The 55543-nt window shown below is 63.5% G+C and carries 55 protein-coding genes and 1 tRNA gene (2 of these 56 running past the window's edge); 35 read left to right on the forward strand and 21 right to left on the reverse strand.

The window, feature by feature from the left end; genetic code table 11:
* The 12 genes from ffh to AC1Q5P_RS03180 form a co-directional block, all read left to right on the forward strand.
* A protein-coding gene (gene ffh, locus AC1Q5P_RS03125; protein WP_062780479.1) for a signal recognition particle protein crosses the window boundary here: on the forward strand, positions 1–375 show its 3' portion. It extends 1113 nt beyond the left edge of the window; 375 of the gene's 1488 nt are visible here — the last part of the coding sequence; its start codon lies off the left edge, out of view; it ends in the stop codon at positions 373–375.
* A gap of 45 nt (positions 376–420) precedes the next feature.
* Positions 421–849 (forward strand): 30S ribosomal protein S16, encoded by a 429-nt coding sequence (gene rpsP, locus AC1Q5P_RS03130; protein ID WP_492518108.1) that lies wholly within the window; start codon positions 421–423, stop codon positions 847–849.
* 2 nt (positions 850–851) lie between these two features.
* The gene (gene rimM, locus AC1Q5P_RS03135; protein WP_492518109.1) at positions 852–1349 is read left to right on the forward strand and encodes a ribosome maturation factor RimM; all 498 of its coding nucleotides are present in this window, start codon (positions 852–854) and stop codon (positions 1347–1349) included.
* Between the two features lie 30 nt (positions 1350–1379).
* The gene (locus tag AC1Q5P_RS03140; protein ID WP_492518110.1) at positions 1380–1739 is read left to right on the forward strand and encodes an AbrB/MazE/SpoVT family DNA-binding domain-containing protein; all 360 of its coding nucleotides are present in this window, start codon (positions 1380–1382) and stop codon (positions 1737–1739) included.
* Complete coding sequence (locus AC1Q5P_RS03145) at positions 1736–2110, forward strand: type II toxin-antitoxin system VapC family toxin (RefSeq protein ID WP_492518111.1); 375 nt, start codon at positions 1736–1738, stop codon at positions 2108–2110. Before AC1Q5P_RS03140 ends, AC1Q5P_RS03145 begins: the two co-directional genes overlap by 4 nt.
* Positions 2110–2460, forward strand: a complete 351-nt coding sequence (locus AC1Q5P_RS03150) for a hypothetical protein (protein WP_492518112.1) — start codon at positions 2110–2112, stop codon at positions 2458–2460. Before AC1Q5P_RS03145 ends, AC1Q5P_RS03150 begins: the two co-directional genes overlap by 1 nt.
* The gene (gene trmD, locus AC1Q5P_RS03155; RefSeq protein WP_492518113.1) at positions 2457–3197 is read left to right on the forward strand and encodes a tRNA (guanosine(37)-N1)-methyltransferase TrmD; all 741 of its coding nucleotides are present in this window, start codon (positions 2457–2459) and stop codon (positions 3195–3197) included. Before AC1Q5P_RS03150 ends, trmD begins: the two co-directional genes overlap by 4 nt.
* Positions 3198–3199: 2 nt before the next feature.
* Positions 3200–3568, forward strand: coding sequence for a 50S ribosomal protein L19 (rplS, locus tag AC1Q5P_RS03160; protein WP_011445066.1), 369 nt, complete (start codon positions 3200–3202; stop codon positions 3566–3568).
* A gap of 153 nt (positions 3569–3721) precedes the next feature.
* Positions 3722–5992, forward strand: coding sequence for a S9 family peptidase (locus AC1Q5P_RS03165; RefSeq protein WP_492518114.1), 2271 nt, complete (start codon positions 3722–3724; stop codon positions 5990–5992).
* A 105-nt stretch (positions 5993–6097) separates the two neighbouring features.
* Positions 6098–7123 carry an aspartate-semialdehyde dehydrogenase gene (locus AC1Q5P_RS03170; RefSeq protein WP_039334753.1) on the forward strand — a complete coding sequence of 342 codons (1026 nt, stop codon included), beginning with the start codon at positions 6098–6100 and terminating at the stop codon, positions 7121–7123.
* A 7-nt stretch (positions 7124–7130) separates the two neighbouring features.
* Positions 7131–7883, forward strand: a complete 753-nt coding sequence (locus AC1Q5P_RS03175) for an alpha/beta fold hydrolase (protein ID WP_039334756.1) — start codon at positions 7131–7133, stop codon at positions 7881–7883.
* 114 nt (positions 7884–7997) lie between these two features.
* Positions 7998–8477: a YbjN domain-containing protein gene (locus tag AC1Q5P_RS03180; protein ID WP_230487665.1), complete on the forward strand. Its 480-nt coding sequence runs from the start codon at positions 7998–8000 to the stop codon at positions 8475–8477.
* 97 nt (positions 8478–8574) lie between these two features.
* On the opposite strand, the gene AC1Q5P_RS03185 is transcribed toward AC1Q5P_RS03180, so the two are convergent.
* Positions 8575–10017 (reverse strand): AMP nucleosidase, encoded by a 1443-nt coding sequence (locus AC1Q5P_RS03185; RefSeq protein WP_492518115.1) that lies wholly within the window; start codon positions 10015–10017, stop codon positions 8575–8577.
* Between the two features lie 166 nt (positions 10018–10183).
* On the opposite strand from AC1Q5P_RS03185, the gene AC1Q5P_RS03190 reads away from it, so the two are divergent.
* Positions 10184–11140 carry an amidohydrolase family protein gene (locus AC1Q5P_RS03190; protein WP_492518116.1) on the forward strand — a complete coding sequence of 319 codons (957 nt, stop codon included), beginning with the start codon at positions 10184–10186 and terminating at the stop codon, positions 11138–11140.
* 66 nt (positions 11141–11206) lie between these two features.
* Here AC1Q5P_RS03190 and rplI read toward each other — a convergent pair whose 3' ends face one another.
* Genes rplI through rpsF form a run of 3 tightly spaced genes read right to left on the reverse strand, consistent with a single transcriptional unit; the run spans position 11207 to position 12409 of the window.
* Positions 11207–11806, reverse strand: a complete 600-nt coding sequence (rplI, locus tag AC1Q5P_RS03195) for a 50S ribosomal protein L9 (protein WP_039334765.1) — start codon at positions 11804–11806, stop codon at positions 11207–11209.
* A 12-nt stretch (positions 11807–11818) separates the two neighbouring features.
* Positions 11819–12043 (reverse strand): 30S ribosomal protein S18, encoded by a 225-nt coding sequence (rpsR, locus tag AC1Q5P_RS03200; RefSeq protein WP_011445073.1) that lies wholly within the window; start codon positions 12041–12043, stop codon positions 11819–11821.
* Positions 12044–12046: 3 nt separating this feature from the next.
* Positions 12047–12409: a 30S ribosomal protein S6 gene (gene rpsF, locus AC1Q5P_RS03205; RefSeq protein ID WP_039334770.1), complete on the reverse strand. Its 363-nt coding sequence runs from the start codon at positions 12407–12409 to the stop codon at positions 12047–12049.
* Positions 12410–12617: 208 nt separating this feature from the next.
* Between rpsF and AC1Q5P_RS03210 the strand changes: the two genes are divergently transcribed.
* Positions 12618–13394, forward strand: coding sequence for an enoyl-CoA hydratase (locus AC1Q5P_RS03210; RefSeq protein ID WP_492518117.1), 777 nt, complete (start codon positions 12618–12620; stop codon positions 13392–13394).
* A 21-nt stretch (positions 13395–13415) separates the two neighbouring features.
* On the opposite strand, the gene AC1Q5P_RS03215 is transcribed toward AC1Q5P_RS03210, so the two are convergent.
* A complete protein-coding gene (locus AC1Q5P_RS03215) occupies positions 13416–14573 on the reverse strand; it encodes an acyltransferase family protein (RefSeq protein WP_492518118.1) in 1158 nt (385 codons plus the stop codon).
* A 248-nt stretch (positions 14574–14821) separates the two neighbouring features.
* Between AC1Q5P_RS03215 and AC1Q5P_RS03220 the strand changes: the two genes are divergently transcribed.
* Both AC1Q5P_RS03220 and AC1Q5P_RS03225 read left to right on the forward strand, forming a co-directional pair.
* Complete coding sequence (locus AC1Q5P_RS03220) at positions 14822–16900, forward strand: EAL domain-containing protein (protein WP_492518119.1); 2079 nt, start codon at positions 14822–14824, stop codon at positions 16898–16900.
* Between the two features lie 92 nt (positions 16901–16992).
* A complete protein-coding gene (locus tag AC1Q5P_RS03225; protein WP_492518120.1) occupies positions 16993–17934 on the forward strand; it encodes a DUF808 domain-containing protein in 942 nt (313 codons plus the stop codon).
* Positions 17935–17938: 4 nt separating this feature from the next.
* Here AC1Q5P_RS03225 and AC1Q5P_RS03230 read toward each other — a convergent pair whose 3' ends face one another.
* Positions 17939–18307: a PilZ domain-containing protein gene (locus AC1Q5P_RS03230; RefSeq protein WP_052242402.1), complete on the reverse strand. Its 369-nt coding sequence runs from the start codon at positions 18305–18307 to the stop codon at positions 17939–17941.
* 217 nt (positions 18308–18524) lie between these two features.
* On the opposite strand from AC1Q5P_RS03230, the gene AC1Q5P_RS03235 reads away from it, so the two are divergent.
* Positions 18525–19058 (forward strand): GNAT family N-acetyltransferase, encoded by a 534-nt coding sequence (locus AC1Q5P_RS03235; RefSeq protein ID WP_492518121.1) that lies wholly within the window; start codon positions 18525–18527, stop codon positions 19056–19058.
* Positions 19059–19125: 67 nt separating this feature from the next.
* On the opposite strand, the gene AC1Q5P_RS03240 is transcribed toward AC1Q5P_RS03235, so the two are convergent.
* Entirely contained in the window at positions 19126–20556 is a 1431-nt protein-coding gene (locus AC1Q5P_RS03240) for a glutamate ligase domain-containing protein (protein ID WP_039334965.1), read from the reverse strand.
* Positions 20557–20636: 80 nt separating this feature from the next.
* Between AC1Q5P_RS03240 and AC1Q5P_RS03245 the strand changes: the two genes are divergently transcribed.
* The 5 genes from AC1Q5P_RS03245 to AC1Q5P_RS03265 all read left to right on the forward strand — a co-directional run bounded on the left by AC1Q5P_RS03245 (position 20637) and on the right by AC1Q5P_RS03265 (position 26198).
* Complete coding sequence (locus tag AC1Q5P_RS03245; RefSeq protein ID WP_492518122.1) at positions 20637–21464, forward strand: LD-carboxypeptidase; 828 nt, start codon at positions 20637–20639, stop codon at positions 21462–21464.
* Positions 21465–21538: 74 nt separating this feature from the next.
* Positions 21539–22474, forward strand: a complete 936-nt coding sequence (gene fabD / locus AC1Q5P_RS03250; RefSeq protein WP_492477661.1) for an ACP S-malonyltransferase — start codon at positions 21539–21541, stop codon at positions 22472–22474.
* 4 nt (positions 22475–22478) lie between these two features.
* Complete coding sequence (gene fabG / locus AC1Q5P_RS03255) at positions 22479–23243, forward strand: 3-oxoacyl-[acyl-carrier-protein] reductase (protein ID WP_465123237.1); 765 nt, start codon at positions 22479–22481, stop codon at positions 23241–23243.
* A 202-nt stretch (positions 23244–23445) separates the two neighbouring features.
* Complete coding sequence (dnaN, locus tag AC1Q5P_RS03260) at positions 23446–24573, forward strand: DNA polymerase III subunit beta (RefSeq protein WP_062343443.1); 1128 nt, start codon at positions 23446–23448, stop codon at positions 24571–24573.
* Between the two features lie 179 nt (positions 24574–24752).
* Positions 24753–26198: a methyl-accepting chemotaxis protein gene (locus AC1Q5P_RS03265; RefSeq protein WP_492518123.1), complete on the forward strand. Its 1446-nt coding sequence runs from the start codon at positions 24753–24755 to the stop codon at positions 26196–26198.
* A 55-nt stretch (positions 26199–26253) separates the two neighbouring features.
* On the opposite strand, the gene AC1Q5P_RS03270 is transcribed toward AC1Q5P_RS03265, so the two are convergent.
* The 3 genes from AC1Q5P_RS03270 to AC1Q5P_RS03280 form a co-directional block, all read right to left on the reverse strand.
* Positions 26254–28002, reverse strand: coding sequence for an N-acyl-D-amino-acid deacylase family protein (locus AC1Q5P_RS03270; protein ID WP_193826891.1), 1749 nt, complete (start codon positions 28000–28002; stop codon positions 26254–26256).
* Between the two features lie 113 nt (positions 28003–28115).
* Positions 28116–29426: an FAD-dependent oxidoreductase gene (locus AC1Q5P_RS03275; RefSeq protein ID WP_492518124.1), complete on the reverse strand. Its 1311-nt coding sequence runs from the start codon at positions 29424–29426 to the stop codon at positions 28116–28118.
* An 81-nt stretch (positions 29427–29507) separates the two neighbouring features.
* Positions 29508–30326, reverse strand: coding sequence for an alpha/beta fold hydrolase (locus tag AC1Q5P_RS03280; protein WP_492518125.1), 819 nt, complete (start codon positions 30324–30326; stop codon positions 29508–29510).
* A 109-nt stretch (positions 30327–30435) separates the two neighbouring features.
* Between AC1Q5P_RS03280 and AC1Q5P_RS03285 the strand changes: the two genes are divergently transcribed.
* Positions 30436–33114: an EAL domain-containing protein gene (locus AC1Q5P_RS03285; RefSeq protein ID WP_492518126.1), complete on the forward strand. Its 2679-nt coding sequence runs from the start codon at positions 30436–30438 to the stop codon at positions 33112–33114.
* Positions 33115–33118: 4 nt separating this feature from the next.
* Here AC1Q5P_RS03285 and rlmN read toward each other — a convergent pair whose 3' ends face one another.
* Positions 33119–34408, reverse strand: coding sequence for a dual-specificity RNA methyltransferase RlmN (rlmN, locus tag AC1Q5P_RS03290; protein WP_492518127.1), 1290 nt, complete (start codon positions 34406–34408; stop codon positions 33119–33121).
* Between the two features lie 246 nt (positions 34409–34654).
* On the opposite strand from rlmN, the gene AC1Q5P_RS03295 reads away from it, so the two are divergent.
* A complete protein-coding gene (locus tag AC1Q5P_RS03295; protein WP_492477666.1) occupies positions 34655–35326 on the forward strand; it encodes an outer membrane protein in 672 nt (223 codons plus the stop codon).
* A gap of 53 nt (positions 35327–35379) precedes the next feature.
* Here AC1Q5P_RS03295 and AC1Q5P_RS03300 read toward each other — a convergent pair whose 3' ends face one another.
* The 6 genes from AC1Q5P_RS03300 to AC1Q5P_RS03325 all read right to left on the reverse strand — a co-directional run bounded on the left by AC1Q5P_RS03300 (position 35380) and on the right by AC1Q5P_RS03325 (position 39733).
* On the reverse strand, positions 35380–35862 hold the full coding sequence (locus AC1Q5P_RS03300) for a hypothetical protein (protein ID WP_193826887.1): 483 nt from the start codon (positions 35860–35862) through the stop codon (positions 35380–35382).
* Positions 35859–36038, reverse strand: coding sequence for a DUF4169 family protein (locus AC1Q5P_RS03305; RefSeq protein WP_492518128.1), 180 nt, complete (start codon positions 36036–36038; stop codon positions 35859–35861). Before AC1Q5P_RS03305 ends, AC1Q5P_RS03300 begins: the two co-directional genes overlap by 4 nt.
* Positions 36038–36667, reverse strand: coding sequence for a phosphoglycerate mutase family protein (locus AC1Q5P_RS03310; RefSeq protein ID WP_492518129.1), 630 nt, complete (start codon positions 36665–36667; stop codon positions 36038–36040). The genes AC1Q5P_RS03305 and AC1Q5P_RS03310 overlap by 1 nt, the downstream gene beginning before the upstream one ends.
* Positions 36668–36683: 16 nt before the next feature.
* A complete protein-coding gene (locus tag AC1Q5P_RS03315; RefSeq protein WP_492518130.1) occupies positions 36684–37169 on the reverse strand; it encodes a GreA/GreB family elongation factor in 486 nt (161 codons plus the stop codon).
* 185 nt (positions 37170–37354) lie between these two features.
* Positions 37355–37666 carry a DUF7674 family protein gene (locus AC1Q5P_RS03320; protein ID WP_193826884.1) on the reverse strand — a complete coding sequence of 104 codons (312 nt, stop codon included), beginning with the start codon at positions 37664–37666 and terminating at the stop codon, positions 37355–37357.
* Between the two features lie 48 nt (positions 37667–37714).
* Entirely contained in the window at positions 37715–39733 is a 2019-nt protein-coding gene (locus AC1Q5P_RS03325) for a lytic transglycosylase domain-containing protein (protein WP_492518131.1), read from the reverse strand.
* A gap of 100 nt (positions 39734–39833) precedes the next feature.
* On the opposite strand from AC1Q5P_RS03325, the gene dapA reads away from it, so the two are divergent.
* The 4 genes from dapA to AC1Q5P_RS03345 all read left to right on the forward strand — a co-directional run bounded on the left by dapA (position 39834) and on the right by AC1Q5P_RS03345 (position 44391).
* Positions 39834–40715 (forward strand): 4-hydroxy-tetrahydrodipicolinate synthase, encoded by an 882-nt coding sequence (gene dapA / locus AC1Q5P_RS03330; RefSeq protein ID WP_448995542.1) that lies wholly within the window; start codon positions 39834–39836, stop codon positions 40713–40715.
* Positions 40716–40801: 86 nt separating this feature from the next.
* Entirely contained in the window at positions 40802–41284 is a 483-nt protein-coding gene (gene smpB, locus AC1Q5P_RS03335) for an SsrA-binding protein SmpB (protein WP_039334817.1), read from the forward strand.
* Between the two features lie 105 nt (positions 41285–41389).
* On the forward strand, positions 41390–41950 hold the full coding sequence (locus tag AC1Q5P_RS03340; protein WP_492477669.1) for a DUF2062 domain-containing protein: 561 nt from the start codon (positions 41390–41392) through the stop codon (positions 41948–41950).
* A complete protein-coding gene (locus tag AC1Q5P_RS03345) occupies positions 41950–44391 on the forward strand; it encodes a response regulator (RefSeq protein WP_492518132.1) in 2442 nt (813 codons plus the stop codon). Before AC1Q5P_RS03340 ends, AC1Q5P_RS03345 begins: the two co-directional genes overlap by 1 nt.
* 226 nt (positions 44392–44617) lie before the next feature.
* On the opposite strand, the gene AC1Q5P_RS03350 is transcribed toward AC1Q5P_RS03345, so the two are convergent.
* Positions 44618–44708: transfer RNA gene (locus tag AC1Q5P_RS03350), tRNA-Ser, on the reverse strand.
* A gap of 75 nt (positions 44709–44783) precedes the next feature.
* On the opposite strand from AC1Q5P_RS03350, the gene AC1Q5P_RS03355 reads away from it, so the two are divergent.
* Both AC1Q5P_RS03355 and AC1Q5P_RS03360 read left to right on the forward strand, forming a co-directional pair.
* The gene (locus AC1Q5P_RS03355; RefSeq protein ID WP_039334872.1) at positions 44784–45779 is read left to right on the forward strand and encodes a peptidylprolyl isomerase; all 996 of its coding nucleotides are present in this window, start codon (positions 44784–44786) and stop codon (positions 45777–45779) included.
* Positions 45776–46096: a DUF1905 domain-containing protein gene (locus tag AC1Q5P_RS03360; RefSeq protein WP_492518133.1), complete on the forward strand. Its 321-nt coding sequence runs from the start codon at positions 45776–45778 to the stop codon at positions 46094–46096. Before AC1Q5P_RS03355 ends, AC1Q5P_RS03360 begins: the two co-directional genes overlap by 4 nt.
* Here AC1Q5P_RS03360 and AC1Q5P_RS03365 read toward each other — a convergent pair.
* Positions 46093–46542 (reverse strand): tRNA (cytidine(34)-2'-O)-methyltransferase, encoded by a 450-nt coding sequence (locus AC1Q5P_RS03365; protein ID WP_039334991.1) that lies wholly within the window; start codon positions 46540–46542, stop codon positions 46093–46095. The genes AC1Q5P_RS03360 and AC1Q5P_RS03365 overlap by 4 nt on opposite strands.
* Positions 46543–46667: 125 nt before the next feature.
* Here AC1Q5P_RS03365 and AC1Q5P_RS03370 point away from each other — a divergent pair, with 125 nt between their 5' ends.
* A complete protein-coding gene (locus AC1Q5P_RS03370) occupies positions 46668–47957 on the forward strand; it encodes a cystathionine gamma-synthase family protein (RefSeq protein ID WP_492477744.1) in 1290 nt (429 codons plus the stop codon).
* Between the two features lie 42 nt (positions 47958–47999).
* Here AC1Q5P_RS03370 and AC1Q5P_RS03375 read toward each other — a convergent pair whose 3' ends face one another.
* Complete coding sequence (locus tag AC1Q5P_RS03375; RefSeq protein WP_193826834.1) at positions 48000–48464, reverse strand: Lrp/AsnC family transcriptional regulator; 465 nt, start codon at positions 48462–48464, stop codon at positions 48000–48002.
* Positions 48465–48560: 96 nt separating this feature from the next.
* Here AC1Q5P_RS03375 and putA point away from each other — a divergent pair, with 96 nt between their 5' ends.
* Positions 48561–52148, forward strand: a complete 3588-nt coding sequence (putA, locus tag AC1Q5P_RS03380; protein ID WP_492518134.1) for a trifunctional transcriptional regulator/proline dehydrogenase/L-glutamate gamma-semialdehyde dehydrogenase — start codon at positions 48561–48563, stop codon at positions 52146–52148.
* Positions 52149–52422: 274 nt separating this feature from the next.
* Here putA and AC1Q5P_RS03385 read toward each other — a convergent pair whose 3' ends face one another.
* Positions 52423–52806, reverse strand: coding sequence for a DUF6678 family protein (locus tag AC1Q5P_RS03385; protein ID WP_492518135.1), 384 nt, complete (start codon positions 52804–52806; stop codon positions 52423–52425).
* 273 nt (positions 52807–53079) lie between these two features.
* Here AC1Q5P_RS03385 and AC1Q5P_RS03390 point away from each other — a divergent pair, with 273 nt between their 5' ends.
* The 3 genes in view from AC1Q5P_RS03390 to AC1Q5P_RS03400 are tightly spaced (at most 39 nt apart) and all read left to right on the forward strand, a layout consistent with a single transcriptional unit that may run on beyond the window.
* Entirely contained in the window at positions 53080–54126 is a 1047-nt protein-coding gene (locus AC1Q5P_RS03390) for a nuclear transport factor 2 family protein (protein WP_492518136.1), read from the forward strand.
* A 12-nt stretch (positions 54127–54138) separates the two neighbouring features.
* Entirely contained in the window at positions 54139–55488 is a 1350-nt protein-coding gene (locus AC1Q5P_RS03395) for an aromatic ring-hydroxylating oxygenase subunit alpha (protein ID WP_039334887.1), read from the forward strand.
* Between the two features lie 39 nt (positions 55489–55527).
* Positions 55528–55543 carry the beginning of an FAD-dependent oxidoreductase gene (locus AC1Q5P_RS03400; protein ID WP_492518137.1) on the forward strand. 1640 nt of this gene lie beyond the right edge of the window, so only the first 16 of its 1656 coding nucleotides appear in the window; its start codon is at positions 55528–55530; its stop codon lies off the right edge, out of view.

The raw sequence follows: 55543 nt of genomic DNA on the forward strand, positions 1-55543 counted from the left end.
GTGCTGCTGCGCATGGACGCGATCATCGGTTCGATGACGCCCAAGGAACGCGAGAAGCCCGAACTGCTCAACGCCAAGCGCAAGATCCGCGTCGCCAAGGGTTCCGGCACGCAGGTGCAGGACGTCAACAAGCTTCTGAAGATGCACCAGGAAATGGCCAAGGCCATGAAGCAGATCAAGAAGATGGGCGGCCTCAAGGGGCTGGGCGCGCTTTTCGGCAAGGGTGGCCTTGGCGCCGCGATGCCGGGGCTGGACCAGCAGATGGGGCCCGGGGGCTTGGGCGGCGGTCTCGGCGGTCTGGGTGGGGGCGGCCTGCCCGGTCTGGGTTCGGGCGGCTTGCCGGGCAATCTCGGCGACCTGCTCAAGAAGAAGTGATTTCGAGTTTCGCAGTTCACACAGTTTGATTGAAAGGTAGTTCAAATGTCCGTTTCTATGCGTCTTTCGCGCGGTGGTTCGAAGAAGCGCCCGTATTACAAGATCGTCGTTTCCAACAGCCGCGCCCCGCGTGACGGCAAGTACCTCGAGCAGGTCGGCACCTACAACCCGCTGCTCGCCAAGGACGACGAGAACCGCGTGCGTCTGGTTGAAGACCGCGTGCGCTACTGGCTCGGCGTCGGCGCTCAGCCAACCGACCGCGTTGCCCGCCTGCTCGACAAGGCCGGGATCAAGGAGCGCAAGGCTACGCTGAACCCGCAGGCTGGCGTCCCCGGCAAGAAGGCGCAGGAGCGCGCCGAGGAAAAGGCTGAGAAGGCTCGCGAGGCTGCTGAAGCCGCTGCTGCCGCATCGGCTGCTCCGGCCGAAGAAGCTCCGGCTGCTGAAGCCGCTGCTGAAGAGCAGACGGAAGCCTGATCTTGCGCGACCAGGCCGTCACGCTCGCCGCCATCACTGGCGCGCATGGAGTGGCGGGCGAAGTCCGCTTGAAGTTGTTCGGTGAAGGCGTGGCGGCGCTCAAGCGCTACCGCGCCTTCAACGATTCTGGCGATGGTTCTGGGCTGACCGTCGTAAAGCTGAAGGACGACGGCAAGGGCGGCGCGATCGCCCGCTTTGCCGAAGTGCCCGATCGCACAGCGGCGGAGAAGCTGCGCGGCACGGCGCTGACCGTGCGCCGCTCGGAAATGCCGCCCCTGCCCGAGGGCGAGTACTATCACGCCGACCTGATCGGCCTGCCGGCAGTCTCGACCTATGGCGAGGCGCTTGGCGAATGCATCGCGGTCGAGAACTTCGGCGCGGGCGACGTGATCGAGATTCGCAAGGCCGATGGCAAGAAGTTCATGGTGCCGATGAAACCGCAAGCGGTTCCGGAATGGACCGACGAGCGGATTGTGATTGAGGCGGGCTGGGTCGAGTAGTATATACGTCGCGTATATACGGAGGCCGTGATGGCAGACGACGACAAGGTCCGCGAAGAACGCAAGAAATTCAACATGCGGGTGTTCGGTTCTGCCCCATGGCTGAAAGCCATCGAGAAGCAGCGTCACCGCACCAAGGTGTTCAGGTCGGGTAACTCTCTTGCCGTCCGCATCCCGGCTGGCACCAAGCTTTCCGCCGGAATGGAGATGGACCTTTTGGTCGAGGATGGGCAGTTCCTGTCCTACGAGCCTGTCGAGCAGCCCAAGCGGATGTTCAATATCGACAAGGTGGCGGGGTCGGCTACGAGCCTAAAGCCGATCCGGCGCGAGGATCGTATTTTCGAAGACCGCCCGCTGCGCAGTCGTGACTCTTCAAAGGACGAGCAGTGAAGTACCTGCTCGACAGCAACATCATCATCGCGCTGGTCATGAACCAGGATTCGGGCGTCTATGCACGTGCATCGCAATGCGAGGCGGGTGAGATGGTGACGTCCGCCGTTTGCTATGCCGAAGTCGCCTACGGTTCTGCAAACGAGAAGCCGCCTGCGACTGAACAGCTTCGCGCGTTTGTCGAGGAAGTGCCCATACTGGACTTCGATTTCAAGGCGGCGCAGGCTTATGCCACACTCCCGTTCAAGCGCGCGAGCTATGACCGGCTGATCGCGGCGCATGCACTGTCACACGGGTTGATCGTGGTGACGGACAACGAGGCGGACTTCCGGGATGTGCCGGGGCTGGTGGTTGAGAACTGGACGGATTGATGTTCGATCTCAGCTCCCTCTGTGATGTATCTGGAGCCGACGAGTTACTCGTTGCCGCATGTACGGCGTTCATTGGCGCTGTTTTAGGGGCGGGAGCGAAGGTCTTGCCGTCCCTCGTTTGGCTCGGTCCACCGATTGAGCCGGTGTCCTTATCCGGCTTCGGGCTGGGCTGTCTTACTCCCATTGGATTGACCATCGCGCTAGCTGTCGTAGTCTCCATGATCGTGCCCGGCGTAGAAGAGTGCGCATCTACCGATGTCATTGTCTATCCGCTGTTGGCGCTTTTGTTGGGCCCAGTCTCGATCTACGGGGCATTCTTCCTGACCTCCAAATTCAGTAGATTCAAATGACCTTCGCCGCCACCGTCCTGACTCTCTACCCCGAGATGTTCCCCGGTCCGCTCGGCGTCAGCCTTGCCGGACGCGCGTTGCGTGAGGGGACGTGGGCGATGGATGCGGTGCAGATCCGGGACTTTGCCATCGACAGGCACAAGACCGTTGACGACACGCCGGCAGGCGGCGGGGCGGGGATGGTGTTGCGGGTGGATGTGCTCGCCAAGGCGATCGACCATGCGCGGGAAGAGCATCCCGGCTGCCCGGTGATCGCCATGACGCCGCGCGGCAAGCCGCTGACGCAGGAGCGGGTGCGGGAGCTTGCCGAGGGGCCGGGCGTGATCGTCCTGTGTGGCCGGTTCGAGGGCTTCGACGAGCGCATTTTCGAAGGCCGCGAGGTCGAGGAAGTCTCGGTCGGCGATATTGTTTTGTCCGGCGGCGAATGTGCCGCGCTGATGCTGCTGGACGCTTGCATTCGGCTGCTTCCCGGCGTAATGGGCGCGGCTTCTAGCGGGCATGAGGAGTCGTTCGAGAACGGCCTCCTCGAATACCCGCACTATACCCGACCCCAGGAATGGGAAGGGCGCACGATCCCTGAAGTGCTGCGATCGGGGGATCATGCGAAGATCGCGGCTTGGCGCAAGTCACAGTCCGAGATCGATACACGGTTACGCAGGCCGGACCTTTGGGAGCGCCACATCGGCGTTCGGGTCCAGTCTGCCTCTGGCGCGCAGCATGAAGTGCAGGATGATTGAAAATGAACCTGATCCAGCAGCTTGAAGCTGAAGCCATCGCCGAATTCAAGGCGAAGAAGGAAATTCCGGACTTCCGCGCTGGCGATACTGTCCGCGTTGGCGTGCGCGTCGTCGAAGGCGAGCGTACCCGCGTCCAGGCCTACGAAGGCGTGTGCATCGCGCGTTCGAACCGTGGCCTCGGCTCGAACTTCACCGTTCGCAAGATTTCGTTCGGCGAAGGCGTGGAGCGCGTGTTCCCGCTCTACTCGCCCAACATCGATTCGATTACCGTGGTGCGTCGTGGTGTCGTGCGTCGTGCGAAGCTCTACTATCTTCGTGGCCGCACCGGCAAATCGGCGCGTATTGCTGAGCGTAAGGTCACCAAGGCCTGAGCAACGCCCCGACGCGGATAACGTGTTCAGAAAGGCGTCCTGGCTCAGAGCCAGGGCGCCTTTTCTGCTTTCATACGCAACCATTTCGGGCCACCTAGGCGCATCGCAAACACGCCCCGGACGTGGAGCCGGGCCAGAGGATACCGAAAACCCATGCGTCACTTCCGCCTGCTCGCCGCCTGCGCGCTTGTCTCTTTCGTCGCTGCGCCTGCGCTTGCCCAACAGGGAACCCCGATGACCACTGCCGCGTCCGCTCCAGCCCCGGCCGAAGCGAAAGACCTGACGTTCGAGCGCGTGTTCGCCAGTCCGAGCCTCAATGGCCCGGCGCCGCGGGCGGTGAAGCTATCGCCCGATGGTCGCTACCTGACGCTGCTGCGCAACCGCGCCGACGACCGCGAGCGCTATGACCTGTGGGGCTTCGACCGCCAGACGGCTGAGTGGAAGATGCTGGTGGATTCGCTCAAGCTCTCGTCCGGCCGCCAGTTGACCGAGGCCGAGAAGATGCAGCGCGAACGCCAGCGCATCGGCGATCTCAAGGGCATCGTGTCGTACGAGTGGAGCGCGGACGGCAAGTCTGTGCTGGTGCCGGTGGACGGCGATCTGCTGCTGGCCGGGCTCGACGGATCGGTGCGCAAGGTTGAAGGAACCAAGGGGGGCGAGCTGACGCCGAAGCTGGGGCCGAAGGGCGAGCACATCGCCTTTGTGCGCGACCGCCGTCTGTGGGCAGGGCCGGTGACCGGTGGGGCAGCGCAGGCGATCACACCGGAAGAGGCGAATGCCGACGTCCATTGGGGCGAGGCCGAGTTTGTCGCACAGGAGGAAATGAACCGCTTCAACGGCTTCTGGTGGTCTCCCGATGAAAGCCGCATCGCGGTAGAGCGCTTTGACGAAAGCATGGTCGGCGTGGTCACGCGCGCCGCTATCGGTGCGGAAGGCACCAAGACTTTCGATCAGCGCTATCCGGCTGCGGGCACGCCCAACGCCGAAGTCTCGCTCTACGTGATGGGGCCGGATGGCTCGAACCGCGTGCAGGTCGATCTGGGCAAGGACAAGGACATCTACCTCGCCCGCGTCGACTGGGCGCCCGATGGCAAGACGCTCTACGTCCAGCGCATGAACCGTGAGCAGACCGTGCTCGACATGCTCAAGGTCGATCCTGCGACCGGTAAGTCGAGCGTGCTGTTCAGCGAGAAGGCGGCGGACAGGCACTGGATCGATCTTTCGGACAGCTATCGCTTTCTTTCGGACGGCAGCCTTGTCTGGTGGTCGCAGCGCGATGGCTTCGGGCATCTGTACCGCTTGAACAAGGGCAAGTGGAGCCAGCTGACCAAGGGTGAGTGGGTCGTCACCGGCCTGGTCGGCGTCGACGAGAAGGGCGGCAAGCTTTACCTGACGGGCACCAAGGACGACGTTCTGGCGCAACAGGTCTATGCGATGGACCTCAGGGCGCCGGGCAAGTTGACCCGTCTTACCGAACTCGGCTGGGTCAACAGCGCGGGCATGGACAAGAGCGGCCAGACGCTGATGATCACGCGATCGTCGGACGCACAGCCGGCGCAGTCCTATATTGCGGACACCACGGGCAAGCGCCTGGCGTGGATCGAGGAGAACAAGGTCACTGGCTCGCACCCCTATGCGCCCTACCTTGCCAGCCATCGTCCCGCGCAATTCGGCACCATCCCAGCGGCTGATGGCACGCCGCTGCACTACATGATGATCACGCCACCGCTGGAACCCGGCAAGAAGTACCCGGTGTTCACCTACCACTACGGCGGGCCGACCGCGCAAGTGGTAGCCAAGGGCTTCCAGGGCGCGCTGGCACAGGCGATTGTCGACAAGGGCTACATCTACTTCGCGATCGACAATCGCGGGTCGGAGAACCGCGGCGTGAAGTTCGCCTCGGCGCTGCACCACGCGATGGGCACGGTCGAGGTCGAGGACCAGCTGGCAGGCGCCAACTGGCTGAAGAAGCAGAACTTCGTCGATGCCGACAAGATCAGCACCTTCGGCTGGTCTTATGGCGGCTACATGTCGATCAAGATGCTCGAGGCCAATCCAGGCGCCTATGCGGCGGGCATTGCCGTGGCGCCGGTGACCAAGTGGCAGATGTACGACACGACCTATACCGAGCGTTACCTGGGCGATCCGAACAAGCTGCCGCAAGTCTACGAGAAGTCGAACGCGCTGGCCGACACCGGCAAGATAAGCGATCCGCTGCTCGTCATCCACGGCATGGCCGACGACAACGTGGTGTTCGAGAATGCGTCGGCGATCATCGCCAAGATGCAGGCCGAGGCGGTGCCGTTCGAGATGATGCTCTATCCCGGCTACACGCACCGCATCAGCGGGCCGAAGGTGAGCCAGCACTTGTACGAGACGATTTTCCGCTTCCTTGACCGTAATGGCGCAGGGAGTGGCAAGTAGCCTCACTTCATGGGCCTAAAGCCCAAAACACTTGGCTGGTCGGAACCAGCCGCTAGGGAACGGCCCGTCCGCTGTTGAAGGGCGGGCCGCAGGAAGGGAATGGAAATGGGTTACCGGGTTGTAGTGGTCGGTGCGACGGGGAATGTGGGCCGCGAGATGCTCAACATTCTGGCCGAGCGCGAGTTTCCCTGCGACGAGATCGCGGCGGTTGCTTCGTCGCGTTCGCAGGGCACCGAGATCGAGTTCGGCGAAACGGGCAGGATGCTGAAAGTCCAGAACGTCGACAATTTCGATTTCACCGGCTGGGACATTGCCCTGTTCGCAGCGGGTTCGGGCCCGACGCAGGTTCATGCCCCCCGCGCTGCCGCCGCAGGCTGCGTAGTGATCGACAACTCGTCGCTCTACCGCATGGACCCGGACGTGCCGCTGATCGTGCCCGAGGTTAACCCGGATGCAATCGACGGCTATACCGCGAAGAACATCATCGCCAATCCGAACTGCTCGACCGCGCAGATGGTCGTTGCATTGAAGCCGCTGCACGATGCTGCGAAGATCAAGCGCGTCGTCGTCTCGACCTATCAGTCGGTTTCCGGCGCGGGCAAGGAAGGCATGGACGAGCTGTTCGAACAGAGCCGTGCGATCTTCGTCGGCGACCCGGTCGAGCCCAGGAAGTTCACCAAGCAGATCGCCTTCAACGTGATCCCGCACATCGACGTCTTCCTTGACGATGGTTCGACCAAGGAAGAGTGGAAGATGGTCGCCGAAACCAAGAAGATCCTCGATCCCAAGGTCAAGGTCACGGCCACCTGCGTGCGCGTGCCGGTGTTCATCGGTCACTCGGAATCGCTGAATATCGAGTTCGAGAACGAGATTTCGGCCGAGGAAGCGCAGAACATCCTGCGCGAAGCGCCGGGCGTGATGCTGATCGACAAGCGCGAGAACGGCGGATACGTGACGCCGGTCGAATGCGTGGGCGATTTCGCCACTTTCGTTTCGCGCGTGCGCGAGGATTCGACCATCGACAATGGCCTGAACATCTGGTGCGTTTCGGACAACCTGCGCAAGGGTGCGGCACTGAACGCGGTGCAGATCGCCGAGCTGCTCGGCCGTCGCCACCTCAAGAAGGGCTGATCATCGCATGACGGAAGCAACCACCGAGTTCTTCCCAGGCTTTGGCGGAGCGCAATTGGCGCTGCATCGCTTAGGCGCGGGAAGACCGGTGGTGCTTCTGCATGGCCTGTTTTCCTCCGCCGAGGTCAACTGGATCAAGTTCGGAACGGCGGCGAAGCTGGTCGAGGCGGGCTTCGAATGCCTGATGCCCGATCTGCGCGTGCATGGGCACAGCGCTGCACCGCATGACCCGGCCGCCTATCCCCAGGACGTGCTGGTGCGCGATCTTGAGGCTTTGGTGGCGCATCTTGGCCTGACAGACTTCGATCTTGTCGGTTTTTCGCTGGGCTCGCGAACCGCAGCGCGCGCAGTGATTGGTGGCATGAGACCGCGCAAGCTGGTTCTTTCGGGCATGGGACTCGAAGGGCTTGCCGGCTGGGCGCGGCGGCAGGACTTCTTCCTCGACGTCATCAATCGGTTCGGCACCATCAAGCGCGACGATCCGGCATACTTCTCGCAGCAGTTCCTAAAGACCATGGGCGTTGACCGGCTGGCGGCGCGGATGCTGCTCGGCACCATGGCGGACACCGATCCGGCAGAGCTTTCCGCGATTACCATGCCGACACAGGTGCTGTGCGGCGATCAGGACAATGACAATGGATCGGCCGAACGGTTGGCCGAAGCCCTGCCCGATGCGACGCTGACGTTCATCCCCGGCACGCATATGAGTTGCGTGACACGTCCGGAAATGGGGGAGCGTCTGGCCGAATTCCTCGCCTGAGGGGGACGCAAAAAAGGTTGTCAGAGCCCTCTTGCCGACAGCGTGCAATGATGGCAGCTTCGATCCCACAAACGAACGGGCCGGCAAGAGCCCTTTTCGGGATTGAGAATGCGAATGATCTGGAAGAGCCTGCTGGCGGCGGCTGCCGTCAGCGTTCTTGCCCCTTCGGCAGCTGAGGCGGCAACTGCCACCGTCAGCGCGGTAAAGCCCGAAGGTGTGGCTGAAGCGTTGAAGAACCTGGGGTATACTGCCGAACTCGCCAAAGACGCCAACGGCGATCCACTGATCAACACAGAGATCGGGGGCTGGCAGGCAGCGCTGCTGTTTTACGAATGCAACGAAAAGACCCATGACGGGTGCCAGTCGCTGCAATTCGTGGCGAATTTCACGCCCGAGAAGAAGTTCACTGCCGAAGACGCCGTGCGCTTCAACCGCAATACCCGTTTTGCCTCGGTCTCACTGGGCAAGGACGATGCCGTGATGATGACGTGGGACATGGTCACCGGGAAGGGCATAGACTTCGAGGTTTTCTCCAACTCGGTCGATATGTTCCGCAGCGCCATGGATACGCTGGGCGCGGAAGTCTTCAAGTAATCAGGACCCCGCTTCGGCCACCCCCGAAGCGAAGGGACGCAACCTCGGCAATCCGCAAGCAGGGCTAGCTGCTTCGGATTGCCTTTTCTTTTGTGACTTAACGAAACGGCGGTTCGTTAAAGGCGCGCAGCTTGCGGCTGTGGAGGCGGGGGCCTTCCTGTCGTAGCAGGTCACAAGCGGTCGTGCCGATGGCGAGATGGGCGGCGATGGCTTCCTCGTAGAAGCGGTTCGCCTGGCCCGGCAGTTTGATCTCCCCGTGCAGAGGCTTGTCCGAGACGCACAACAGGGTGCCGTAGGGCACGCGGAAGCGATAGCCCTGCGCGGCGATCGTGGCGCTCTCCATGTCGATGCCGACCGCGCGGCTGAGTGACAGGCGACGGGCGGAGTGGGTGTAGCGCAGTTCCCAATTGCGATCGTCGGTGGTGACGATCGTGCCGGTGCGCATGCGCTTCTTGAGATCGGTGCCGCCTTCGCCTGACACGAGCTCCGCCGCCTTCTGCAGTGCCACCTGCACTTCGGCAATTGCGGGAATAGGGATTTCGGGCGGGAGGACGGGATCAAGCACGTGGTCATCGCGCAGATAGGCGTGGGCGAGGACGTAGTCGCCGATCTTCTGGGTCGGCCGCAAGCCGCCGCAATGACCGATCATCAGCCAAGCCTCGGGGCGCAGCACCGCGAGGTGGTCGCAAATCGTCTTGGCGTTGGAGGGGCCGACGCCGATGTTCACCAGCGTGATGCCCGACTTGTCCGGCGCCACGAGGTGGTAGGCCGGCATCTGGTGACGCCGCCAGGCGGTGTCGGACAGGCGGGCGCGGGCGTTCTCGATTCGTGCATCCAGGGAAAGGCCGCCCGCGCCGGTGAGGGCGATGAAATTCTCGCCATCGATCTGCTGCGCGGCCCAATCGACGAACTCGTCGACATAGCGGTGATAGTTGGTGAACAGGATGTAGCGCTGGAAATCGTCGATCTGCGTCCCGGTATAATGCGCCAGGCGGGCGAGACTGAAATCGGTGCGCAAGCCGTCAAACAGTGACAGAGGCAGCGGGCCATCGCCCACATCATAATCGGCATCCGCGATTTCGTCGCCGATGTGGGCGAGGTCGGTGGCGGGGAAGTGCTGCGCCAGTTCCTGCGGGTTTATACGGCCGATCTGGGCGCCATAGGCACCGTCGAGCACATAGGGGAAGGGTATTTCCTGCCGCGAGGGGCGGACCGCGATCTCGACCTCGAAGCCTTCGCGGATCAGGTCGATCTGCTCCTTCAGGTAATCGTCGAACAGCGCGGGCCGCGTGACCGTGCACGAATAGTCACCACGCTGGGTGAGACGTCCGAACGCCCTCCCTGTCGATTCATGGCTTGGCTCCGCATTGAGGCGGACGTGCAGTTCGGGGTAGCAGTAGCTGCCGTCGGTCCGCCGCTGCGAGGGGGGCAGGGTGCCGTGGTTGGCGTAGTCCGCTATGTCGGCCCTGAGCGTGGCGACGGCGTTGTCGTAGATGCGGGAAAGTTCGGCGACGATCGTTTCAGTTGTTTCCATCCCCACTTGTCTAGCGCGGCTGCGTGTCCCTGCAAAGACACAGCCATGCGCACGAAGTCAGCAATCCAAACAGATCTTGCGCCTTGCAGGCGTTCGAATGATAACGCTGTCAAATATTGGGAGAACCACGAAGATGCGCCTTGGATTGAGTTCGCTTGTGATAATCGCGCTGATGGGAGCCGGCTCTGCCTCGGCCCAGAACACCACTGCCGCCGTGGCACCGATCATTGATGTTCACATGCATGCCATGGCCGAAGCGCCCTGGGCCACGCCCGTTTGCCCGAATCAGGCGCGCTTCGAAGCCTCGGATCCGAAGAATGGACCCGAAGCACCGTTCGGCTGGTCCAGCGAGGAGTGTTCGCCCAAGCTCTATCCGGCACCCAAGGGCGAGTACATGAAGGCAGTCCTGGCCGAGATGGAGCGCCTCAATGTGCGCGGCGTCGTCTTCGGCGATGTCGAGGCGGTGAAGACGTGGCAGGCGGCGGCGCCGGCGCGCGTCATTCCAGGAACTGCGTTCGGCCGGGTCGAAGGCGGGGATCCAGCCAAGCAGCTCAAGATGCTGGAGGTTGCCTTCACCAAGGAGGGCTTCAAGGTCATGGGTGAGATCGGCTTGCAGTACGAAGGCATCTCGCCATCGGACATGCGCGTCGATCAGTACTTCGCGCTGGCAGAGAAGCTGGACATTCCGGTGGCGATACACATGGGCACGGGCGGTTCTGGCCGCGCCAACATTGCGATGCCGACGTATCGCGGCTCGATGGGCAACCCGCTGTTGCTGGAGGAATTGCTGGCGCGACATCCGAAGCTGCGGGTGCAGGTGATGCATGCCGGGTATCCGATGATCGACAACATGCTGACGCTGCTGCAGGCCAACAGCCACGTCTATGTCGATATTGCCGGACTGATCTGGAGCTACCCGCGCAAGGACGTGAACCGCTACATCGAGCGGCTGGTCGATGCGGGCTTTGGCGACCGCGTGATGTACGGGACGGACCAGCTCGCATGGCCTGGGCTGATGGCTTACTCGATCGGGCTGATCCAGAACGCGGACTATCTGAGCCCAGAGCAGAAGCGCGACATTCTCTACAACAATGCCGCGCGCTTCCTGCGGCTGGAACCCGCGAAGTAAGGCCAAAAAGAAAAAGGGGCGCCCCGAAGGACGCCCCCAATTCTGTTGCCGAAAAGCGATGAAGCCTCAGGCTTCGGTCGCTTCCTCGCCGCCTTCCAGCAGCTCGGCCGGGATTTCGCCCGGTTCTGCGTTCGGATCGTAGGCTTCGGTGAAGCCGCCGGTCTCGTTGTCGAACATCGCGTCGATGACGTTGACGCCCTTCGACTGCAGTTCGGCTTCGTCGGGCGAACGCGCGACGTTGACCTTGACGTTCACCGAGACTTCCGGGTGCAGCGAGACCTTGACGTCGTAGACGCCGAGGGTCTTGATCGGGCGTTCGAGCACGATCATGGCCTTGCTGACCTTGGCGCCCTGTTCGACCAGAGCGTCGGCGATGTCGCGAACCGAGACCGAGCCGTAAAGCTGGCCAGCGTTCGAAGCGGCGCGGATGAGCACGACTTCCTTGCCTTCGACGTTGCCCGATTCATTCTGGGCGTCTTCGCGGCGGGCGGCGTTTTCGGCTTCGATGCGGGCGCGGTTGGCTTCGAAGACCTTGCGGTTGGCTTCGTTGGCGCGCAGGGCCTTCTTGTTGGGAAGAAGGAAGTTGCGGGCGTAGCCGTCCTTCACGGTGACTTCGTCACCGATCGAACCCAGCTTCTCGATGCGCTCGAGCAGGATGATCTGCATGGGTAGCGCTCCTTACTTCACGATGTAGGGCAGGAGGCCGATGTGCCGGGCGCGCTTGATCGCCTGGCTCAGCTCACGCTGCTTCTTCGCCGAAACGGCGGTGATGCGCGACGGAACGATCTTGCCACGCTCGGACATGAAGCCCTGCAGCAGGCGCACGTCCTTGTAGTCGATCTTCGGCGCGTTCTTGCCCGAGAACGGGCAGCTCTTGCGGCGACGGAAAAACGGACGAGCCATGTCTTATTCCCCTTCGCGTTCGCGGCGACGGCTGCGCTCGCGATCGTTCTTGCGCATCATCACGGACGGGCCGGCTTCATGCTCGTCAACGCGGACGGTCATGTAGCGGATCACGTCTTCGTTGATCTGCGTCTGACGCTCGAGCTCGGCGATCACGTCGCCCGAAGCTTCGATGTTCAGCAGCACGAAGTGTGCCTTGCGGTTCTTCTGGATCTTGTATGCCAGCGAACGGAGGCCCCAGGTCTCGGTCTTGGTGACCTTGCCGTTGTTGCTCTCGACGATTTCGGTGGCGGCGGCCGCGAGCGTATCAACCTGAGCCTGGCTCAGATCCTGACGCGCGAGAAAGACATGCTCGTAAAGCGGCATGCTTCGTGCTTCCTTATCTAACTAACCGATCGCTGGCTTGTCCGCGGGATTGCGGGGCCCCTCCGGCTTTCTTCGGTTTTCACGGGACATCCCGCGAAGGGGCGGCGCATAGCGATTCTGGCGTGGAAAGCAAGCCTGAACTTGGCCGGGGTTGGCTTGCCAAGGGCTGATGACTTGCCTTTAATCGCTCCATTAAGGGAGATGCAGGATGCTGGTCAAAGTCGAACGCCATGATGCCGTGGCCGTGGTTACGCTCAACCGCCCGGAAGCGATGAACGCCTTGTCTTCGGCTATGCGCGCCGAACTGGCGCAGGTGATGCGCGATGTCGATGCGGACGAAAGCATCCGCGCGGTCGTGCTGACGGGAGCAGGGGGGCGTGCGTTCACGGCTGGGCTCGATCTCAAGGAGCTTGGGTCCGATACCTCGAAGCTGGGCGATGCCAACGCCGGTGAGGCCGAACGCAATCCGGTCAAGGCGGTGGAGCAGTGCCGCAAACCGGTGATCGGTGCGATCAATGGTTTGGCCATCACCGGTGGCTTCGAACTGGCGCTGGCATGTGATGTGCTGATCGCCAGCCAGAATGCGCGCTTTGCCGATACCCATGCGCGCGTCGGAATCATGCCCGGCTGGGGGCTCTCGCAGAAGCTCTCGCGGATGATTGGCATTTCGCGAGCGAAAGAGCTGTCGCTGACGGGCAACTTCATCAGTGCGGATCAGGCCTGCGCCTGGGGGCTGGTGAACCGCGTGGTTCCGACAGCAGACCTCCTGTCCACATGCATTGCGCTGGCGCAGGACATGGCAAGCATCGAGCCGCGTATGACAACGGCTTACAAGGCCTTGATCGACGACGGCTACGCCTTGGCCTTCGCTGAGGCACTGGCGCTTGAAGGCCAGGTCTCCCGAGCAATGAACGGGAAGGTCGATGCGAGGCAAGTCGAAGCGCGCCGCCGCGAGGTAATGGAGCGGGGCCGCGCGCAGGGGTAAGGGGGCCGCCGGCCATGCTCGTCAGAAGCGCGCAGGCGAAACCGGCGGGGCAGCAGAGGCGGTCTGCTTCAATGGGGCGCCACAGAACAGGATCGAGGTCAGGTTTGTGGTGCGGACGGCGAGGTAGCTCAAGACCGCCAGCAGCAGGACAGCGCCGGCGCTGACCAGCCATTGGGCCTCGGCCGGCAGGGGTAGTGACCGTGCCTGCGGCAGGACGATCATCGCCCAGACCAAGTGGAAGAGATAGATCGCCAGTGCGCCGTTGACGAAGAAGGTCACGACCTTGCTCGGTCCTCTCACTGCCCAGGCCAGCAGGCGAAACAGCGCAAGCGACATAAGATAGGCCAGCGGCAGTTCGAGCGCGCGCAGCGCCAGCGTCCCGGCGAGGTCAGGATAGATTTCCTTGCCCAGCGCAGGTCGGATAAGCGGATCGAGCGGGACGTAGGGTACCAGCAGCACTGCGATGCCGGGAATGATCCAGCGGCTGCGCAGCGCGAAGATATGCTCGCCAAGCTGGCCGTGCCAGGCCACCACACCAAGCGCGAACCCCGCGGCGTGGAACACGTATTGCTGCCACAGCAGGGTCTCGCTCGGCGCGTTCGGGATCGGCGGGACCTGTTCGATTGCGTAACGCAACAGGCCCCACAGCGCGAGCGAGGCCAGCAAGACCAGCCCTCCGGGGCCTTCGAGCAGCATGGCGCGCCGGACACCGGAGCCGGGCTTCAAGCGCTGCATCGGCATGGCGGCATAGGTGACGCAGAAGCCCAGCAGCACGACCAGAAACCAAAGGTGATCGAGCGCCAGGGGCAGTCCGAGAAAGGTCGGCGATGCCTTGTGCAGTAGCAGGTCCTGCAAGCGGAACTGCACCGCGCCGAGTGTGATAAGGCTCGCCGCGAATGGCAGGCCAAGCCGCCGGGCCCGCTCCGCCAGCCACGCTTTCGTGCCTTTCCGTTCGCGGATCATGCCAGCAAAATACCCGGCCAGCATGAAGAAGGCGAACATGCGGAACACGTGTGTCAGCGAGGCCCAGCCACCGATCACCAGCGATTGCTGGAAGTCTGTTGCGGGCGGTGCGCTCTCGAAGATCGCCTTGGTCGCGACGTGAAAAGGCAGGCCCAGCAGCAGCAGCAAGGCACGGGCGGCATCGAGATGGTGCAGGCGTTTCGCGGGCGAGGACATCGTCGCGCTCTAGCGGTTCCCGCCCGTCTAAGCGAGATAGGCATTCCTATCGGTGGCATCGTCGACGGGCGGACGGCGTTAGGGTGAAAGTAACCACCGCCGTTTAGTCTGAGACGCTGAAAATCCTGCAACTTTTGCTTGAACGAAACTGTCTGATGGTCAGAGGCATATTCAGGGGGCTGGTAAAGCCGGGGGTAGTAGCAAGCGCTGACTGCCCTTCCGCGAAGCCCCCTGCCGGCTCTCCGGCCATGGATCATGTCGATTCAGCGGTCCGGCTTGCGGTTCTGGACGGGTTCGAAGAGGGCGGTCTGGGCTGGCTTTGGGCCACGGACGGCGAAGGCCGGTTGAGCTATATCACGCAGACGATTCTCGACCATGCGCAGTCGTATATCGGGCGCCCTTTTCCGAGCGTGGTCGAAACCGACAACAGCGCCGCCGCAGGCCAGCCATCGCGTTCCCTGGCTTTCCAGTTCTCTGCCCACAGCCGGATATCGGATGTCATCGTGCGCTTTGCCGTCCGCCGTGATGACCAGCGTTGGTGGTCCTTGTCCGGACAGCCAAGGTACACGCCGGAAGGCACATTCACCGGTTACGTGGGCTTTGCCCGTGATGTGACGCAGGAATATGCGCGGCAGCGCGAGGATGAACGCGCCGCCGAATTCGATTCACTGACCGGTCTTTTCAACCGGCATCGCATGACGCGCAGGCTGGATGCCATACTGGCGGCCTATCGCGCTTCCGGCCGCTGCTGCAGCTTGCTGATGCTCGATCTCGACAAGTTCAAGCACGTCAACGATACGATGGGCCATCCCGCCGGGGACGAACTGCTGCGCCAGGTGGCCGAACGCCTGCGCAAGGTAGTCGGGGATCGTGGCGATATCGGCCGCCTCGGCGGTGACGAGTTCGAGGTCATCCTGCCCGACATCGAAGATCGTGGCCGTTTGGGCGAGATTGCCTCCAAGCTGATCCAGATGATCTCGCAGCCCTATGTCATCGAAGGCAAGCGTGCAGTCATCGGCACTTCGGTTGGTGTTGCCGTGGCGCCGCACGATGGCGAGGACCGCGAAGCGCTGGTGGCATCGGCCGACCTTGCGCTCTATGCCGCCAAGAACGGCGGTCGGGGGCAATTCCGCTTCTTTTCGGCCGAGCTCAAGGACGAGGCGCAGGAGCGCACGATCCTCACCGAAGATCTGCGGGAAGCACTGGGGCGCGGTGAACTGGAACTGCATTACCAGCCTGTCGTCCGGATTGCCGACAACTACGTGGTGGGATTCGAGGCGCTGATGCGCTGGAATCATCCCGAACGGGGACCCATCGCGCCTTCGGTGTTCATTCCGATCGCCGAAGAGAGCAACCTCATCGTTCCCTTGGGGGAATGGGCCTTGCGGCAGGCTTGCGCCGATGCAGCCCAGTGGCCGGACAATGTGCGCTTGTCGGTCAACGTCTCGGCCGTGCAGTTTGCCGTGTCCGGTTTCGTCAATGCAGTGGCGTCTGCAGTGGCGACGAGCGGGATCGATCCGGAGCGTCTGGAGCTCGAACTGACCGAAACCGTGTTCATGCGGGACAGCGAAGCGGTTGACGAGGTGTTTGCGTCGCTGAAAGGGCTGGGTGTGCGCCTTGCCCTCGATGACTTCGGAACGGGCTACTCCTCGCTCAGCTATCTGCGTTCGGCTCCGTTCGACAAGCTCAAGATCGACCGCAGCTTTGTCGAGACTTGTGCGGCTAAGGACAACAACAGCGCCAAGATCATCTCCGCGATCATCGGTCTGGCCGAGGCGCTCGGCATGGAGACGACGGTTGAAGGCGTCGAGGCGTTCGACCAGCTCGACGTGGTGAAGAAGCGGGGGGCCAAGCTCGTGCAGGGACACCTGTTTGCCCGTGCCATGCCTCTGGCCGAGGTGGAGGCAAAACTCGAGAGCGGCGATCTGAAGCTAGAGCCCAACGGTCCGAAGCGGCATCGCCCGGAGAGAAGGTCGGTATTCCGCCGCGTGACAGTGATCCATGAGGACCACCGCTACGAAGCCGTCATGCGCGACCTTTCTCGTACCGGTGCGCGGATCGACGGCTTGCTCGGCGTGCCGGTAGGGACCAGCCTTGTCGTCGACCTGGGCGGGGGGCAGCTGGTCGTCTCTATGGTGGTGCGTTCGGAGGAGGCGGTGATCGGCGTCGAATTCGAACAGCCCCTGACCAGCGATGGCGCTGGTGGCTTGTGCACACGTCACCGGGTGCCGCCATCGACGTTACAAGCTGCGGGCGCTGCTGCCGAACCGAAAGGCAAACCACGCTTCATCCAGGTTGCCGTGCCGGGCTCGCGCGAGAGAACCTGACGAAATTGCGCTGAACGGGACCCTTGCACTCGTCTCATCGTTCCCGCACATCGCACTTTCGATTTTCCGCCTCTGCAAGGATCCCAACCAGAATGCCTACCGGCCTTGTCGCCCTGCTTGACGACGTGTCCGTCATCGCCCGTGCCGCTGCTGCCTCGCTTGACGATGTGAGTGCCGCCGCAGCTAAGGCCGGGACCAAGGCCGCGGGCGTAGTGATCGACGACGCGGCGGTGACCCCCTCATACGTGACCGAATTCACCCCGGATCGCGAACTGCCGGTCATCGCGCGCATCGCCAAGGGCAGCCTGTTCAACAAGCTGGTGATCCTGCTGCCTGCGGCACTGCTGCTAAGCGCGTTCCTGCCATGGGCGATCACGCCCCTGCTGATGGCCGGGGGGCTGTTCCTCTGCTTCGAGGGGGCGGAGAAGCTTCTGGAAAAGCTGGGGGCTGAGAAACATGGCCAGACCCTGGAAGACCAACCGGCTGACGCAGCGTCATTCGAGAATGAACGGGTTTCCGGTGCAGTGCGGACCGACCTGATCCTGTCGGCCGAGATCATGGCGATCGCCCTGGCCGAAGTGGCTGATCAGGGCATCATTCAGCAGGCGCTGATTCTGGCGCTCGTCGGTGTGGTCATCACCATCGCGGTTTATGGCACCGTCGGCTTCATCGTGAAGATGGACGATATCGGACTGCATCTTGTGAAGCGGACCTCGGCCACGGCCAAGGCCATCGGCGGGTTTCTTCTGCGAGCGATGCCAGTGTTGCTGGCAGTGCTGGCCACGGTCGGCACGGCGGCGATGCTTTGGGTCGGCGGCGGCATCATCCTCCATGGGCTGGAGGTTCTGGGCATCTCGGGGCCGGCACACCTTGCACACGAGGCGCAGCATTGGGTGGAGCATGCAACGGGCGCACTTGGTGGAGTGCTGGGCTGGCTCACCTACGCGGTGCTTTCTGCCTTGGTCGGCGTGGTGCTTGGTGCTATCGTCGCCTTTGTCGTCCACGCCATCGGCAAAGCGCGCGGAAAACACTGACGCTTCAGGCTGCGCGGCGGACGGGCGCCTGCTTCGGCGAATGCCCCTCGCGATAGTGGCGGATGGCAAACTCGCTCACCAGGCGTTCGAACACAGCGTCGTGCAGGCGATGTTCGAACTCCAGCCCCGAGACCCGATCCCGGCTCCACACCACGAACGCCAGCTTGGGCTGGAGGCCCGGCAGCATCAGGTAGAGCGGTTCGTCGATCCGCAGCTTCTCGAGTCCCTCGATCCTCGCGCCGTAAGGATTGAGATCCTTAAGCATAACCGTTGACCGTGTTGCGCCGTGCTTGCAGCGAACCGGAAGCTCGATTCCCACGCGTGAGGCGCGGCGCTTTACATCGAGTTCTTCGGAACTGGTATCCAGCCACATGACAGGTCCTCCTCTGGTATTAACCACATGGATAAGGACGGAGCGTCGGGACAGGATTTCAGGGCGGTACGTGTTTGCCGCAAGACCCGTGCGTCAGTTGCAAGCGGCACAGCTTGATTTGCAAGTGTAACGCGAGGCCAGCTTGCGCTGGATCAAGGCTCCGACTGTTGAGGGCATTAATCACGCATCAGCTTCACAGGATGCCAAGGAGATCCTCATGACCGCCGCAAGCCTTGCCGAACTCGCCCCGCTTCGTCCCTTTGCAACGCGCGACGGCACGCGCCTGGATGTGCGTGCGGCCTTTTCCGAAGACGAGGCGGTGCTGGAAAGCTTCTTCGAAAACGTCAGCGCTGAGGACCGCCGCTTCCGTTTTCTCGCAGCAAGCCGCCATGTCGGACACGACCAGCTCTATCCACTGACCCATTGCGATCACTGGCACACTGAAAGCTTCCTGGCATTTGATCATGAGAGCGGGGTGCTCGTAGCCTCGGCGGTACTCGCCTGCGACGCCAAGATGGAGACCGGGGAAATCGCCGTCTCGATCCGCAACGACTGGCGCGGTCGCGGCATCGGCTGGGCGATGCTCGACCTGCTTGGTGAAGAAGCGCGCAAGCGCGGGCTGCGGCGCGTGATCTCGATCGAGGATCGTGACAACCATGCCGCCATCGAACTTGAGCGCGAACGCGGCTTCGTGCCCCGTGCCATCGATGGTGACCCGCGCCTCGTGCTGCTGGAAAAGCGCTTCGACTGACGCAGGTCCTCGGGTCGCATCGAGGCTGCAGCCGGGGCAGGGGAAGGCCTGCTCCGGCTTTTGTTACTCAGGGTAATCGGGCGAGCATATCCCGCGCAAACAGCGAAAGCGTGTCGTCGCGCGCGCCCATGATTACGATCCGGTCGCCCGGGCGGGCAAGGACAACGATTCGGTCGGCGCAATCATCGCGCGAGGGGAGGTATTCGGCCTGCCCGCCGTGCTCGCGGATCATGCCGACGATGCGCTCTGACCCGACCGAGCGATCCACCGTTCCACCGAAGTAGACAGGATCGCACAGGATCGTGACGTCTTCCGGAGACAGTCGGGTCGCCAGGACTTCTGCGAGTTCGTGGCCCATCTGTCGCAGCGGACCATAGCCGTGCGGCTGGAAGAACGCGATCACCCGGCCCGGGTGGGCCTTGAGGGTGGCGAGAGTGGCCGCGACCTTTTCAGGGTTATGACCGAAATCGTCGATGACCGTGATCCCGCCGGCGCTGGTGCCGACGATGTCGAAGCGGCGGGCCAAGCCGGAAAAGCCTGCAAGGTGCCGAACACCGTCGTTCAGCGGTACTCCGGCGGCCTGCGCTGCAGCAAGGGCCGCCAGCGCATTGGCAAGGTTGTGGCGGCCCGGCACCTTGAGCGTGAGCGGATAGGCGGCGCCGTCGTTGCGGTCGATGACCGTCGCGGAGATTGAAGTGGGCCCTTCCGCAATCGTGCCTGGTTCTACGAAGATGCGCGCATTGCCTGCAAACCCGAACGTCACTGCCTTGTTTGCGCGATGTACCAGTGCAAGGCTTTCCGGGTCATCGGCGTTGATTACTGCAATCGCCGCCCGGCCGAGGAAATCGCCAAACAACTCGTGCAGTTCCTCAAGGCTCTTGTGATCGAGACTGACGTTGTTCAGCACTGCAATCAAAGGTTCGTAGAGCGCGATGGAGCCATCGCTCTCGTCAACCTCCGAAACAAAAATGCCGCCAGAGCCGACTCTTGCGGAGGCGAACGGTGCATCCGCCGCAACAAAGTTCTTCATCACCGCGCCGTTCATGATCGTCGGATCCCGCCCTGCGGCGGTGAGGATCCATCCGATCATCCCCGTCACGGTGGATTTGCCGCTGGTGCCGCCCACCGCAATGCTATGCGCACTCGCGTTGAACAGTCTCGACAGCAACTCTGCGCGGCTCATACGCTCACAGCCGAGCGCCTTGGCTTTGACGACTTCGGGGACAGTATCCTCGACAGCCGCCGAGGCTACGAGCACTTGGCCTGCCGAGGTCAGGCCTGAACCATCCTGCGCAAACAGCTTAAAGCCGAGCGTTTCCAGCCATGCGAACTTCTCCGGCGTCCTGCCCTGATCGCGGCTGCGGTCAGACCCTGCAACCTGGGCCCCCATTCCCCGCAGGATCAGCGCGAGCGGCAACATCCCCGAGCCGCCGATCCCGCAAAAGAACCAGTTGCGCGTGGTGAGATCGGAAGGGGCTGCAGGATCGGTCGTGGTCATGCCCTTGCGGTATGCGCCCGCGCGGCTGGTGACAACCATCCGATTGCCGCTTTTACCGCAGCGGAGAAACCGGCTAGGGAATGCGGGTGACCAGACGCATCGCCATCTGCGCGCCTTCGACGCCGTTCACACGGGAAGACGCCGCGCGCGTGATTGCCTTGGCCGAGGCGGAATCCCCCGAACTCGAACTTGTTTTCCACGAACAGTGCTTTGTCAGCGATGGGCACTTCGCCGGATCGGACGCACTGCGGCGCGCAGCATTCGTCGAATGCGCCAATGATCCCGCGTTCGAGGCGGTTTGGTTCGTGCGCGGTGGTTACGGCGCCAATCGCATCGCCATGGATGCGCTGCCCGAGCTCAGCGCGTCGGCCTATGACAAGCAGTATCTGGGCTACTCGGACGGCGGGACTTTGCTCGGACTGCTGTACCGCGCCGGCATTGGCCGGCAGGTCCATGCACCTATGCCGGTCGATCTGCGCCGGCCGGGCGGCGAGGCTGCTGTCCTGCGCACGCTGGATTGGCTAAACGGAGGTCGTGCCGGCCTTGAACCTTCGCTTGCCGGCGGGAAGCCCTCCGTCGCATTCAACCTGATGACGCTCGCAATGCTGTGCGGAACGCCACTGATGCCGAACCTTTCCGGGCACGTCGTGATGGTCGAGGAAGTTGCCGAGTACCTCTATGCGGTGGACCGGCTGCTGTTCCATGTCACCGGCAGCCTTTCCTTGGTTGGCGTGGCAGGGCTTCGCCTTGGCCGCGTCAGCGACGTGCCTGAAAACGACCGCCCCTTCGGTTGCGAGGTCGAGGACATGGCGCGACACTGGTGCTCGCGCACCGGGATCGCCTATCTCGGGCAGGCCGACATCGGCCACGATATCGACAACAAGATCGTCCCGTTCGGGCTTGCCTGAAGAGAACGGCGGCAATAGGGCGCGCGCCACAGTAGTGACGGCAACCAATTCGGGCGCGATTGAGGAGAGTTGCAATGCGAGCTTTCGTTTTTCCGGGGCAGGGCAGCCAGAAGGTCGGCATGGGCCTCGAACTCGCCGAAGCCAGCGCCGTGGCGCGCGAAGTGTTCGAGGAAGTTGACGACGCGCTTGGCCAGAAGCTTTTCCAGATCATGAAGGAAGGCCCGGAAGACGCTCTGACCCTTACCGAAAACGCCCAGCCCGCGATCATGGCCAACGCCATCGCCGTGCTGCGCGTGCTCGAGAAGGAAGGGGGCATCACGCTAGCAGAGAAGGCCGATTTCGTGGCTGGGCACAGCCTTGGCGAATATACTGCGCTTTGCGCTGCGAGCGCGTTCAGCCTTGCCGATACCGCACGCTTGCTGAAGCTGCGCGGCCAGTCGATGCAGGCTGCGGTGCCTGTCGGACAGGGCGCGATGTGCGCGCTGCTGGGGGCCGACATCGAGAAGGCGACTGCCCTGGCCGAAGCTGCGGCCGAAGGAGAAGTCTGCACTGTCGCCAACGACAATGATCCGACGCAGGTCGTGCTTTCCGGCCACAAGGCGGCGATTGAGCGCGCGGTGGCGATGGTCAAGGATCATGGCATCAAGCGCGGCGTGCTGCTGCCGGTGTCCGCGCCGTTCCACTGCCCGCTGATGCAGCCTGCGGCGGATGCCATGGCCGAGGCGTTCGAGAAGACTCCGCCGGCTGCGCTGCGCGTCGCGCTTTTCGCCAATGTCACCGCCGCAGTGGTGACCGATCCTGCGGAAGTGAAGCGCCTGCTGGTCGAACAGGTCACCGGCCGCGTCCGCTGGCGCGAAAGCGCGATGGCGATGAAGGATGCGGGTGTGGAGCAGTTCGTCGAACTCGGCGGCAAGGTCCTCGGCCCCATGATCAACCGCTCGGTTGCCGACGTGTCCGTCACCAGCGTCATTGGCATGGCCGACATCGAAGCCATCCTCAAGGAGCTCTGAGCCCATGGAAAATCGTCTTTTCGACCTCACTGGCATGACCGCCCTCGTCACCGGCGCTGCCGGGGGCATCGGCTCCTCGATCTGCCATGCACTGGCAAAGCAGGGTGCCCGCATCGCCCTGTCGGGCACCAATCCCGCCAAGCTGCGCGCCTTCCGCGAGGAACTGAACGACACATACGGTCATGACCACGTCGAGATCACCTGCGATCTTTCGAACACCGAGCAGGTCGAGCATCTCGTCCCGGCGGCGATGGACACGCTGGGCAAGCTCGACATTCTGGTGAACAACGCCGGCATCACCCGTGACAATCTGGCCATGCGGATGAAGGACGAGGAATGGGACGCGGTCATCCGCGTCAACCTCGAAGCCGCGTTCCGCCTGATGCGCGCCGCGACCAAGCCGATGATGAAGGCCCGCTTCGGCCGCATCGTCACCATCACCAGCGTTGTCGGTGCAACCGGCAATCCCGGCCAGGTCAACTACGCGGCGGCCAAGGCCGGACTCGTCGGCATGTCCAAGTCGCTGGGTCAGGAACTCGCCAGCCGCGGCGTCACCGTGAACTGCGTCGCGCCCGGCTTCATCCGCACGGCGATGACCGATGTGCTGCCCGATGGCCAGAAGGACGCGCTCAACGCCCGCATCCCGATGGGGCGCATGGGCGAGGGTTCGGACATCGGCGCTGCTGTCGCCTATCTCGCCTCGAAGGAGGCGGGCTACGTCACCGGCCAGACGCTGCACGTCAATGGCGGCATGGCGATGATGTCGTAATGCTCTCCTGAGCCCCGCCACAGGCTGATTCTGGCGGTTTTATCCCCAACTTAGGGGACAAGGGCGGGGCCGGTGCTTGCCGAGTCCCGCCTCTGCGTTAAGACAGGTAGTCCGAACCAAACGCCGGGGAGCGTGATTCCCCGGTTCAGCCATATTCACGGGGCAGGGCCATCCGGCCGCTCCCGGGGGGATCGAGACGAGAATGAAGGCGACGATCGAACGCGCGACGCTCCTGCGCTGCCTGTCCCACGTCCAGTCGGTGGTCGAGCGCCGGAACACGATTCCGATCCTGTCCAACGTGCTGATCGAGGCCGCGCCCGACAACACGGTCCGTCTGATGGCAACCGACCTCGATCTCCAGATCGTCGAGACCATGGCTGCCGTCTCGGTCGAAAGCCCGGGGGCCATTACCGTTTCGGCGCACCTGCTGTTCGATATCGCGCGCAAGTTGCCGGATGGCTCGCAGGTCAGCCTTGAGACGTCGGACAATCGCATGATCGTGAAGGCTGGCCGCAGCCGCTTCCAACTGCCGACGCTGCCGCGCGATGATTTCCCGGTGATCGTCGAGGGTGACTTGCCCACCAGCTTCGAAGTTCCCGCGCGCACGCTGGCCGAACTGATCGACCGCACCCGCTTTGCGATCTCGACCGAAGAGACGCGCTATTACCTCAACGGTATCTTCCTCCACGTTTCGGACGATGCGCAGCCCGTACTCAAGGCCGCCGCCACCGATGGCCACCGCCTTGCCCGCTTCACCATCGCTCGCCCCGAAGGCGCAGAGGGCATGCCCGACGTGATCGTGCCGCGCAAATGCGTGGGCGAGCTGCGCAAGCTGCTGGAAGAAGTGCTCGATTCGGCCGTGCTGATCGACCTTTCCGCCAGCAAGGTCCGCTTCACCCTTGGCGGTGAAAACGGCGTAGTGCTCACCAGCAAGCTGATCGACGGCACCTTCCCGGATTATAGCCGAGTCATCCCGACCGGCAACGACAAGCTGCTCAAGCTTGATCCGCGCTCGTTCTTCGAAGGCGTCGATCGCGTGGCGACGATCGCCACCGAGAAGACCCGCGCCGTGAAGATGGCCTTGGAGAATGACCGCGTGACGCTTTCGGTCACCAGTCCGGACAACGGCACTGCTGCCGAAGAACTCCCGGCAAGCTATGCTGCCTCCGGCTTCGAGATTGGCTTCAACGCCAATTATCTGAAGGACATCCTCAGCCAGATCGACGGCGACACGGTCGAACTGCACCTTGCCGATGCCGGAGCGCCGACGCTCATCCGCCGCGATGATAAGTCACCTGCGCTTTATGTGCTGATGCCGATGCGCGTCTGATGCTATTACGGTCCGTGCGATGCACGGACCGGCGGCCGGCACCGGTCTGATCACCATCGTTACAAGACACGATGTTGGGTTAACGAAAGTAAGTTTTGCCTCTCGTAGTGCCACTGTAGTGCCAATTACCGTATTTGAAGCGCAAGGTAGAATAGCGTGCTCGAACAGGAGTATCGAGCATGCAGAGTTCCCACGATCCCCAGGCGGTGGCCAAGAAGCTGGCTTTCTTTAACATCGGCAGCGAGGATCTGGCCCGCTTCCCTGAGATCGCATCGGCGTTGCGCAAGCACGCACCGCCTGCACTGGACAATCTTTACGACCAGATTTCCGCAACCCCGGAGACATCCCGCTTCTTCGGTTCGCGCGCTGCGATGAACCATGCTCGTGACAAGCAGATAGAGCATTGGGCCGGGATGTTTGGCGGCTCTGTCGACAAAGCCTATTTCGACAGCGCCGAGCGGATTGGCAACGTGCATGCTCGGATCGGACTTGAGCCAGGCTGGTATATTGGCGCCTATGCCTCCGTGCTCGAGAACATCGTAAACAAGATGTTCGCAGGCTTCACGGCAATCTTCCGTCGGCGGCAGTTGGCCAGGTCTGTCGGTTCCATGATCAAGATGGCGCTGCTGGACATGGAGGTGGCGCTTTCGACGTACTTCAAGGCCGAGGAAGCTGCGCGAGTTGCGGTCATCGACGAAGTGAGCGCAACCTTGCGCGCGATGGCGGAAGGTGATTTTGCCACTCCGGTGCCGGATTTGCCGACAGCGTTTGCGGAACTGCAGAAGCATCTCGACGGCATGCGGGTCCAGGTTTCAGGCGTGTTGCGCAACGTGGCCGACACATCCGGCTCGGTTGACGTCGGGGCCAAGCAGATCCGCCAGGCTTCCGACGATCTGGCGCGCCGTACCGAACAGCAGGCGGCGAGCCTGGAGGAAGCATCGGCGGCGGTCACTGCGCTGGCCTCGACCGTCAATACGACGGCAGGCGATGCGGCGCACATGCACGATTCGGTGCAGCAGGCGCATGGCGAGGCGATGCGCGGCGGCGAAGTCGTCAGCGAAGCGGTCCAGGCCATGAACGATATTCACAATTCGGCGCAGGAGATCGGCAAGATCATTTCTGTCATCGATGGCATCGCGTTCCAGACAAACCTGCTTGCGTTGAACGCGGGCGTAGAGGCGGCCCGTGCCGGAGATGCTGGCCGGGGGTTCGCGGTCGTGGCCACCGAGGTTCGCGCGCTGGCGCAGCGCACTGCAGACGCCGCCCGGGATATCAAGCACCTGATAACGGCCAGTTCGACGCAGGTAGAGCGCGGGGTGAGCCTTGTGGGGCAGACCGGGGATACCTTTGCCCTTATCGTGGAGCAGGTCGGCCATGTCGCCCAGCTTGCCAGCAGCATCGCCGCGATGGCGCAGGATCAGGCTGGCAGCATTGGCCAGGTTCGCGAGACCGTGCGTGAGATGGACACCATGACCCAGCAAAACGCTGCGATGGTCGAGGAAGCCACGGCAGCGGCACGAAGCCTTGCGGGCGAGGCCAACCGCCTGTCTTCGCTGGTTTCGCAATTCAGGCTTCAGGGCAACTTCGGCCATTCTGCGAATGCAACGTTCCGCAACGCTGCCTGAATTAACGTGAAAGCCGGCAGGCCCGCCCCCGAATGAAGGGGCGGGCCTGCTTGCGTCATTCTGCCGCTTCGAGCAGATCCGCCCGCTGCGGGCCGCGGATCAGCACGCCCGGCGTCGCCCCGGTCCATTCTCCCTTGCGGAACGTCACCTTGCCGCCCTTGATGGTGTAGTCATACCCCTCGGCTTTCTGAAGCAGGCGCTTGCCGCCCGCAGGCAGGTCAAACGCCAACCAAGGCTTGAGCAACTTGATGTTGTCGAAGTCGATGATGTTGATATCGGCCAGGTATCCCGGTGCCAATATGCCGCGATCGTCCAGCCCGTAGAGCCTCGCCGTGTCGTGGCACTGGCGCTTCACGGCATGTTCCAGGCTGATCCTGCCGCCACGCTGGCGATCCCGGACCCAATGCTGTAGCATGAACGTCGGACTGGCCGCGTCGCAGATCGTTCCGCAATGCGCTCCGCCATCGGAGAGCGAGTTCACGGTATCTTCGGATGCTTGCAATGCCTCCAGGAAATCGAGGTTGCCATCGGCGTAATTCAGGATCGGCAGGTAGATGAAGCCGGTTCCGTCATTCTCCATCAGCTTGTCGTAAGCATAGGCGTCCGGCGCAACGCCTGCCGACTTTGCACGGGCGAGCACGCTGGCTTCGGCCTGCGGCTCGTAATCGAAGCCGTCGTCCATGATGAATTGGTTGTGCCAGCCTTGCGAGATCATCATCAGCAGGCCGATGATGTCGCTTTCCGGGTACTCGTTTGCTTCGGACAGGACTTTCTCGCGGAAGGCCGGGTCCTTGAGGTGGGCGAGTTGCTCTTTCCATGGCAGGTCGGCAATCGCCACATAGCTTGGCCGGAAGCGGAAGGGGTGGATCGTGCCCTGCCAGGCCATGATCACGCCGTTTCCGCGCAGAGCGATCTGGGCGACGATGTTTGCCCCTTGCGCGTTCTGGCGGCGCATTTCCGCAATCTGTTCCTCGAGCGGCATTTCCTTGGCGATGGACTGCAGCGCCGCATAGGTGACGGGCAGCCCGGTCTCACGGCTGAGCGCCCCCATCCAGCCGAATTCATCCCATTCGCGGCGCATGTCGGAAGCCATTTCGAACACGCCATGGCCAACACGGCCCATCGCGCGCCCGATCTCGATCAGCTCTTCCGCCGTGGCCGTGGTGCCGGGGACCACTTCACCGTCGACCGACTTGTGGATCACCGTGCGGCTGGTCGAAAAGCCGAGCGCGCCGGCACGGACACCTTCCTCGACGATCTCTGCCATCTTGCGGATGTCGTCCTCGGTCGGGATTGCACCCGGTTTCTCGCGATCACCCAGCACATATGCGCGTACCGCCCCGTGCGGCACGTGCGTGCCGATATCGACCGCGCGCGGCATCTTCTCCAGCGCATCGAGGTACTCGGGGAAAGTCTCCCAGTCCCAGGTCATGCCCTCGGCCAGCGCAGTGCCCGGAATGTCTTCCACGCCTTCCATCAGGCCGATCAGCCAATCGTGGCGATCAGGCGCGGCGGGGGCGAAGCCGACGCCGCAGTTGCCCATGACCACGGTGGTCACACCATGCCAGGAAGAAGGCGCCATTTCGGCGTCCCAAGTCGCCTGACCATCGTAGTGCGTGTGTACGTCCACCCACCCCGGCGCAACGACACGGCCGGTGGCATCGATCTCCTCGGCAGCATCGCCGCGCACAGTGCCGACGGCGGCAATGAGGCCATTCTTCACGGCAACGTCGCCGGTAAAGCGCGGCGCGCCGGTTCCGTCGACGATCGTCCCATTGCGGATGATCAGGTCATAGGCTGGCATAAGCTGGCTCCTTCTCCCCGCGCAGGCCGACTCAAGCTGGTCGCCTGTCGCGTTAACCGGGCGATTAAGTCAGAGGTTTGCCCGACGGTCAACTGTCCGGGCAGGGCGTTGCATCAATCATGGCCGCTGGCCCTAATCATCTCTTCGACGTCCACGAATTTCTCGCGCGGAGCATCGTCCCGTGCGCGCAACGTTTCGGCTTCCTCGATCTTCTTCCAGTCGTCGAAGCTGACCACGTCCAGCTTGCGGGCAGCTGCGAGGGCATCGAAGCCAACGCGCCCGGTCTTGCGTTGGCTCTGGGGAAAGTCCTCAGCGATCATTTCGACGATGCCGAAGCCATCCGGACGGTTGGTGCCGATCGTGCCCGAAGGCCCCCGCCGCGCCCAGCCCACGCAATAAAGGCCGGGGAGGATGCGCCCTTCGTCATTGGCAAAGCGGCCGGCGCGATCATCGAAGGGCACGCCTTCGATCGGCGAAGTCTGGTATCCGATGCACGAGATCACCAGGTTCGCCGGAATTTCGTAGAACTCGCCTGTGCCGACCGCGCGGCCCGCCTCGATACGCGTGTGCTCAACGGAAATCGCCTGCACCTGGCCTTCGCCCATCAGCCCCCGGGGCGAGGCGAAGAAATCGAATTCCACCTCCAGCGGCAGGTCGGCGCGATGGCTTTCCGGGATGGCCGCGAAAGAGCGCAAATGTGTCACGGACTTGCGGATGCCCGGTTCAAGCAGCGCGTCTTCCACTTCTTCGGGCAAGTCGCGCGGATCCACCCACGGGGCGGTGCGGGAAAGGTGGCCAAGCTCACCCAGTTCCTTGGGTGTCATCATGATTTGGTGAGGTCCGCGCCGCCCGAGGATGACGATCCGCTTGATCTTCGAGGCCATCAGCCGTTCAAGCGCGTGCGCCACGATGTCGCTTCCGGCAAACTCCTCGCGCGTCTTGGAAAGGATGCGCGTCACGTCGAGTGCGACGTTGCCCATGCCGATGACTACGGCGGTGTGGCCGGACAAATCAGGATCGAGCGCGGCGAATTCGGGGTGGCCATTGTACCATCCGACAAAGGCCGCGCTGCCGAAGACGTTTTTCAGATGATCGCCCGGAACGCCGATGTCCTTGTCACGTGGCGCGCCAGTGGCAAGCACGACCGCGTCGTACAGGCCCTGCAGTTCCGCAATCGAGACGTCCTGGCCAACCTTGACGTTGCCGACGAAGCGCACGTTGTCGGCAAGCGCGGTCTGTTCATAGCGCCGGGTTACGCCCTTGATCGACTGGTGATCCGGCGCGACCCCGAAGCGAATGAGGCCGTAGGGCACCGGCAGCATGTCGAAGATGTCGATGCGGACGTCATCGCCCCACTGCTTTTGCGCGGCTTCCGCGGTGTAGTACCCGGCCGGTCCCGAACCGACGATCGCGATATGCCGCATGGCCTCTCCTCAGCCTTTCGAGTCTTTCTTCGATGCTATCGTCAAGACAGCAAAAGGAAAGCGGGCCAGCGAGGTTCACGATCAGCCGCGGTGGATATCCTCGTCCAGGAAGGCGCGCAGCTTTTCGATGAAGCGGTCACGCTGGGACAGCATGAACAGGTGACCACCGCCGTGGAACATCTCGATCCGGCTGTGGGTAATGGCATTGTGAAGGAAATGGGCATTAGAGGCCGGAACCAGCTGGTCCTCCTCGTCGGCCATGATCATCACCGGCATGGACAGAAGCGGCAGGAACGGCACGCTGCTCCATGTCGCAAACGCCATCATCTGATATGAGAAGCCAAGCGGCGAGGGCGCCTTGGCCGCATTGAGCGAGACCTTTCCGCTGCCCCCACCATTATAGATCGAGGCGAGGTTTCGGCGCAGTGTCCGCTCTACCGTGTACTCACGTGGATCGGACAGGTGGGCGAGCATGGAGCTATTGCCGGGCACCATGGTCGCGCCGCCGGATGCCGTGGCCGCAAGAACGATCCGCCCGGTCCGTGCGCGGTGCTGGAAGGCGAATTGCTGGGTCAGCGCGCCGCCCCAACTGATCCCGAGGATATCGACCTGTTCGATGCCCAGAAGATCGAGCAGCGACGCCGTGGTCAGCGCCATGCTCGGAATCGTATAGGGCAGTACTGGATCGGGCGAGCCACCGATGCCCGGCATGTCGAAGCAGATCACCTCGCGCTCTGGCAGCGCCCGGGCGACGGGGGCAAGCAGTTCGAGGTTCATGCCGATACCGTTGAGCATGAGCAGAGGGCGATATTGGCCTCTTCCGGCCCCTTCGTGCCAGCGCGCAATGTTGAGACGACGTCCGGCAACGCCGATCTTTGATTGTTTCGGTGTACTGTTCACTATGACCCCACGCTACAGCCGCTGACTAGCACCTTCGCACTCGCAGCAAAAGTACACGAATGCGGATCGCTTAACGCTTTCTCAAAGCACCGTCGTGCAAACACGCGGCATGCCGGGAGACGCTGAAACTCAACCAAACAGGCAAACTGCCACGCGCGACTTCGCGCGTACGCGCCGGCGGGAGCGTCCTGTCGTCCCGGCAGCGCCCGAAGCAGGGGCCAGTTTTCTGTTTGGCAGCGATTCGGCGAACCGCCTGATAGCGCCCGAATGGCCGCAAATGGCCTATGTCATGCTGGTGCTTCCGCTGCTGGTTGCCGGTTTCAACCTGGTAATCCCGAACCCGCTTGCAGCACTCTTGGCGGTTGTCGCCGCTATTGCGGCGCACCTTTCGAAGCTCGCGGTGCGCCGTGAAGCGCAAAGCGAGATGGAGACCGGGCAGCGGATGGCGCTGATGGGCGTGGCAGTTGCCTTGCCCATGTTTCTGTTTGGCTCTGCCATGGGCGTCTGGGGCACTTCGGGTCAGATCGATTGGTTCTACTGCCTCGTCGCAGTGGCAACTGTTTCGTTGCTGGCGACAGTGGTGCTCTCGGGCCGGTTGGTGGGCGTACTGGCGGCTCAGATCTCCGTGTGGTCGGGTGTCACCTGCGTAGCCAGCACGTTCGGCGGCTACTTCTCTTTGCTGGTAGGTGTTGCGATTGCCGTCGCAGCCTACCTGCGCCAGCGCAAGATCGACCTGCTGCTTCGCGAGAAGCTGGAGAACGACCAGCGCGCTTCCACCCGCGCACAGGAAATTCTTTCCGATTATGAAGAGACGGGGCAGGGCTGGTTCTGGGAAACTGATCGTCGTGGTCAGCTGACATATCTTTCCACACCCGTTGCCGAGATTCTCGGTCGCAAGGTCGACGATCTGATCGGCCGTCCCTTTGCCGAGCTGTTCAACCTGTCCGAGCAATCGGGCGAAGGCGAACGTACGCTGGCCTTTCACCTCTCCGCGCGATCCAGCTTCGGCGAACTTGCGGTGCGGGCAGCGACAGCGGAAGAGGAACGCTGGTGGTCGATCACCGGCCGGCCGACCTACGACACGTTCAACAACTTCACCGGTTTCCGCGGCTCGGGCACGGATCTTACCGAAAAACGCCGTTCGCAGGAGCATGCTTCGCGGTTGGCGCACTTTGATTCGCTGACAGGCCTGTCCAACCGCTTCCGCATGTCGCAGACGCTGGAGAAGATCCTTCTCGCTCCGCAACTGCATCAACGCGCCTGCACGGTCTTCCTGCTCGACCTCGATCGCTTCAAGCAGGTGAACGATACGCTAGGCCATCCCGCCGGCGACGCGCTGCTCAAGCAGGTCGCGCAGCGTCTGGAGCGGGTCGTGGGCAAGATGGGCCGTGTCGGCCGCCTCGGTGGCGATGAATTCCAGGTGATTTTGCCTGGCAAGATCGAGCGCGAGCAACTTGGCCATCTGGCCCAGCGCATCATCGAGAGCCTGTCGCAACCGTACTCAATCGAGGGCAGCCGCGTGATGATCGGCGCCTCGGTCGGCATCGCGCTGGCGCCGGACGATGGCGTGACCAGCGAGGCGCTGATCCGCAATGCCGACCTGGCGCTTTATGCAGCCAAGGATGGCGGACGCGGACGCTTCCACTTCTATGCTCCGGACCTGCACAGCGATGCCGAAGAGCGCCGCCAGATGGAAGAAGACCTGTGCGATGCGGTCTCGAATGGTGGTCTTGAGCTTTACTATCAGCCAGTCGTGCAGACAGCGACCGAGAAGATTACCGGATTCGAGGCGCTGCTGCGCTGGAACCACCCCGAGCACGGCTGGATCAGCCCGAGCCGGTTCATACCCATCGCAGAAGATACCGGTCTGATTGCGCCGATTGGCGAGTGGGCGCTGCGCACCGCTTGTCAGGACTTGGCGCGCTGGCCCGATAACGTGCGCGTGGCGGTAAACGTGTCACCGCTACAGTTCGCCAATCCGTCGCTTCCAGTGATCGTCACCAACGCGCTGGCAAGTTCGCAGGTGGCAGCAGAACGCCTCGAACTGGAGATCACCGAAAGCGTGTTCCTCAATGACGACGAGGGCACCGACCAGATGTTCAAGTCGTTGAAAGCCATCGGCGTGCGCCTGGCGCTGGACGATTTCGGCACAGGCTATTCCTCGCTCGGCTACTTGCGGTCTGCGCCGTTCGACAAGATCAAGATCGACCAGAGCTTCGTGCGCGGCGCGACGCAACCCGGCAGCCGCAACGGCGCGATCATCGCCTCGATCGTCAGCCTTGCCGAGGCACTGGGCATGGAAACGACGGCCGAAGGTGTCGAGACGCTGGACGAACTGGATCTGGTCCGCATGCTCGGCTGCAGCCACGTGCAGGGCTATATCTACGAGCGTCCGCTGTCGGCGATGAACGCCGCTGCCCGTCTTTCGACCGGCCTCATGGCTATCGCGCAAGGGCCACGTTCCGCGCGCGCCGCGCGCCAGTCCATGCTGCGCAAGGTCGTGCTCGATCACGGCGGCCATCGCTACAACGCGATGGTCCGCAATATCAGCCAGACCGGGGCGCTGATCGAAGGCTTGTGGAACGTGCCTCCGGGAACGATCTTCCGGGTGCTGTTGGCAGAGAACCACGTGGTTACGGCAACCTGCCGCTGGTCAAGCGATGACCGCATGGGCGTGGAATTCTCCATGCCGCTGCGGCTCGACGAGGGCGGGCGCATCGCTGCCGTATCGGGCATTCCGCCGGTCAGAAACGAGCCCGAACCGGTCGTTCAGCGCAAGGTGGGATGACTGCTCAGCCGAGCGCGGCCATCTTCTCTTCAGCAAGACGGTCGAGTTCGGCGCGGCTCTTCTTCTCCGCTGCCGTCTTCAACTGCCCGCAAGCTGCGTCGATGTCGCGCCCGCGTGGCGTGCGCACCGGTGCGCTGATCCCTGCTTCGAACACGATGTTCGCGAAGCTTTTGATCCGCTCCGGGCTGGAGCACTCGTAGGGTGCGCCGGGCCAGGGGTTGAACGGGATCAGGTTGACCTTGGCCGGCAACTTGTACTGACGGATCAGGCGCACCAGCTCGCGCGCGTCGTCGTCGCTGTCGTTCTTGTCCTTCAGCATCACGTACTCGAACGTGATGCGGCGGGCGTTCGAAGCGCCGGGATAGTCGGAGCAGGCCTGCAGCAGTTCGTCGATGCCGTACTTGCGGTTGATCGGCACGATCTCGTCGCGCACGTCCTTGGTCACCGCGTGGAGAGAGACCGCGAGGTTCACCCCGATCTCCTCGCCGCAGCGCTCCATCATCGGCACGACGCCGCTGGTCGAGAGCGTGATGCGACGCTTCGACAGGGCAAGCCCGTCACCGTCCATGACCAGCTTGAGCGCATCGCGCACATTGTCGAAATTGTAGAGCGGCTCGCCCATGCCCATCATCACGATGTTCGTCAGCAGGCGACCATCGGGGGTGTAGGCGCTGGCAGCTTCCTCGTCTTCATCGTCGAAGTCGAGCCCGGCCATCGTACCGCCAGCCTTGGGCCATTCGCCCAGCGCATCGCGCGCGAGCATGACCTGGCCGACGATCTCGCCCGGTGTCAGGTTGCGCACCAGGCGCATCGTGCCAGTGTGGCAGAAGCGGCAATTGAGCGTGCAGCCGACCTGGCTCGAAACGCAAAGCGTGCCGCGATCCGCATCGGGGATGAACACCATCTCGAAATCGTGCTTGTCTGCCGTGCGCAGCAGCCACTTGCGCGTGCCATCGGTCGAAACCTGCGCCTCGACAATGTCGGGGCGGCCGATGACGAAGCGCTCCGCCAGCCATGGACGCATCGTCTTGGCGATGTCGGTCATCGCTTCGAAGTCGGTCACGCCGCGATGATAAAGCCAGTGAAACACCTGCTTCGCGCGCAGCTTGGCCGCCTTGGCATCAAGACCCGCGGCTTCGAATAGCGAGGCGATCTGCTTCTTCGGCAGGCCGATGAGGTCCACCCGTCCATCCTCGCGCGGCGTCACGTCGCGCGGCACCGGAACGGGATCAACGTGCCCAGCAATGGGCATGTTGGCGGGAAGCGAGGGGCTGGGATCGATCTGGCTCTGCATCGCGCGCATATAGTGATTCGAGGCCCCGGGCGCAAACCGAGGCTCGCGCGAACGCCTTGGGGGCGTCGGTGTTCCAGTATTTCATCGCCCGTGTGCTGCACTTCATCGCATTTTATGTGGCTGAAATGTCACGGTTTCCTGTTGTGTGAGGTTCAGGAAACCGGATGCAGTTCCGCTCATTCCACCGGTCACTGTCGGGTCGCAACGACAACAGGACCGGCAGGAAGTTTTCGAATGGAGTGAGACATGAAGAAGATCTGCGCAATTCTCGCCGCCGGCACCGCCATCGCCGCCGCCCCTGCGTACGCGCAGGACGCTACCCCTGCCGAGAGCTTCAGCGGCTTTCGCGCTGAAGCTCTCGTCGGCTACGACCACAACCGCTCCGGCAGCAGCGAAGACGTCGACGGCGACCGTGATCTGAAGCAGTCGATCGACGGCGTCGAATACGGTGCCGCCATCGGTTACGATATCCCGCTTGGCACCAACCTGGTTGCCGGCGCCGAAGCCGAAATCACCGACAGCAGCGCCAGCTGGGACAACAACAACGACCAGCCGAACGTGTTCAATCTTGGCCGCGTAGAAGCCGGTCGCCAGTACTATGTCGGTGCCCGTCTTGGTTACGCCATGAGCCCGAGCACCATGGTCTACGTCAAGGGTGGTTACAGCAACGCCCGCTACAACCTGCAGGGTACGAACGGCACGACCAATCTGCGCCAGCGCCTTGACACCGACGGCTATCGCGTCGGCGCGGGCGTCGAGCAGAACATCGGCACCAACGCCTTCGTGAAGCTCGAATACAAGTACGCCAACTACAGCGAAGGCGAATTCGACTTCAACGGCGACACGCCAGACTCGAGCCGCTTCAACATCGACACCGACCGTCACTCGGTGACTGCTGGCGTCGGCATCCGCTTCTAAGCGTCAAGCTTGAAGACAAAGGGAAGGGCGGGCCGCCAAGGCTCGCCCTTTTCCTATCCGGCACACCCCAACGCCGCGGCATCCATGGCAGAGGCTGCACCGCCAAGCGTGTATACATCGCGGAACTTCCGTCCGTCTGCCCCTTGCGCTGTCACCACCACGCGCGGCGCGCTGCGCAAGGCGGCTACAATCCCTGCGTTGGCGCGCTGGTCCATCGGCCAGGCATCGGCCTGTCCCGCCTGCAGCGTGAAGTTCGCTTCGGGAAACGAGACGTTGACCGACGACCCCGGCGCCAGGCGCCTTGCAAGGCGCAAATGTACCGCACCGCGAATGCCGCGCTTGGGCCAGTATCCCACGGTGAAGTAGGGCTGGAAAGTCTGCTCCCGCCCGTTGACCTTCTCCGCCATGGCAATCGCATAACAGCGCGGTACACCCGGATCGCGAAACGCGCCCCAGGTGCCGAAGACGCCCAAGCTGTCGCGCGCGACGGCCGTCCCGCCAAGCACCAGTGCTGCCAGAACCAGCAGCCGCCTCACGGCTCCTCCCGTTTCGCGCCATCGAGCAGTCTTGCTGCTCGTTCCGCTTCTTGCGCCTCGCGCAGCTTTTCGCCCTTGGTCCGCCCGAACTTGGCCCGGTTGGCCTGCGCCTCAACTTCGCGCGAAACCCGCGCCTTGGCCTTGCGCACTGCTCGGAGGTTGACGACATCGCCCATCAGGCGTGCTCGATCCCGCGTTCCGAGCCGAACAGGACCGATTCTTCGCCGTCCTGGATCAGCGCAATTGAACCTTGCACGAGCGACGGCGCAATTGGTGCGCCGTGAAGGGGATGCACCGGAGAGCCCGCCATGATCCCGCGCAGCACGCGGCTGGAGATGCCGTGCATCACGACGATGTGATCGCCGCTCTCGTCGGTCAACCCCTCGAGCCAGCGGTTCAGCCGCGCCGCAATCATCGGGTAGTCCTCGCCATCGGGCGCCGGACGCAGCAGGTGGTCTTCGATCACGATCGGGCCGACCTCGTCCTCGACATCACTGTAGGATCGGCCGCACCACGATCCCATGTCGATCTCCTTGAGATCCATCGTCCGCTGCCCGGCGAACCAGTCTAGCCCCAGTTCCTCGGCAATCAGCGCCGCCGTCTGCAAGGCGCGCCCGGTGTCGGAGATATGCAGCGTCACTTGTGGTCGCTCGCCCAGTTCGGCCCGCAGCGCGCAGCCCATCGCCACCGCCTGCTCGAAGCCCTGCCGCGTAAGCGGCGTGTGGATGTGGTTCGCCTGCAGCCGACGCGTCGCATTATAGACCGTCTCGCCATGGCGCATGATGTAGAAGCGACCCCGTTTCATGGGAACGCTCATAGCGCTAGGCGTCGGGATAGGAAACGCTCATGATTTCCCATTCCTTCTCGCCCGAAGGCAACCGCACCACACGCAAATCGCCAACCCGCGCACCGCGAAGGGCCTTGGCAATCGGTGCGCTCCACCCGATCAGCCCCTTCGAGGCATCCTGCTCGTCATCGCCGACCAGCGTCAGCACCTTGCGGTTGTCATCCTCGTCGGCAATCTCGACACAGGCCCCGAACAGCACCCGCGTCCGATCCTCCTGCCGCGCCGGATCGACCACCCGCGCCCCCTTCATCCGCCGCGCCAGAAACGCCAACTCCCGATCAATCTCCCGCATCCGCTTGCGCCCATAGAGATAATCGCCGTTCTCCGACCGGTCGCCATTCCCCGCTGCCCAGCTTACGATCTCGACAATGGCCGGACGCTCGGTGCCGAGCAGATGATCGTAACGCGCGCGCAGGGCGGCAAATCCGGCGGGGGTAATGGGATGACCGTCAGGTTTCATGAGATGGCTTTAGGGTTGGGCGGAACGGCAGGGCAAGTGTCGAGTTTGCCGCAAACTTCCGCCTCCTCTATCCGTCATCCCGGGCTTGACCCGGGATCCCGCTTCTTTTTTCACGCGCTCGCCAGAAGAAAGCGGGACCCCGGATTAAGTCCGGGGTGACGATGAGTTGGGTATTTGTCTAGAATTTAGCACCTGTTGCGGATGTAATGCTTCACTGCCGGTGAAAAGTGTCTTGTCAAATGCCCTTCACGATCGATCGCGGGGAGGTGTTCCAGAAAGCACGTGCCAATGGCGTTCTCGAGACTGTCATCGATAGCGATGCATTCCTCGATCAACCGCGCAAGCCATTGAAGCTGTGCAGGATTGGCGGAAGCCGCAACAAAGTAAGATGAAAATTCAAACATAACCGTGTGGAGTGTGCAATCTCCATCGAGATAGTTCTCTTGAGTTTCGTCATCCCAGAAGTCGCTGAAAATCTCCGTCAGGGCGGATGCCAAGCCAAATGGTTGCGTAATAGCGCTACGTGACGGTGGGTTAGGTCGCACTCACCCCGGCTCCCGCTTCCCGATAAAGTAGCTCATCGGATTGCTTCCCCGATAGCTCGCATATTGCGGGTTCATCGCCTCATAGACCACCGCGTTTTCCAGCACGCGCTGGACGTAGTTGCGGGTTTCGGAGAGGGGGATCTTCTCGATCCATTCCACCCAGTCGATCCCGCCGTTGCGGGGGTCGCCATTGGCGCGCAGGAACTTGTTCACGTTGCCGGGGCCAGCGTTGTAGGCCGCCACCGCCAGCGGCCACGAGCCGCCGTAGTAATCGAGCATGCGCTGGAAATAGCCTGACCCCAACTGGATGTTGTACCCCGCATCCTGCGTCAGCGACGAGGCGTTGTACGAAAGGCCCAGCTTGCCCGCCTGCTCGTTCGCCGTGCCCGGCATCAGCTGCATCAAACCCCGCGCGCCGGCATGGCTGACCGCGTTCTGCGCGAACTGGCTTTCCTGGCGGCTGATCGCGTGAATGCCGGTCCACTTGCTCTCATAGCCCGGCGGCACCGGGATCAGGGGGAAGGCGATGTGCTGGAAATCGAGGTAGCCGCGCGCCGCCGCTGCCTGCCCGACGATCACGCCAAGGTCGCGCCGCCCCAGCTCGCGCGCCAGGTTCGCCACCATCATGTGCTGTGCTTCGCTCTGCTGCTGCTCGGCCACTTCCTTGAAGAAGCGCACGGTCGTCTTCCAGTCGCCATTGCGGGCGACCTCGCGCACAGCGAGCGTCAGCGGCTGGCTATAGAACCGGCTGCGCTCGTCGGGCGAGGGCTGGACGTCCGAATCCTTCGCGAACTGCGGCACCGGACGGCCCAGCCGCTCCAGCGCCAGCAACCCGTAGAACTGGTCGCCATATTGCGCCGCCATCTCGAAGTAGCGCCGCGCCTCGGCTTGCTGCCCGGCGCGCGCCGCTGCCTTTCCGGCCCAGTAGAAGCCCTTCGAGCGTGTCCCCGGTGTCCGCGCCGCCGCGCCATAGCGCCAGAACAGCGGCGCTGCCCCGGCATAATCGCCGGTGTTGAAGTATCCCTGCGTTCCGCCCAGCCACATCAGCGAGGTGTAATCGTCACGCAACCCATAGTTCAGCTGGCTGACATCCTCGCCGGGAGCAAAGGCGTCATCAATCCCCGCCGCGATCCGCATCGCCGAACGGGCATCGCCCGACGTCGCCGCACCCCGTGCATTGACCAGCAGTTCCTCGACCCACTTTTCGCGGTCGAGCGGTAGCCGGGCCAGCAACGGGCGGTTGGCGAGCAGATCGCGCGCCGCTGCGCCCTGGCCAGACTTGCGCAACTGGCGCACGCGCTGGAAGATGAAACCGGGATCGGCGTTGAACTGCTGCGCCGGAACGCCCGCCAGAATGCCATAGGGATCGCCCCCCTGCATTGCCGCCAGTCGCGCCCCGTCGATGCCCTTGCGCGCAGGGCTGACCCAGACGATCTGCCGTGCCGCCTGATCAGTCGATCCAGACCACAGCAACGCATCCATCCGCGCATCGTGATCGTCGGGCGTGAAGCTGGTGCCCCATGCGGCGAGCAGAGCGGCCTCGGCCGCATCGGTCATCGCCCCACCGCGCCAAGCCGCCCGCGCGGCTTCCCGCGCTTCGGGCCGACCGAGCTGCGTTAACGCCAGCGCATATTGGGCGCGGCCAAGGTTGGTCAGCGGCGGCTTCTGGCTGAAATAGGCAACCAGCCGCGAAGGCTCGGCAAAATCGCGTTCCAGCGAAAGCTCGGCATAGCGCCGCAGCTTCTCCTCGTCGGGAAAGCCGGGATACGACAGCACGAAATTCGAGTAATCGGAAAAGCCGAAGCGGTTGGAACTGGACAGCAGCTTCCATCGTTCCACAGCAGCCATCATCGGCCCACCCTGACTGGCGGTGAGACTAGCGCGGGCGCGGTCCCAGTCGGATCCATCGGCACCGTCGGCGCCGCTCGCGTGCACTGCGCTCGAGGCGACCACCGTCTGGAGCAGAACCCCGGCAAATCCCCAGCGCAACATCAAGGCTTTCACGTCCATGCCGGACATACTATGGAGCGGCTCCTTATCACGCGCTGAACAGGCCCCCAGCGGGTTCGGATCACGATGAACCGAACTGCATCATGGGGTAAATTGAGGGGTATTGTCCATGTTTTCCGGCTCGATTCCGGCCCTAGTGACTCCATTTCGCGATGGAGCGTTTGACGAGAAAGCGTTTCGCCGCCTCGTCGACTGGCAGATCGAGAACGGATCGTCGGCGTTGGTCCCCTGCGGCACCACCGGCGAGGCATCGACCCTGTCCAATGCCGAACACCACCGCGTCATCGAAGTCTGCGTCGAACAGGCAGCGGGCCGCGTACCGGTCATCGCAGGCTGCGGCAGCAACGACACCATGAACGCGCTGCTGCACATGAACTTCTCGAAGAAGTGCGGTGCCCAGGCGGCGCTTTGCGTCGCGCCTTATTACAACCGGCCCAGCCAGGCGGGCATCATTGCCCACTTCAGCTATCTTGCAGAGCACAACGACCTGCCTATCGTGCTTTACAACGTGCCCGGCCGTACGGTGACCGACATCCTGCCCGAAACAGTCTGCGAACTGGCGAAGCGCTATCCCGACAAGATCGTGGCGATCAAGGACGCCAGCGGCGACCTTTCGCGCGTGACCGACCACCGCATGGGCATCGGCAAGCACTTCTGCCAGCTTTCAGGCGACGACGAACTGGCGCTTCCGGCCAACGCTGCCGGTGCCGTGGGCTGCATCTCGGTCACCGCCAACGTCGCGCCGAAGCTCTGCGCCGAGTTCCAGGCCGCTTGTGCCGCCAACGATCTCGAAAAGGCGCGCGAGCTCAACGACAAGCTCTATCCGCTGCACTACGCGATGTTCTCCGACGCATCGCCAGCGCCGCTCAAGTACGCACTTTCCCGCGTGTTCGAGGGCATCAACGAGGAGCTGCGCCTGCCGCTCGTTCCTGCCAGCGCGGACGCCCGTGCCAAGGTCGACGCAGCGCTGGAGCATGCCGGCCTGATCTGACGCGTCGCGTCCGGAAAACTGCTGCCCGACAAAGTGCGAAGTTCCCCTTCCGCTTTGTCGGGTCAGCGCCTACATGCAGCCGCATCATGGCACGTCCCGTACATCCCGAATTCGACAAGAAGAAGATCGTCGCCGAAAACCGGCGCGCCCGCTTCGAATACTTCATCGAGGAGAAGTACGAGGCCGGCATCGTGCTGACCGGGACCGAGGTCAAATCCCTCCGCTTCGGTGAGGGCTCGATTGCCGAAAGCTATGCCGAGGTGAAGGGCGGCGAGGTCTGGCTGGTCAACTCCAACGTGCCCGAGTTCAGCCACGGCAACCGCTTCAACCACGTGCCCAAGCGCCCGCGCAAGTTGCTGCTGAAGGAACGGCAGATCGCCAAGTTTACCGGCGCCGTCGAGCGCAAGGGCATGACGCTGGTTCCGTTGTCGATCTATTTCAACAGCCGTGGCCGCGCGAAGGTCGAACTAGCACTGTGCAAGGGCAAGAACGTCGCCGACAAGCGCGCCACGATGAAGGACCGCGACTGGAAGCGTGACAAGGCGCGGATCATGAAGGACCACGGCTAGGTCGATCCGGGGTGAGGCACTTCACCGACCGGCAAGGAAATCCGGTCTAAGCGAACAAACGGGCCCGTGGCGGGGCGGACGGGAAACGGATACAACAGACGCGCAATGTTCGAGCGGATCGTCAACTGGGCGCGGGCCAACATGCCAACGCGCGAGCAGATGGAGCAGAACCGCTTCGCGCGCCCGCTTGCCGCCCGGCATGAACTGTGGCGCTTCACGCGCCGTTCGGTGCCACGCGGAGTCGCCGCCGGACTTTTCATAGGCATCTTCGCGCTGATTCCCGGCATCCAGATCATCGGTGCGGCCTTGATGTGCGTGCCGTGCCGGGGCAACATCCCGCTTGCCGTGCTGATGACCTTCATCTCGATCCCGCCGACAACGCTGTTCGTGTTCCTTCCAGGCGCCATTGCCGTGGGCAACAGCTTCGGTTTCCACGCGGACTTCTCCACCGTGCAGGCCATGGTTACCAAAGGCGCGGGCATCGGCGAATGGCTCGTCTGGCTTGGATCGGATGCGGCGCCGTCCCTTGTCATCGGGCTTTTCCTGATTTCGGTCGTTTCGGCCGCAATCGGCTATGTCCTTGCAGCGTTCGGTTGGCGCTGGTGGACCGCGCACAAGCGCAAGGTGCGCAACATGCGGGCCGCCGCGCGGGACTTTCCCGACTGATGGCGAACGTGGCCAGCGAAGGGGCGGCTGTGGTCACGCCGACCGTACCCTTGCGCGATTGGCTCATGCTATCAGGCGCGGTTGCGGTAAGCGCTGCAGCGCTTTGGGGGATCTCCGGCCAACCGCTGCTCGCCGCCGGGTTTGCAGGAGGGGTCACTGTCATCGGCGCAGCCTTGCGCGTTTTGCTTCGCCCCCGCCAGGATGCAGTTACCGAGGATTTCGCCGTTCCGGATTGGACGGTCACCAATGCCGCGATCGCGCGCGACGATGTGGGCATCGCCATCACCGACAGGGCAGGGCGGCTGGTCTGCGCCAATGGCCTGATGGGGGCCTGGTTCGGTATCACCGCCGCACCGCCACGTCTTCCGGTCGAGCGCGGCTCGGTCGAGCTGCTCGAAGCTGCAACGCGAGCTGCGTGGCGAGATGGCTCTGCAAAGGCCGACGGCGTTGCGTCAAGCCAAGGCACGTGGACGGCAGAGATTCAGCGCGTCGGCCGGGGCGAGGACTACCTCGTCTGGCGCTTCGTGCCGGTCGTCACGCAGGATCTTGTGGCAGACATGGCGGGGCACATCGCCGGCAAGGTCGGCCGCGCTCTCGCCCGCGAGGGGCTGCAGGCGGCCGTGGTCTCGCCCGAAGGCGTGATCCTCGCGGCCAACGCAGCCTTCGCCCAGCGCGCGACCGGTTCGGTCAGTGCCCAGATGGCAGGCGCCGATTTCGTCTCGTTCCTCGCCAGCGACGAAAGCGACCGCATCTACTACGCCCGCGAGGGCGGCAAGGGCACCCCGGTCAAGCTCGTCCACGTGCCGGTGGCCGACCCCGATGGCGTCGCCAACACCGATCCATCGCGCACAACCTCATTGTTCCTGCTCATTGACAATGGCGGTTTCGGGCAGGGCATCGGCGATGTCACGGCGGGCCTGCCGCAGATCGAGGCGTTGCTTGCTCGCCTGCCGCTCGGTCTGGCGATGACCGACCGTGACGGGCGCTTCCTCTTCGCCAATGCCGCATTCCTGCGCGCTGCCGGGCATGACGACACGATCCCTCCGCCATATCCGTCGGACCTTGTCATCCGGGAAGACAAGGGCGCGCTGGTCGATGCCGTGCGCCGCTATGCGCAAGGGCAGGCAACCGCAGGCGACGTGGCCGTGCGCTTGCGTGCCGCACCGGACGAGCCGGTCTCGCTCAGCCTTGCGGGTGTGCGCGGGCTTGGGGAAGGGGCCGTCCTTCTCAGCCTCAAGGATTCCTCGGAAGAAACCCGGCTCAAGCGTGAGATCGCGCAGGCGACGAAGATGCAGGCCGTTGGCCAGCTTGCCGGTGGCGTTGCGCACGATTTCAACAACGTGCTTACCGCCATCATCGGCTACTGCGATCTGATGCTGATGCGCCACACGCCCGGCGACAGCGATTACGACGATATCCAGCAGATCAAGGCCAACTCGAACCGTGCGGCCTCGCTCACGCGGCAGCTTCTTGCGTTCTCACGCCAGCAGACATTGCGGCCGCAGGTGCTGCAGTTGCCCGACGTGGTCGCCGAGGTTTCCGCTCTTCTCAAACGGTTGATCGGCGAGAAGATCACGCTTGAAGTCGTGCACGATCGCGACCTCGGCTTTGTTCGTGCGGACCCCACACAGCTTGAACAGGTGCTGCTGAACCTGGCCGTCAACGCGCGTGACGCCATCAATGACAAGCTTGCCGCTACGGGGGCCAAGGGCGGTGGCGTGGTCAAGTTGATGACCCGGCGGGTGACGGCGGCTGACGTGCGCGCGATGAAAAGCGAGATCCTGCCGCTCGGGGATTACACTGCGCTTGTCGTCGAAGATAATGGTCACGGCATCAAGCCGTCGCAGATCGGCAAGATCTTCGAGCCGTTCTTCACCACCAAGGAGAAAGGCAAGGGCACCGGCCTTGGTCTTTCCACCGTGTACGGCATCGTGAAGCAGTCCGGCGGTTTCATCTTTGCCGAAAGCGAGGTGGGCAAGTTTACCCGCTTCAGCATCTATCTCCCGGTCCATGTACCCGATGCCAGCGAAGCGCCCGCGCGCCAGTTAGCAAGCCCCGAACCGAAGCGGGAATGGTCAGGCGGCGGCCGGATCCTGCTGGTTGAGGACGAGGACACCGTTCGTGCCGTTGCCGAGCGTGCGCTCGTGCGCCAGGGCTATGAGGTGACCACGGCGGCCGATGGCGAGGAAGGGCTCGAGGCGATCGGCCGGGGCCAGTTCGATCTGGTCGTGTCCGACGTTGTGATGCCGACGATGGATGGCCCGGCCATGGCCCGTGAGATTCGGGCACTCCGCCCGGACCTGCCGTTCCTGTTCATGTCGGGTTATGCCGAGGAGCAGCTTCGCCGCGAGATCGATATCCCGAACATGCATTTTCTCGCCAAGCCCTTTTCCGTTCAGCAGATCTGTGACGAAGTGGAGAAGGTCCTCAGGGCCCGCTGAGGGTGCCGGGGAACCCGAACATCGTCATCGTCAAGGTCACAGTGATCTGCGAGCCCCCGTCCCCGAACTGACTGTCCATCGAATTGTCTCGACGAGACCATCGAGGAGCGGGCAACACAATCGCGCTAGTGCCTTACGGCTAACCTGTCACGTCTCGCCGCGCTACGTCGGGTCAGATAAACGATGCCACGAGGTCATTCGAGGGTCGGCATCCCATCGTATGAAGTGGCGGAGCGGGAGGGATTCGAACCCTCGATACGCTTTTGACGTATACTCACTTTCCAGGCGAGCGCCTTCGACCACTCGGCCACCGCTCCGCATTGCTCTGGAAGGCGCCCACTAGCCGCACAAGATCGCTTTCGCAAGGCGTGGCTTCCTGCAATGATGAAGATATGTCGCTTCTTCTTGCATTGGCCGCCGTTGCGGCTTCGCCTGTGTCTGCCAAGCCTGCCGCCGCGCTGTCGCCGGGGGAGGTCGTGGCGGCTTCTCCGGCCCCGGACTGGCAAGCGATTTCGCCCGATGACCTGCTGGTGATGGACCTCGCACCCGCTTCCAACGGCAGACCCCGACGCGTGGTGATCCAGCTGATGCCAGAGCCTTTCTCGCAAGGCTGGGTAGGTAACGTGCGCAAGCTTGCGGCGGCGCACTGGTGGGACGGGCTGACCGTCTACCGTGTGCAGGACAACTGGGTGTCGCAATGGGGCGATGCCGATGGCGAAGACAAGGCCAAGGCCAAGCTTCTGCCCGCAGGTATCGAGCAGGTGCCGCAGGAGCGCTATGTCGTGCGGCCTGAAGGGCCTGAGCGCAGCGCCACCCACGAAGAACTGGATACGTGGCTGGCGACGATCGAGGGCACGCATGCGGCGTGGCATGCGCTGGCGCGGAAGGGGTCGAAGGTCAAGGATTCCGATCCTTACGCCGACGAGACCTTCTTCTATCGCGGCTGGCCGGTGGCGGCATCGCAAGCGGGACCGAGCGCGTGGCCGGTGCACTGCTATGGCAGCATTGGCGTTGCGCGCGACATGCCGCCCGATACCGGGACCGGGGCCGAGCTATATGTCGCCATCGGGCATGCGCCGCGCCAGCTGGATCGCAACCTGGCGGTGGTCGGGCGGGTGATCGAGGGAATGCAGTTCATGTCCTCGCTGCCGCGCGGGCCTGCGCCGATGGGCGTCTATGCCGATCCGGCAGAGCGCACCCCGATTGTCTCGGTCCGTCCGGCGAGCGAGGTGGCGGACCTGCCGGTTTACGAGTTCCTGTCAACCGAAAGCGCATCGTTCCGCAGCTATGCCGAGGCGAGCGCCAACCATCGCGAGCCGTTCTACGTGCAGCCAGCCGGCGGGGTGGACATCTGCAATCTCAAGGTGCCGGTGCGTCGCCGCAAATGAACGACGAAGTCTACAGCCTGGCTACGACGTTGTGGCGCTGGGTGGGCGGCGCAAATGGCGGCGACTGGTTCTTTGCCACCATCGACGGCCCGGTGGGTGAGGCGCTTTCGGGGACCGCAGTGATGCACAGGCTGGAAAGCGGGCGGCGTTCGGGGTGGGGGTCGGTCAAGGTCGTGGCAAAGGTTGGCCAGACCGAGTGGCGAACCTCGGCATTTCCCTCGAAGGCGCTAGGATGGATGGTGCCGATCAAGTCAGCGGTGCGCAAGGCTGAGGGATTGGTCGAGGGCGAGCCCTTTACCCTTTCGCTCATCTTCTAGGGAAGGCCGCCTGTCTGTCGCAGGGCCTCTGCTACGGCGATCGAGGCGGAGGTCGCGAGGTTCATCGAGCGGACCTCTGGCCGCATCGGGATGCGCACCCGGGCGTCGGCGATGTCCGAAATCTCTGCAGGGACGCCAGCGCTTTCCTTGCCGAACAGCAGGATATCGCTGGGCGCGAAGGTGAAGTCGTAGATCGAGGCGCTGCTCTTGGTTGTGAAGAGTACTAGACGGCCGGGTCCAGCCGCCTCGCGGAAGAACGCGAAGCTGGGGTGCCGGATCACGCGCACGTGGTCGATATAGTCCATTGCGGCGCGGCGTACACGCTTGTCCTCCCACTGAAAGCCCAGCGGCTCGATCAGGTGGATCTCCACGCCGAGGCAGGCGCCGGTCCGCATGACGGCGCCGACGTTTCCAGCGATTTCGGGTTCGAACAGGGCAATGCGCATGGCGGCTGATTGGCGGTGGTGCGGGGCAAAGGCAAGACCCATGCGAAGGCCTTGTCGCCAGGATGCAACCGGGCGTTGCCTCAGGCGTTGTACGCACAAGATCGACAAGGCAGGAGGAGGACGCCATGAACGCACCGCGTGAGAGCAAGACCGCTATCGGCAATCACGAACTGCATCCCGAAACGCTGATGCTGAACTACGGATACGACCCGTTCCTGTCCGAAGGCGCGGTCAAGCCGCCGGTGTTCCTGACTTCCACCTTCGTGTTCCCCACGGCCGAGGAAGGACGCGACTTCTTCGACTACGTTGCGGGGCGCAAGGAGCCGCCGCCGGGGCAGGGCCGCGGCCTAGTCTATTCGCGCTTCAACCATCCCAACAGTGAAATCGTGGAGGACCGGCTGGCGGTCTACGAAGGGGCCGATGCCGGGGTGGTTTTCTCATCCGGCATGGCTGCGATCACCACGACGTTGCTTGCCTTCGTACGGCCATGCGAAGTGATCCTGCATTCCCAGCCGCTCTATGGCGGGACCGAGACCCTGCTGGCGAAGACGTTTGCCAACCTCGGCATCGGGGCCGAAGGCTTTTCTGATGGTCTCAGCGAGAGCGCGGTCTGGGCAGCAGCGGAGCGCGCCTTGGCGCGCGGCCCAGTTCCGCTGGTGATGATCGAGAGCCCGGCCAATCCGACCAATGCGCTAGTCGATATCGCGATGGTGGCGCGGGTTTGCGAAGCGATCGGGCAGCGTCAGGAGAAGCGGCCGCTGCTGGTTTGCGACAACACGTTGCTTGGCCCAGTCTACCAGCAGCCGCTGCAGCATGGTGCGGACATTTCGGTCTATTCGCTGACCAAGTACGTCGGTGGGCATTCGGACCTTGTCGCGGGTGCGGCCCTGGGCTCCGCCAAGCTGATGCGCGACGTCCGATTGCTGCGCAGCGCAATCGGAACGCAGCTCGACGCTCACAGTTGCTGGATGCTCGGGCGCTCGCTCGAGACGCTAGGGCTTCGGATGGAGCGGGCCAATGCCAATGCCGTCGCGGCAGCAGAATTCCTAAAGGATCATCCGGCGGTGGAAAGCGTGGCCACACCCATGTTCGCCGACGCAGGTTCGATGGAGGCGGAGGTGTTCGCGCGGCAATGCGGCGGGGCGGGATCGACCTTCTCCTTCGACATTCGTGGCGGGCAGCCGGCGGCGTTCCGCTTCCTCAACGCACTGCAGATCTTCAAGCTGGCGGTCAGCCTCGGCGGTACAGAATCGCTGGCAAGCCACCCAGCGACGACAACCCATTCCGGCGTGCCGGTGGAGTTGCGCGACAAGTTCGGCGTGCGCGATGCAACGGTCCGGTTGTCGATCGGGATCGAGAACCGCGACGATATCGTTGCCGACTTGTCGCAGGCCTTGGCCGCGGCGGAACAATGAGTGATAAAGCGCGCCGTCCTTATTGATCCGCCTTGCGCCGGGCTACTCCTTCACTGTCTCCATCGCCACGAAGGTCGAGGTGCTTGCCACGTGCGGCAGGCTCGAGATCTTTTCGCCCAGCACGGTCCGATAACGGCGGATGTCGGGGGTGCGGACTTTGAGGAGGTAGTCGAAGCTGCTGGCGATCATGTGGCATTCCTCGATCTCGGGGATGCGCAGGACGCCGGCGTTGAATTCGGCGAGGGCCTTGTCGCGGGTGTCGGACAGCTTCACTTCGGCAAAGGCGACGTGGTCCATGCCGAGGCGCGCGTAATCGACCTGGGCGGCGAAGCCGCGGATCACGCCGCCTTCGACGAGGCGTTTGAGGCGGACTTGGCAGGGAGTCTTGGACAGGCCCACCTTTTCGGCAAGCGCGGTGACGGGAATGCGGCCGTCAGCCTGCAGGACCTTCAGGATCTTGCGGTCGTGATCGTCCAGATCGACCGATAATAGGCCGGATTTGTGCATTATCGTCCTTCATATGCCGCATCAAAAGGCAATATAGCTTGCTTATGGAGCCAGTTCGGTGAGATTGCCGTGTGGCCTCGTGGTATGTCAATTGCCATGATAACGCCCTTCGCCTCGTTCGCCCCGCCTGTCCGCCCTGCCACGCCGCTGCGCCGTGAGATTACGTCTGCGGCGCGGATCGATGAGGCCGAGGCTCTCGCGCCGCTGTTGCGCGCGGCGACGTTGCCCGAGGACATGCGCGCGGCCATTCGAACGACGGCGAGCCGGCTTGTGACGGCGCTGCGCAGCGAGCATCGCGGCACAGGCGTTGAAGGGCTGGTGCAGGAATACTCGCTGTCGAGCGAAGAGGGCGTGGCGCTGATGTGCTTGGCCGAGGCGCTGCTGCGCATTCCGGATACGGCGACGCGCGATGCGCTGATCCGTGACAAGATCGCCGATGGCGACTGGAGCGCGCATCTTGGCGGCGGGCGCTCGCTGTTTGTCAACGCAGCCTCGTGGGGGTTGGCGGTGACGGGCAAGCTGGTGAGCAGCGTCGACGATCGCGGCCTTGGAGCGGCGCTGACACGGCTGGTGGTGCGGGCCGGTGAGCCGGTGATCCGGCGCGGCGTGGACCTGGCCATGCGCATGATGGGTGAGCAGTTCGTGACCGGCGAGACCATCGAGCAGGCGGTGGGCCGCGCGCGTGAACTGGAAGCGAAGGGCTTCCGCTACAGCTATGACATGCTGGGCGAGGCGGCGACGACGGCGGCGGATGCGGCACGCTATTATGCCGATTACGAGAAGGCGATCCACGTGATAGGCGCGGCTTCGGCCGGGCGCGGCATTATCGAGGGGCCGGGGATCTCGATCAAGCTTTCGGCGCTGCATCCGCGCTATTCGCGGGCGCAGGCAGGAAGGGTGATGGACGAGCTGCTGCCGCGGGTGAAAACGCTGGCGAAGCTGTGCATGGGCTATGACATCGGGCTGAACATCGATGCCGAGGAAGCCGACCGGCTGGAGCTGTCGCTTGACTTGCTGGAAAGCCTGGCGACCGATCCGGAGCTGGCGGGCTGGAATGGCCTGGGCTTCGTGATCCAGGCTTATGGCAAGCGCTGCCCGGCGGTGATCGACTGGATCGTCGATCTGGCGCGGCGGTCGGCACGCCGGATGATGGTGCGGCTGGTCAAGGGCGCCTACTGGGACGCCGAAATCAAGCGCGCGCAGGTGGAAGGGCTGGAGGACTTCCCGGTCTATACCCGCAAGGTCCACACCGATGTTGCCTATGTGGCATGCGCGCGCAAATTGCTGGCCGCGCCCGATGCGGTGTTCCCGCAGTTCGCGACGCACAACGCGCAGACGCTGGCGACGATCTATCATTTGGCTGGGCCGGACTATCGACCGGAAGACTATGAGTTTCAGTGCCTGCACGGCATGGGCGAGCCGCTCTACGCCCAAGTCGTCGGCGCCGACAAGCTGAACCGGCCGTGCCGCATCTATGCACCGGTGGGGACGCACGAGACGCTTCTGGCGTACCTGGTGCGCCGATTGCTGGAGAACGGGGCAAACAGCAGCTTCGTCAACCGCATCGGCGACCCGTTAGTGCCGGTGGCCGAGCTTGTCGCCGACCCGGTTGAGGTGGTGCAGGCGATGCCGCACCCCGGGGCGCGCCATGACGGGATTGAACTGCCCACGGCCATCTATCCCGACCGGCGCAATTCGGCGGGGTTGGATCTGGCCTCCGAAGCAGTGCTGGAAAAGTTGACGCGGGATCTGCAAGCGAGCGCGGCGGTGGACTGGCGCGCGGGTGAGGGAGAACGGCGGGCAGTGCTCAACCCTGCGGATCACCGCGACGTTGTGGGGCATGTAGCCGAAGTCTCGCCCGACCAGGCGGTCGCCGCTGTGGCGCGGGCGGCGGCTTCGCGCTGGTGGCAGGAACCGGTGGCAAGCCGGGCGGCCAAGCTGGAGCGGGCGGCAAGCGTGATGCAGGCGCGGATGCCGGTGCTGCTGGGGCTGATCATGCGCGAGGCGGGCAAGTCCTTGCCCAACGCGATTGCCGAAGTGCGCGAGGCGATCGATTTCCTGCGCTATTATGCCGCGCAGGCGAGGGCCACGTTCGGCGCGGCGCAAGTGCCGCTGGGGCCGGTGGTGTGCATCAGCCCGTGGAACTTCCCGCTGGCCATCTTCACCGGCCAAGTCGCGGCGGCACTGGTGGCGGGCAATGCGGTACTGGCCAAGCCCGCCGAGGAGACGCCGCTTATCGCTGCCGAAGCCGTGCGCGTGCTGCACGAGGCGGGCGTGCCGGAGGATGCGCTGCAGCTGGTCTGCGGAGATGGTGCGATCGGGGCGGCGCTGGTGGGCGCAGAGCAGACGGCTGGGGTGATGTTCACCGGATCGACCGAAGTGGCCCGGCTGATCCAGCGGCAATTGGCGGGCAGGCTCTCGGCGGATGGCAGGCCGATCCCGCTGATCGCCGAGACGGGCGGACAGAACGCGATGGTGGTCGACAGTTCGGCGCTCGCCGAACAGGTTGTGGCCGATGTCATCGCTTCGGCCTTCGACAGCGCCGGCCAGCGCTGCTCGGCGCTGCGGGTGCTCTGTCTTCAGGAAGAGGTGGCCGACCGGACGCTCGCCATGCTGAAGGGGGCGTTGCAGGAATTGCGGATCGGGCGGACCGATGCGCTCGATGTCGATATCGGGCCGGTCATCACCGCCGAGGCGAAGGGCAATATCGAGCGACACATTGAGATGATGCGGGCAAAGGGACTTGCGGTGAGCCAGCTGGCGCTGCCGGACGAGTGCGCGCAAGGGACGTTCGTAGCGCCGACGATCATCGAGATCGGCTCCATGGCGGACCTTGGGCGCGAGGTGTTCGGGCCGGTGCTGCACGTGCTGCGCTTCCGGCGCGAGGGGCTGAACCGGCTGGTCGACGAGATCAACGCGAGCGGCTACGGCCTGACCTTCGGCCTGCACACGCGGCTGGACGAGACGGTGGCGAACGTCACCGCGCGCATTCGCGTCGGCAATATCTACATCAACCGCAACGTGATTGGCGCGATCGTGGGCGTGCAGCCGTTCGGCGGGCGCGGGCTTTCGGGAACGGGGCCGAAGGCGGGCGGGCCGCTCTATCTCGGGCGGTTGGTCAGCCGCGCGCCAGTGTTTGCCGGGCGCGGGGGGCGCGTGCCGGGCGCAGCGCAGGACCTTGCCGACTGGCTCGACGCGCAGGGCGAGGCCGAGCTTGCGCGCAAGGCGCGGCGCTACGCGGATGCCTCGGCGCTGGGGGCGGAGCTGGAGCTGGCGGGGCCGGTGGGTGAGCGCAATCTCTATGCGCTGCATCCGCGCGGATCCGTGCTGCTTGTCCCTGAGACACGCGAGGGCCTCCTCGAGCAGATGGCGGCGGTGCTCGCCACCGGCAATCGCGGCGTGGTGCAGGGGATGGCCCTGCCGGACGGGCTGCCGGAAAGCGTGGCGCGGCGGTTTGCTGCCGGGGGCGAGGGTTATTCGGTCGCGCTGGTCGAAGGCGGGACGGAGCGGGTGCGAGCGGTGCTGGCGCAGGTTGCCGGGATGGAAGGGCCGATCGTGACCGTCCATGTGGCCGATCCGGGAGCGCCGCTGGCGTGGAACTGCGACTGGCTGCTGGAGGAAGTCTCGACCTCGATCAACACGACAGCGGCGGGGGGGAATGCGAGTCTGATGATGATCGGGTGAGGGTGGCCTTTGGTAACGCGGGAGGCGCGCTTGCGATTTGAGCGGGCGTGCGAAGCAAGAAAAGCCAAGTCCCGGATCAGGTCCGGGACGACGGGTTTTGGGTACTCACCGTTGCGGGCTGAATGGCTGGTTCGGGGTGGAAAGCTGTCGCGGAATAGCTAGCGAGCTATACGTGCCCGCCACCTAACCGACACCCGCTCTAACGATATCCGATGATCTTCAGCCCTTCCGGCGTTTCCTCGATCGGAAACTGGCCCACCTTCGACAAAGCGCTTTAGATGGCCGTGAAGTCCTGTGGCAGCATAGGCGCAGCGGCAGCATGTGCCGTGAATGGCGGCACAACGGTTGCTGGGATGATCAACCACTCGATCGATCGAAGCTCGATTGGCCCACCAAATTCAGTAGAGTCGACCCATTGTCGCGGACCCCAGAAGCTGTGCTCGCCGGGCCATGTCCACAGTTGATCCTCCGGCTCATCGGCGTCGACGAACTTAATTACGACCCGACTGGGATGCCAACCCGATCCATTCACGGCGTCGAACAACTTACGCCATTTGGTGTCCGACATGAGTGCGTGACTATACCGCCGCCGTGTAAACCGGCTGATCCTTTCCAAATCCTCGCGCGTGTGAACAGTCATGACTATGTTCTGCGTCATGTCCCGAACGTCCGCTATGGCGTCGTGTCCTGACTGACTGCTTTATGGATCAGATTGCCCGGAAGCCGCCGCTGATCCTCCCTGTTTTTGCGGAGCACAAATGGGGAGGATTTAGCGGAGGATCCGAGCTCGCTTCATCCCATCCTGCCAAAAGGGCCAGTAGGCATCGCGCGCGCCTGTCTGCGATGAAACCGGCAAGGTTGCCGGATTTACAGGTGGCCGCAATGCAAGGTCTTGTTTTTTCAGGGCCGGGAGAGCGGGGAATTGCGCCGGGTGTTGACTACCGACGATCTGATCGCGCGCCATGGCATTCTCAATGCGCTGGCCAATCATAGCCGGGGCGTCGACCGGGCGGATGCGAACCTGCTGGGTTCGGCCTATCATGCCGATGCGACGGTAGATTACGGGTTCTATGCCGGGCCTGCGGCGACGCTGGTGGAGATTCTGGCGGGCGCGCAGAAGGGGGCGCTGCCGACGCTGCATCGCACTTCGAACTGCTGGATCAGGGTCGAGGGTGAGCGGGCGAATTCGGAATCCTATGTGATCGCCTATGTCGAGGAAGCGGAGCTGCAGCGGTTCGTGCTGGGGCGCTATCTTGACCGGCACGAGTGTCGCGACGGGGAATGGCGGCTTAGCCATCGGACCTATGTGCTCGACGGCAACGTGAACCGCCCGAACAGCGCCGTGCGCGCCGATCCGCCGACAGGCTTTGAACATTTCGTCCCCGCAGGCGGCAAAGGCGCCGCCGATCCGGGCCGGGCGCTGCTCGCCTTTCACGCCGCAAGTGCAAGGAATACTACGATGTCCACGTCACCGAACAAGGAAGCCGCGCTGGAGGCAGCGCTCGCCCGCGCCGAGATCCACGATCTGTGCATGGCCTATGCGCGGGGGGTGGACCGGGCCGATGCCGAACTGCTCGCCTCGATCTTCACCGAGGATTCGACCGTAATTTCGGGCGTTGTCAACGGATCGGGCATGGATTTCGCCCGCGAGATCACCGCGTTCGTGTCCGCCAATCTCGAGATGTGCTTCCATTCGGTGGCGAACGAATGGGTCGACGTGCGCGGCGACGAGGCGGTGGGCGAGCATTACGTCATCGCGCAAATGGTCCAGGCCGGGACCGAGGTGCTGACCGGCGGGCGCTATATCGACCGCTATGTCCGCCGCGACGGGCGCTGGCTGATCCAGAGCCGGACTTTCGTGGCCGACTGGAGCCATTCGCACGAATCGACGATGCAGCGCGACGGCTTCTACGAGGCGCTGACCAACCGGGGCTGCTTCGGGCGGCAGGACCCGGTCTACGCCCACTGGGCGGCTTGAAGGAGGGCACGCATGAGCATTCGCGGACACGTTCCCCTGCCGATGGACGGGCGCGATCCTTCGCACCTGCGCGGCGATCCGATAACCGGTGACCGGTACTTCTCCGCCGAGTTCGCGCAGAAGGAATGGGACCACATGTGGACGCGCATCTGGCACATTGCCGGGCGCACCGCCGACATTCCCGAAGCCGGGGATTTCCTCGTCCACAACTTCATGAAGGAATCGGTGATCGCGGTTCGCCAAGAAGATGGCACGGTCCGGGCCTTCTACAATTCCTGCGGCCATCGCGGGATGCGGATGGTCCATGATTCAAGCTCGGTCGAGGCGTTCCACTGCCCCTACCACGGCTGGAAGTGGGGCATCGACGGAGTGCTCAGGCACGCGCAGGACGCCGATGTCGATTTTAAGGCGGGCAACCCCTGCGGAAAGCTGAAGCTGAAGGAACTGCGCTGCGACATCTGGGGCGGCTTCGTGTGGTATTCGATGGCGGACGACAGCCCGTCGCTGATGGACTTCCTCGAGCCGATGCCCGAGCTCTATCGCAATTACCCGATGGACAAGGCCGTGCGGGTGGCGTGGTACCGGATCGAGATCAACGCCAACTGGAAGTTCGTTACCGACAACTTCTCGGAAAGCTATCACACCCGTACCGCGCACCCGCAGGTGCCGCCGTGGATCGATCAGGACGTGGATTCGGCGCGGCACGAGATGTGGCCCAAGGGCCATGGCCGCACGGTTCAGCCGATGCGCCCGTCGCTGACTGACCGGCCTGAGGGCGGCGGCAATGCCATGTTCGAGGCGGAGCTGGCCAAGTGGGACATCGATCCTGCGTCCTACGCAAGTTACGAGGACTTCGCGCTGCAGGGCTGGCTCGACCTCAAGGCGGCCAAGCAGAAGCTGTGGCGCGAGAAGGGCTATCTCCACTACGAGCACATGGATGACGAGGAGATCACCGACAGCCCGCATACGGTGATGTTCCCGAACGTGACGATCAGCTTCCTGCCCGACAACCTGATCCTGTTCCGCAGCGAACCGCACGCGACCGATCCGGAGAAGTGCTACTTCGACCTGTGGTGCATGGCTTTCCCGGTCGAGGGGCAGACCGAGGTGCAGTCGATCATGGCCGGCATGAAGCCCTTGCGCGAGGTGGCCGAGTGCGAGCACCGTGTGTTCGATGGCGGACGCGGGGTTCCGGAACTTGCCGGGCAGATCGTCTATCAGGACATGGAACTGGCCGAGGCAATGCAGGCGGGGATGCACTCGCGTGGGTACACCGACGCCTATCTTTCCGATCAGGAGACGCGCATCCGGTTCTTCCACGAAGTGCTGAACGACTGGATCGAAGGGCGGCAAGGTCGCTGACACCATCAAGCAAAGAAGAATTTCCCGGAGAGAGACCCGATGAGTGGTGATGAGA

The sequence above is a fragment of the Novosphingobium sp. GW835-FHT14H07 genome (genome assembly GCF_058793515.1).

Coding starts and splice junctions, on each gene's coding strand:
- rpsP (WP_492518108.1), top strand. CDS start 421: ATGTCCGTTTCTATGCGTCTTTCGCGCGGTGGTTCGAAGAAGCGCCCG.
- AC1Q5P_RS03140 (WP_492518110.1), top strand. CDS start 1,380: ATGGCAGACGACGACAAGGTCCGCGAAGAACGCAAGAAATTCAACATG.
- AC1Q5P_RS03150 (WP_492518112.1), top strand. CDS start 2,110: ATGTTCGATCTCAGCTCCCTCTGTGATGTATCTGGAGCCGACGAGTTA.
- trmD (WP_492518113.1), top strand. CDS start 2,457: ATGACCTTCGCCGCCACCGTCCTGACTCTCTACCCCGAGATGTTCCCC.
- rplS (WP_011445066.1), top strand. CDS start 3,200: ATGAACCTGATCCAGCAGCTTGAAGCTGAAGCCATCGCCGAATTCAAG.
- AC1Q5P_RS03165 (WP_492518114.1), top strand. CDS start 3,722: ATGCGTCACTTCCGCCTGCTCGCCGCCTGCGCGCTTGTCTCTTTCGTC.
- AC1Q5P_RS03170 (WP_039334753.1), top strand. CDS start 6,098: ATGGGTTACCGGGTTGTAGTGGTCGGTGCGACGGGGAATGTGGGCCGC.
- AC1Q5P_RS03175 (WP_039334756.1), top strand. CDS start 7,131: ATGACGGAAGCAACCACCGAGTTCTTCCCAGGCTTTGGCGGAGCGCAA.
- AC1Q5P_RS03180 (WP_230487665.1), top strand. CDS start 7,998: ATGATCTGGAAGAGCCTGCTGGCGGCGGCTGCCGTCAGCGTTCTTGCC.
- AC1Q5P_RS03190 (WP_492518116.1), top strand. CDS start 10,184: ATGGGAGCCGGCTCTGCCTCGGCCCAGAACACCACTGCCGCCGTGGCA.
- rplI (WP_039334765.1), bottom strand. CDS start 11,806: ATGCAGATCATCCTGCTCGAGCGCATCGAGAAGCTGGGTTCGATCGGT.
- rpsR (WP_011445073.1), bottom strand. CDS start 12,043: ATGGCTCGTCCGTTTTTCCGTCGCCGCAAGAGCTGCCCGTTCTCGGGC.
- rpsF (WP_039334770.1), bottom strand. CDS start 12,409: ATGCCGCTTTACGAGCATGTCTTTCTCGCGCGTCAGGATCTGAGCCAG.
- AC1Q5P_RS03210 (WP_492518117.1), top strand. CDS start 12,618: ATGCTGGTCAAAGTCGAACGCCATGATGCCGTGGCCGTGGTTACGCTC.
- AC1Q5P_RS03215 (WP_492518118.1), bottom strand. CDS start 14,573: ATGTCCTCGCCCGCGAAACGCCTGCACCATCTCGATGCCGCCCGTGCC.
- AC1Q5P_RS03220 (WP_492518119.1), top strand. CDS start 14,822: ATGGATCATGTCGATTCAGCGGTCCGGCTTGCGGTTCTGGACGGGTTC.
- AC1Q5P_RS03225 (WP_492518120.1), top strand. CDS start 16,993: ATGCCTACCGGCCTTGTCGCCCTGCTTGACGACGTGTCCGTCATCGCC.
- AC1Q5P_RS03230 (WP_052242402.1), bottom strand. CDS start 18,307: ATGTGGCTGGATACCAGTTCCGAAGAACTCGATGTAAAGCGCCGCGCC.
- AC1Q5P_RS03235 (WP_492518121.1), top strand. CDS start 18,525: ATGACCGCCGCAAGCCTTGCCGAACTCGCCCCGCTTCGTCCCTTTGCA.
- AC1Q5P_RS03240 (WP_039334965.1), bottom strand. CDS start 20,556: ATGACCACGACCGATCCTGCAGCCCCTTCCGATCTCACCACGCGCAAC.
- AC1Q5P_RS03245 (WP_492518122.1), top strand. CDS start 20,637: ATGCGGGTGACCAGACGCATCGCCATCTGCGCGCCTTCGACGCCGTTC.
- fabD (WP_492477661.1), top strand. CDS start 21,539: ATGCGAGCTTTCGTTTTTCCGGGGCAGGGCAGCCAGAAGGTCGGCATG.
- fabG (WP_465123237.1), top strand. CDS start 22,479: ATGGAAAATCGTCTTTTCGACCTCACTGGCATGACCGCCCTCGTCACC.
- dnaN (WP_062343443.1), top strand. CDS start 23,446: ATGAAGGCGACGATCGAACGCGCGACGCTCCTGCGCTGCCTGTCCCAC.
- AC1Q5P_RS03265 (WP_492518123.1), top strand. CDS start 24,753: ATGCAGAGTTCCCACGATCCCCAGGCGGTGGCCAAGAAGCTGGCTTTC.
- AC1Q5P_RS03270 (WP_193826891.1), bottom strand. CDS start 28,002: ATGCCAGCCTATGACCTGATCATCCGCAATGGGACGATCGTCGACGGA.
- AC1Q5P_RS03275 (WP_492518124.1), bottom strand. CDS start 29,426: ATGCGGCATATCGCGATCGTCGGTTCGGGACCGGCCGGGTACTACACC.
- AC1Q5P_RS03285 (WP_492518126.1), top strand. CDS start 30,436: ATGCCGGGAGACGCTGAAACTCAACCAAACAGGCAAACTGCCACGCGC.
- rlmN (WP_492518127.1), bottom strand. CDS start 34,408: ATGCAGAGCCAGATCGATCCCAGCCCCTCGCTTCCCGCCAACATGCCC.
- AC1Q5P_RS03295 (WP_492477666.1), top strand. CDS start 34,655: ATGAAGAAGATCTGCGCAATTCTCGCCGCCGGCACCGCCATCGCCGCC.
- AC1Q5P_RS03305 (WP_492518128.1), bottom strand. CDS start 36,038: ATGGGCGATGTCGTCAACCTCCGAGCAGTGCGCAAGGCCAAGGCGCGG.
- AC1Q5P_RS03310 (WP_492518129.1), bottom strand. CDS start 36,667: ATGAAACGGGGTCGCTTCTACATCATGCGCCATGGCGAGACGGTCTAT.
- AC1Q5P_RS03315 (WP_492518130.1), bottom strand. CDS start 37,169: ATGAAACCTGACGGTCATCCCATTACCCCCGCCGGATTTGCCGCCCTG.
- AC1Q5P_RS03325 (WP_492518131.1), bottom strand. CDS start 39,733: ATGTCCGGCATGGACGTGAAAGCCTTGATGTTGCGCTGGGGATTTGCC.
- dapA (WP_448995542.1), top strand. CDS start 39,834: ATGTTTTCCGGCTCGATTCCGGCCCTAGTGACTCCATTTCGCGATGGA.
- smpB (WP_039334817.1), top strand. CDS start 40,802: ATGGCACGTCCCGTACATCCCGAATTCGACAAGAAGAAGATCGTCGCC.
- AC1Q5P_RS03340 (WP_492477669.1), top strand. CDS start 41,390: ATGTTCGAGCGGATCGTCAACTGGGCGCGGGCCAACATGCCAACGCGC.
- AC1Q5P_RS03345 (WP_492518132.1), top strand. CDS start 41,950: ATGGCGAACGTGGCCAGCGAAGGGGCGGCTGTGGTCACGCCGACCGTA.
- AC1Q5P_RS03355 (WP_039334872.1), top strand. CDS start 44,784: ATGTCGCTTCTTCTTGCATTGGCCGCCGTTGCGGCTTCGCCTGTGTCT.
- AC1Q5P_RS03360 (WP_492518133.1), top strand. CDS start 45,776: ATGAACGACGAAGTCTACAGCCTGGCTACGACGTTGTGGCGCTGGGTG.
- AC1Q5P_RS03365 (WP_039334991.1), bottom strand. CDS start 46,542: ATGCGCATTGCCCTGTTCGAACCCGAAATCGCTGGAAACGTCGGCGCC.
- AC1Q5P_RS03370 (WP_492477744.1), top strand. CDS start 46,668: ATGAACGCACCGCGTGAGAGCAAGACCGCTATCGGCAATCACGAACTG.
- AC1Q5P_RS03375 (WP_193826834.1), bottom strand. CDS start 48,464: ATGCACAAATCCGGCCTATTATCGGTCGATCTGGACGATCACGACCGC.
- putA (WP_492518134.1), top strand. CDS start 48,561: ATGATAACGCCCTTCGCCTCGTTCGCCCCGCCTGTCCGCCCTGCCACG.
- AC1Q5P_RS03385 (WP_492518135.1), bottom strand. CDS start 52,806: ATGACGCAGAACATAGTCATGACTGTTCACACGCGCGAGGATTTGGAA.
- AC1Q5P_RS03395 (WP_039334887.1), top strand. CDS start 54,139: ATGAGCATTCGCGGACACGTTCCCCTGCCGATGGACGGGCGCGATCCT.